57 protein-coding genes (1 of these 57 running past the window's edge) are annotated in these 57,671 nt (G+C 38.2%); 36 read left to right on the top strand and 21 right to left on the bottom strand.

The genetic code is table 11. The features are described 5' to 3' along the window. Positions 1–1,225 carry the 3' portion of a UDP-N-acetylmuramate--L-alanine ligase gene (locus DRF61_RS07900; RefSeq protein ID WP_111955764.1) on the top strand. The gene continues 113 nt to the left of window position 1, outside the view, so 1,225 of the gene's 1,338 nt are visible here — the last part of the coding sequence; the start codon falls outside the window, past its left edge; its stop codon occupies positions 1,223–1,225. Between the two features lie 290 nt (positions 1,226–1,515). Then, positions 1,516–1,896, top strand: a complete 381-nt coding sequence (locus tag DRF61_RS07895) for a hypothetical protein (protein WP_146896883.1) — start codon at positions 1,516–1,518, stop codon at positions 1,894–1,896. 156 nt (positions 1,897–2,052) lie between these two features. Here DRF61_RS07895 and DRF61_RS07890 read toward each other — a convergent pair whose 3' ends face one another. The 3 genes from DRF61_RS07890 to DRF61_RS07880 form a co-directional block, all read right to left on the bottom strand. Continuing rightward, positions 2,053–3,117, bottom strand: a complete 1,065-nt coding sequence (locus tag DRF61_RS07890; protein ID WP_111955760.1) for an NAD(P)H-dependent flavin oxidoreductase — start codon at positions 3,115–3,117, stop codon at positions 2,053–2,055. Between the two features lie 93 nt (positions 3,118–3,210). Beyond that, complete coding sequence (locus DRF61_RS07885) at positions 3,211–3,915, bottom strand: DNA alkylation repair protein (protein WP_111955758.1); 705 nt, start codon at positions 3,913–3,915, stop codon at positions 3,211–3,213. A 111-nt stretch (positions 3,916–4,026) separates the two neighbouring features. Further along, positions 4,027–4,902, bottom strand: coding sequence for an aldo/keto reductase (locus tag DRF61_RS07880; protein WP_111955756.1), 876 nt, complete (start codon positions 4,900–4,902; stop codon positions 4,027–4,029). A gap of 199 nt (positions 4,903–5,101) precedes the next feature. Here DRF61_RS07880 and DRF61_RS07875 point away from each other — a divergent pair, with 199 nt between their 5' ends. Next, the gene (locus DRF61_RS07875) at positions 5,102–5,536 is read left to right on the top strand and encodes a GNAT family N-acetyltransferase (RefSeq protein WP_111955754.1); all 435 of its coding nucleotides are present in this window, start codon (positions 5,102–5,104) and stop codon (positions 5,534–5,536) included. Further along, entirely contained in the window at positions 5,536–6,003 is a 468-nt protein-coding gene (locus DRF61_RS07870; protein ID WP_111955752.1) for a GNAT family N-acetyltransferase, read from the top strand. The genes DRF61_RS07875 and DRF61_RS07870 overlap by 1 nt, the downstream gene beginning before the upstream one ends. Here the strand turns inward: DRF61_RS07870 and DRF61_RS07865 are convergent. Continuing rightward, positions 5,956–6,876, bottom strand: coding sequence for a LysR family transcriptional regulator (locus DRF61_RS07865; RefSeq protein WP_111955750.1), 921 nt, complete (start codon positions 6,874–6,876; stop codon positions 5,956–5,958). The two genes, DRF61_RS07870 and DRF61_RS07865, sit on opposite strands and share 48 nt — an antisense overlap. 41 nt (positions 6,877–6,917) lie before the next feature. Further along, entirely contained in the window at positions 6,918–7,664 is a 747-nt protein-coding gene (locus DRF61_RS07860; RefSeq protein WP_111956223.1) for a metallophosphoesterase family protein, read from the bottom strand. 185 nt (positions 7,665–7,849) lie between these two features. Between DRF61_RS07860 and DRF61_RS07855 the strand changes: the two genes are divergently transcribed. From DRF61_RS07855 to DRF61_RS07830, 6 genes are all read left to right on the top strand, one after another. Then, a complete protein-coding gene (locus DRF61_RS07855; protein ID WP_111955748.1) occupies positions 7,850–8,464 on the top strand; it encodes an NAD(P)H-dependent oxidoreductase in 615 nt (204 codons plus the stop codon). Continuing rightward, the gene (locus DRF61_RS07850) at positions 8,464–9,348 is read left to right on the top strand and encodes an NAD-dependent epimerase/dehydratase family protein (protein WP_111955746.1); all 885 of its coding nucleotides are present in this window, start codon (positions 8,464–8,466) and stop codon (positions 9,346–9,348) included. The genes DRF61_RS07855 and DRF61_RS07850 overlap by 1 nt, the downstream gene beginning before the upstream one ends. 1 nt (position 9,349) lies before the next feature. Beyond that, positions 9,350–9,637, top strand: coding sequence for a putative quinol monooxygenase (locus DRF61_RS07845; RefSeq protein WP_111955744.1), 288 nt, complete (start codon positions 9,350–9,352; stop codon positions 9,635–9,637). A 79-nt stretch (positions 9,638–9,716) separates the two neighbouring features. After that, positions 9,717–10,391 carry a type 1 glutamine amidotransferase domain-containing protein gene (locus DRF61_RS07840; RefSeq protein WP_111956221.1) on the top strand — a complete coding sequence of 225 codons (675 nt, stop codon included), beginning with the start codon at positions 9,717–9,719 and terminating at the stop codon, positions 10,389–10,391. 78 nt (positions 10,392–10,469) lie between these two features. Further along, positions 10,470–11,453: an aldo/keto reductase gene (locus DRF61_RS07835; protein ID WP_111955742.1), complete on the top strand. Its 984-nt coding sequence runs from the start codon at positions 10,470–10,472 to the stop codon at positions 11,451–11,453. Between the two features lie 76 nt (positions 11,454–11,529). After that, positions 11,530–12,501, top strand: a complete 972-nt coding sequence (locus DRF61_RS07830; protein ID WP_111955740.1) for a cyclase family protein — start codon at positions 11,530–11,532, stop codon at positions 12,499–12,501. A 77-nt stretch (positions 12,502–12,578) separates the two neighbouring features. On the opposite strand, the gene DRF61_RS07825 is transcribed toward DRF61_RS07830, so the two are convergent. The 3 genes from DRF61_RS07825 to DRF61_RS07815 form a co-directional block, all read right to left on the bottom strand. After that, complete coding sequence (locus DRF61_RS07825) at positions 12,579–13,022, bottom strand: carboxymuconolactone decarboxylase family protein (RefSeq protein ID WP_111955738.1); 444 nt, start codon at positions 13,020–13,022, stop codon at positions 12,579–12,581. Positions 13,023–13,029: 7 nt separating this feature from the next. Further along, positions 13,030–13,458, bottom strand: a complete 429-nt coding sequence (locus DRF61_RS07820) for a DoxX family membrane protein (RefSeq protein ID WP_228452515.1) — start codon at positions 13,456–13,458, stop codon at positions 13,030–13,032. A gap of 63 nt (positions 13,459–13,521) precedes the next feature. Continuing rightward, positions 13,522–14,094 (bottom strand): Crp/Fnr family transcriptional regulator, encoded by a 573-nt coding sequence (locus DRF61_RS07815; RefSeq protein ID WP_111955734.1) that lies wholly within the window; start codon positions 14,092–14,094, stop codon positions 13,522–13,524. 67 nt (positions 14,095–14,161) lie between these two features. Between DRF61_RS07815 and DRF61_RS07810 the strand changes: the two genes are divergently transcribed. Further along, a complete protein-coding gene (locus DRF61_RS07810; RefSeq protein WP_111955732.1) occupies positions 14,162–14,527 on the top strand; it encodes a DUF1304 domain-containing protein in 366 nt (121 codons plus the stop codon). A gap of 209 nt (positions 14,528–14,736) precedes the next feature. Here the strand turns inward: DRF61_RS07810 and DRF61_RS07805 are convergent, their stop codons facing one another. After that, positions 14,737–15,114, bottom strand: coding sequence for a winged helix-turn-helix transcriptional regulator (locus DRF61_RS07805; RefSeq protein WP_111955730.1), 378 nt, complete (start codon positions 15,112–15,114; stop codon positions 14,737–14,739). A gap of 92 nt (positions 15,115–15,206) precedes the next feature. Here DRF61_RS07805 and DRF61_RS07800 point away from each other — a divergent pair, with 92 nt between their 5' ends. Then, positions 15,207–16,199 carry an NADP-dependent oxidoreductase gene (locus DRF61_RS07800; RefSeq protein ID WP_111955728.1) on the top strand — a complete coding sequence of 331 codons (993 nt, stop codon included), beginning with the start codon at positions 15,207–15,209 and terminating at the stop codon, positions 16,197–16,199. After that, positions 16,192–16,668 (top strand): cupin domain-containing protein, encoded by a 477-nt coding sequence (locus DRF61_RS07795; protein ID WP_111955726.1) that lies wholly within the window; start codon positions 16,192–16,194, stop codon positions 16,666–16,668. Before DRF61_RS07800 ends, DRF61_RS07795 begins: the two co-directional genes overlap by 8 nt. Before the next feature lie 73 nt (positions 16,669–16,741). Here the strand turns inward: DRF61_RS07795 and DRF61_RS07790 are convergent, their stop codons facing one another. Next, on the bottom strand, positions 16,742–17,203 hold the full coding sequence (locus tag DRF61_RS07790; RefSeq protein WP_111955724.1) for a thioredoxin family protein: 462 nt from the start codon (positions 17,201–17,203) through the stop codon (positions 16,742–16,744). Continuing rightward, positions 17,200–19,269 (bottom strand): TonB-dependent receptor plug domain-containing protein, encoded by a 2,070-nt coding sequence (locus DRF61_RS07785; protein WP_111955722.1) that lies wholly within the window; start codon positions 19,267–19,269, stop codon positions 17,200–17,202. Before DRF61_RS07785 ends, DRF61_RS07790 begins: the two co-directional genes overlap by 4 nt. Positions 19,270–19,391: 122 nt before the next feature. Here DRF61_RS07785 and DRF61_RS07780 point away from each other — a divergent pair, with 122 nt between their 5' ends. The 7 genes from DRF61_RS07780 (at position 19,392) to DRF61_RS07750 (ending at position 27,026) form a co-directional block, all read left to right on the top strand. Then, on the top strand, positions 19,392–20,579 hold the full coding sequence (locus DRF61_RS07780; RefSeq protein WP_111956219.1) for a homogentisate 1,2-dioxygenase: 1,188 nt from the start codon (positions 19,392–19,394) through the stop codon (positions 20,577–20,579). 26 nt (positions 20,580–20,605) lie between these two features. Continuing rightward, a complete protein-coding gene (locus tag DRF61_RS07775; protein ID WP_111955720.1) occupies positions 20,606–21,880 on the top strand; it encodes an acetyl-CoA hydrolase/transferase family protein in 1,275 nt (424 codons plus the stop codon). Between the two features lie 141 nt (positions 21,881–22,021). Then, positions 22,022–22,807: a hypothetical protein gene (locus DRF61_RS07770; protein WP_111955718.1), complete on the top strand. Its 786-nt coding sequence runs from the start codon at positions 22,022–22,024 to the stop codon at positions 22,805–22,807. A gap of 241 nt (positions 22,808–23,048) precedes the next feature. Beyond that, entirely contained in the window at positions 23,049–24,179 is a 1,131-nt protein-coding gene (gene hppD / locus DRF61_RS07765) for a 4-hydroxyphenylpyruvate dioxygenase (RefSeq protein ID WP_111955716.1), read from the top strand. A gap of 71 nt (positions 24,180–24,250) precedes the next feature. Further along, complete coding sequence (locus DRF61_RS07760; RefSeq protein WP_111955714.1) at positions 24,251–24,709, top strand: hypothetical protein; 459 nt, start codon at positions 24,251–24,253, stop codon at positions 24,707–24,709. 73 nt (positions 24,710–24,782) lie between these two features. Beyond that, a complete protein-coding gene (fahA, locus tag DRF61_RS07755) occupies positions 24,783–26,030 on the top strand; it encodes a fumarylacetoacetase (protein WP_111955712.1) in 1,248 nt (415 codons plus the stop codon). A 171-nt stretch (positions 26,031–26,201) separates the two neighbouring features. Further along, positions 26,202–27,026, top strand: a complete 825-nt coding sequence (locus tag DRF61_RS07750) for a flavin reductase family protein (protein WP_111955710.1) — start codon at positions 26,202–26,204, stop codon at positions 27,024–27,026. A 217-nt stretch (positions 27,027–27,243) separates the two neighbouring features. Here the strand turns inward: DRF61_RS07750 and DRF61_RS07745 are convergent, their stop codons facing one another. Continuing rightward, entirely contained in the window at positions 27,244–28,086 is an 843-nt protein-coding gene (locus DRF61_RS07745; protein WP_111955708.1) for an alpha/beta hydrolase family protein, read from the bottom strand. A 141-nt stretch (positions 28,087–28,227) separates the two neighbouring features. On the opposite strand from DRF61_RS07745, the gene DRF61_RS07740 reads away from it, so the two are divergent. From DRF61_RS07740 to DRF61_RS07725, 4 genes are all read left to right on the top strand, one after another. Next, a complete protein-coding gene (locus DRF61_RS07740; RefSeq protein WP_111955706.1) occupies positions 28,228–29,001 on the top strand; it encodes a HipA family kinase in 774 nt (257 codons plus the stop codon). Continuing rightward, positions 28,988–29,371 (top strand): DUF3037 domain-containing protein, encoded by a 384-nt coding sequence (locus DRF61_RS07735; RefSeq protein ID WP_111955704.1) that lies wholly within the window; start codon positions 28,988–28,990, stop codon positions 29,369–29,371. Before DRF61_RS07740 ends, DRF61_RS07735 begins: the two co-directional genes overlap by 14 nt. Before the next feature lie 23 nt (positions 29,372–29,394). Beyond that, the gene (locus DRF61_RS07730; RefSeq protein ID WP_111955702.1) at positions 29,395–30,417 is read left to right on the top strand and encodes an alpha/beta hydrolase; all 1,023 of its coding nucleotides are present in this window, start codon (positions 29,395–29,397) and stop codon (positions 30,415–30,417) included. 206 nt (positions 30,418–30,623) lie between these two features. Continuing rightward, positions 30,624–32,465 (top strand): carbon starvation CstA family protein, encoded by a 1,842-nt coding sequence (locus DRF61_RS07725; RefSeq protein ID WP_111955700.1) that lies wholly within the window; start codon positions 30,624–30,626, stop codon positions 32,463–32,465. Between the two features lie 71 nt (positions 32,466–32,536). Here DRF61_RS07725 and DRF61_RS07720 read toward each other — a convergent pair whose 3' ends face one another. Together DRF61_RS07720 and DRF61_RS07715 are read right to left on the bottom strand one after the other, a co-directional pair. Continuing rightward, positions 32,537–35,263 carry a TonB-dependent receptor plug domain-containing protein gene (locus tag DRF61_RS07720; RefSeq protein WP_111955698.1) on the bottom strand — a complete coding sequence of 909 codons (2,727 nt, stop codon included), beginning with the start codon at positions 35,261–35,263 and terminating at the stop codon, positions 32,537–32,539. Between the two features lie 272 nt (positions 35,264–35,535). After that, a complete protein-coding gene (locus DRF61_RS07715; protein ID WP_111955696.1) occupies positions 35,536–37,866 on the bottom strand; it encodes an ATP-dependent helicase in 2,331 nt (776 codons plus the stop codon). A gap of 296 nt (positions 37,867–38,162) precedes the next feature. Here DRF61_RS07715 and DRF61_RS07710 point away from each other — a divergent pair, with 296 nt between their 5' ends. The 3 genes from DRF61_RS07710 to secG all read left to right on the top strand — a co-directional run bounded on the left by DRF61_RS07710 (position 38,163) and on the right by secG (position 42,066). Then, a complete protein-coding gene (locus tag DRF61_RS07710; RefSeq protein ID WP_111955694.1) occupies positions 38,163–39,476 on the top strand; it encodes a M16 family metallopeptidase in 1,314 nt (437 codons plus the stop codon). A 52-nt stretch (positions 39,477–39,528) separates the two neighbouring features. Then, positions 39,529–41,574, top strand: a complete 2,046-nt coding sequence (locus DRF61_RS07705; RefSeq protein ID WP_111955692.1) for a M16 family metallopeptidase — start codon at positions 39,529–39,531, stop codon at positions 41,572–41,574. 132 nt (positions 41,575–41,706) lie between these two features. Further along, positions 41,707–42,066 carry a preprotein translocase subunit SecG gene (gene secG, locus DRF61_RS07700; RefSeq protein ID WP_111955690.1) on the top strand — a complete coding sequence of 120 codons (360 nt, stop codon included), beginning with the start codon at positions 41,707–41,709 and terminating at the stop codon, positions 42,064–42,066. A gap of 51 nt (positions 42,067–42,117) precedes the next feature. On the opposite strand, the gene DRF61_RS07695 is transcribed toward secG, so the two are convergent. Beyond that, positions 42,118–42,951 carry a glycosyltransferase family 2 protein gene (locus tag DRF61_RS07695; RefSeq protein ID WP_111955688.1) on the bottom strand — a complete coding sequence of 278 codons (834 nt, stop codon included), beginning with the start codon at positions 42,949–42,951 and terminating at the stop codon, positions 42,118–42,120. A gap of 1 nt (position 42,952) precedes the next feature. Then, on the bottom strand, positions 42,953–43,564 hold the full coding sequence (recR, locus tag DRF61_RS07690) for a recombination mediator RecR (RefSeq protein WP_111955686.1): 612 nt from the start codon (positions 43,562–43,564) through the stop codon (positions 42,953–42,955). 519 nt (positions 43,565–44,083) lie between these two features. Between recR and DRF61_RS07685 the strand changes: the two genes are divergently transcribed. The 5 genes from DRF61_RS07685 to DRF61_RS07665 all read left to right on the top strand — a co-directional run bounded on the left by DRF61_RS07685 (position 44,084) and on the right by DRF61_RS07665 (position 47,923). Beyond that, positions 44,084–44,689 carry an LURP-one-related family protein gene (locus DRF61_RS07685; protein WP_111955684.1) on the top strand — a complete coding sequence of 202 codons (606 nt, stop codon included), beginning with the start codon at positions 44,084–44,086 and terminating at the stop codon, positions 44,687–44,689. A gap of 18 nt (positions 44,690–44,707) precedes the next feature. After that, on the top strand, positions 44,708–45,199 hold the full coding sequence (locus DRF61_RS07680; protein WP_111955682.1) for a hypothetical protein: 492 nt from the start codon (positions 44,708–44,710) through the stop codon (positions 45,197–45,199). A gap of 106 nt (positions 45,200–45,305) precedes the next feature. After that, positions 45,306–46,748, top strand: coding sequence for an aminoacyl-histidine dipeptidase (locus tag DRF61_RS07675; RefSeq protein WP_111955680.1), 1,443 nt, complete (start codon positions 45,306–45,308; stop codon positions 46,746–46,748). Between the two features lie 206 nt (positions 46,749–46,954). Continuing rightward, the gene (locus tag DRF61_RS07670; RefSeq protein WP_111955678.1) at positions 46,955–47,536 is read left to right on the top strand and encodes an LOG family protein; all 582 of its coding nucleotides are present in this window, start codon (positions 46,955–46,957) and stop codon (positions 47,534–47,536) included. Between the two features lie 18 nt (positions 47,537–47,554). Continuing rightward, positions 47,555–47,923 carry a hypothetical protein gene (locus tag DRF61_RS07665; RefSeq protein ID WP_111955676.1) on the top strand — a complete coding sequence of 123 codons (369 nt, stop codon included), beginning with the start codon at positions 47,555–47,557 and terminating at the stop codon, positions 47,921–47,923. A 78-nt stretch (positions 47,924–48,001) separates the two neighbouring features. Here DRF61_RS07665 and DRF61_RS07660 read toward each other — a convergent pair whose 3' ends face one another. Together DRF61_RS07660 and DRF61_RS07655 are read right to left on the bottom strand one after the other, a co-directional pair. Then, complete coding sequence (locus tag DRF61_RS07660) at positions 48,002–48,331, bottom strand: 2Fe-2S iron-sulfur cluster-binding family protein (RefSeq protein ID WP_111955674.1); 330 nt, start codon at positions 48,329–48,331, stop codon at positions 48,002–48,004. Between the two features lie 12 nt (positions 48,332–48,343). Next, on the bottom strand, positions 48,344–49,399 hold the full coding sequence (locus tag DRF61_RS07655; protein WP_111955672.1) for an NAD(P)/FAD-dependent oxidoreductase: 1,056 nt from the start codon (positions 49,397–49,399) through the stop codon (positions 48,344–48,346). A gap of 154 nt (positions 49,400–49,553) precedes the next feature. On the opposite strand from DRF61_RS07655, the gene DRF61_RS07650 reads away from it, so the two are divergent. Continuing rightward, complete coding sequence (locus DRF61_RS07650; protein WP_111955670.1) at positions 49,554–50,321, top strand: DUF3108 domain-containing protein; 768 nt, start codon at positions 49,554–49,556, stop codon at positions 50,319–50,321. 314 nt (positions 50,322–50,635) lie between these two features. Here the strand turns inward: DRF61_RS07650 and pheS are convergent, their stop codons facing one another. Both pheS and DRF61_RS07640 read right to left on the bottom strand, forming a co-directional pair. Beyond that, complete coding sequence (gene pheS / locus DRF61_RS07645) at positions 50,636–51,646, bottom strand: phenylalanine--tRNA ligase subunit alpha (RefSeq protein WP_111955668.1); 1,011 nt, start codon at positions 51,644–51,646, stop codon at positions 50,636–50,638. A gap of 126 nt (positions 51,647–51,772) precedes the next feature. Next, positions 51,773–52,432, bottom strand: a complete 660-nt coding sequence (locus tag DRF61_RS07640) for a YceI family protein (RefSeq protein WP_111955666.1) — start codon at positions 52,430–52,432, stop codon at positions 51,773–51,775. 75 nt (positions 52,433–52,507) lie between these two features. On the opposite strand from DRF61_RS07640, the gene DRF61_RS07635 reads away from it, so the two are divergent. Next, entirely contained in the window at positions 52,508–53,443 is a 936-nt protein-coding gene (locus DRF61_RS07635; RefSeq protein ID WP_111955664.1) for a sulfate/molybdate ABC transporter ATP-binding protein, read from the top strand. A gap of 302 nt (positions 53,444–53,745) precedes the next feature. Here DRF61_RS07635 and DRF61_RS07630 read toward each other — a convergent pair whose 3' ends face one another. Continuing rightward, the gene (locus tag DRF61_RS07630) at positions 53,746–54,093 is read right to left on the bottom strand and encodes a zinc ribbon domain-containing protein YjdM (RefSeq protein WP_111955662.1); all 348 of its coding nucleotides are present in this window, start codon (positions 54,091–54,093) and stop codon (positions 53,746–53,748) included. Positions 54,094–54,447: 354 nt separating this feature from the next. Here DRF61_RS07630 and DRF61_RS07625 point away from each other — a divergent pair, with 354 nt between their 5' ends. Together DRF61_RS07625 and DRF61_RS07620 are read left to right on the top strand one after the other, a co-directional pair. Beyond that, positions 54,448–55,653 (top strand): RsmB/NOP family class I SAM-dependent RNA methyltransferase, encoded by a 1,206-nt coding sequence (locus tag DRF61_RS07625; RefSeq protein WP_111955660.1) that lies wholly within the window; start codon positions 54,448–54,450, stop codon positions 55,651–55,653. Between the two features lie 194 nt (positions 55,654–55,847). Next, entirely contained in the window at positions 55,848–57,515 is a 1,668-nt protein-coding gene (locus DRF61_RS07620; protein ID WP_111955658.1) for a GLPGLI family protein, read from the top strand. Positions 57,516–57,671: the final 156 nt, after the last annotated feature.

Here is a 57,671-nt window from a genome sequence, read left to right as displayed (position 1 = left end):
AAGATCCAGACTGGAAAAGAAAGGAATTCTGCCACAGGAAATGGGCTGGTTCCCGGAAAAGATCACTGCGGATATTGATGCAGTTATCCTTGGAATGCATGCGCATCAGGATAACCCTGAGCTGGCAAAGGCAAAAGAGCTGGGTTTAAAAATTTATTCATATCCTGAATTCCTTTACGAACAATCAAAAAATAAGACAAGAGTGGTCATTGCCGGATCACACGGTAAAACAACCATTACTTCCATGATTCTTCATGTGCTGAACTTTCACCGGAAAGATGTAGATTTTATGGTGGGTGCACAGCTGGAAGGTTTTGACTGTATGGTAAAGCTAACACAGGAGAATGATTTTATGGTGCTGGAAGGTGATGAATACCTTTCCTCTCCTATTGATCTCCGTTCAAAGTTTCTTCTCTACCAGCCGAATATTGCTTTAATGAGCGGCATTGCTTGGGACCATATCAATGTATTCAAAACGTTTGACGATTATATAGATCAGTTCAGAAAGTTCGTTGCCAGCATTACTCCCGGCGGTGTTCTGGTCTACAATGAAGAAGATGCAGAAGTGGTAAAAGTAGTGGAAGCGGCCGAAAACTACTTCAGAAAAATACCTTACAAAACTCCTGAATATGAGATCAGCAATGGAAAAGTGTATCTAAAAACTGAAATGGGAGACGTTCCTCTTTCCGTTTTCGGCGCTCACAATTTGCTGAACATGGAAGGGGCAAGGCATATCTGCCGTCAGCTGGGTATTATGGATGAAGATTTCTACGAAGCCATTATGAGTTTTAAAGGAGCTTCAAAACGTCTCGAAAAAGTAGAAAGAGAAGATCAGGGAGTTCTATACAAGGATTTTGCCCATGCGCCAAGCAAAGTAAAAGCTGCGGTAAAAGCTTTCTGTGAGCAGTTTAAAAAAGAAAAAAAATACGGATTCCTGGAGCTTCACACCTATTCAAGCTTAAATCCGTTATTCCTTGAGCAATATGATCATGCTATGGACGGCTTGGATGAAGCCATAGTCTTCTATTCTGAAGATGCATTAAAGATCAAAAGAATGGAACCTATTTCCCCGGAATTCATTAAAGAAAAATTCAAAAATGATGCCTTGAGGGTATTTACCAATGCCGAAGAACTGCATGCCTATTGGCAAACTCTGGATAAAACTGACGGTGTTTTCCTGATGATGAGTTCTGGCAACTTCGGAGGATTAGATCTTACAAAATAATATTTTCCACATCAATTAAAAACGTTCTTTATTTGAAGAACGTTTTTTTATTTTAATTTTTATTAGTATTCCCTATCTTTGGAAACAATCTACTTATTTTATATCATCCTCAAAATAAAATAATTACAGAACATTATTATATTATTAAGTAGATGTCATATCTATGTAACACTTTATTTTTATTACTGTTTTGTCTAAAACAAGTATTCTTGCATCACAATTATGCAAAGAAAATATAAATGACAAACAACACACAAAGACAGAGCAAAGGAATTATTTTTTTTATAATAATGGGGTTATTTTCAGTCCTTTCTTCATGTCATCAAGATGATGATCCAGAGCTTAAAGAATTTAATTTTAAATGGTATTACAAAGTAAAAGCATCTCCTGGTTCTGTTATAACTAATATTATTTATCAGAATCCTAACCCTAATGGTGTCGAGCCTATTTCAGTTACAGGAATTAACAGTACTTCATGGACGAGTTCAGAATTTGAGTATAAGACAATAGCTCCGGCACCTGGTAACGTTAGCCTCCCTACAAAAATTAAAGCAAAGGCAATAGGTCTTAATGACACTTCCACTTTGAATGTTGAGATTTATGTAAATGGAGTTTTGGTAAAAAAAAGCATAGATATTGGACAGATTCTTACCGCTTCAGCAGAATATTAACATTTTAGCAGAATATAGAGTTCTTTTTGCCTCTATCACCTCTTATTATTGATCAGAAATACAAAAACCATCTTTGGAACATTCTTAAAGGTGGTTTTTTTAAAACAATTCAGGGTATTCCTTCATTATTTACAGTGTTTAAATATGTAAATAATTTCAGGAAATAATTTCAGCCTGATGAATAAGCTTTTCCAATATATCCTCAGTAGAAAGTTCACTGTAATCGTGAATTGATTGTCCAGCCCAGATGCCTACAAAATCAGGATTATTCAATGTTTTTGAAACCCTGCGCAACTCATTCGTCAGCTTATTCTGATAGGGATAAGGCAGAATGTAGGCTGAGTTTTCAAGAGTTTCGATGTATTTATTTTTGATTCCTCTCGCATACCGGCCCGAAAAGCTTTTCGTCAGGACAATGTCCTTTTCTGTTACATTTTTCAGTCTTCCTTTTTCAAACGGCTGTAAAGCACTTTCCTTTGATGCCAGCAAGATGCTTCCAACCTGGAATCCCTGTGCTCCAAGTTCTTTTGCTGCCCTCAAAGTTTTTCCATTATAAATACCGCCTGCATAAATGAGCGGAACTTTCACATGATTATATACGTTAGAAAATAAAGACATTCCTCCAATTTCAGAAATAATATCAGCATCAAAAGATCCTCTGTGACCTCCGGCTTCAATTCCCTGCACGCAAATGATATCAATTCCAGATTTCTCCAGAACTAAAGCTTCTTCCACAGAAGTACAGGTTCCTATAAGGGTTATTCCATGTTCTTTTAGCTTCTGAATGCTTTTACCATCCAGATTTCCGAAAGTAAAACTCAGAATCTTACAGCCTTCTTCAATAATAGCATCTATCTGCTCAAGATAGCCATTCACTCTGATCTCTTCAGGATCAGGAAGCTGAACTTCTACATTATTTTCTTTTGCAAGCTGGGTAATAAACTGTTTGGTTTTAACAAATTTTTCTTTCAAAGAATCTGTCAGCTCAGGAATATGGTGGACAAAAATATTGACAGCAAACAGCTGATCTGTCAGTTTTTTGGTCTCTCTGATGAGCTCAGCAGATTGAGCTGCAGAAAGATCTGCTAATGCAAGCGATCCCAGACATCCGGTTTTTGAAGCTGCAGCAGTCATCTGCGGAGTACTTACCCCAAACATCGGAGCCTGAATTACAGGATATTTTACATCAAAAATTTTATTGAGTGTATCCGGCCAAAACATAAGAATTATTTTTATGTAAAATTTACAAAAATCTAATGATATGTTAAGTTTATAAAGCATGATATTGCTCACAAACACCTACAGATGAATCTTTTACTTCTCCTTACGCAGTTCCTTATATTGCTCTTTCATTTCAGGATCGAGTTTTTCTATAGCATAAGAAAAAGTAACAGCAGGCATTGCTTTCGCATACTGATCAAGAAAATCATACAGTCTTTTGGGATTTTTCTTTCCGGCTTCCCTGATCCAGCTTCCAACTGCTTTATTTACCAGCTCATGAGGGTCATGAACAAGAATTTCTGCAATCTTAAAGGTATCTTCAACATCATTTTTTCTGATAAAAGCATGCGTACTGACAACGGCCGTCCTTCTTTCCCAAGGGTTTTCAGATTCAGCCAGCTGGTACAAAATATTTCTTGACTTATCAATCAGATAGTTTCCGATAATATTCCTGGCTCCACGGTCTACAAAATCCCAATTGTTTAAACGGTCGTGACGCTGTAAGTACAGATCAAATAGTTCTTTTTTCTTTTCTTCCGATGTTTTTTTATTCCCCGCCTGAAAACTCATAATACTCACTGCACCCATTCTTACTTCGTAGAAATCATTATCGAGAAGCTTATTAATTTCTTTCAGCGGTAAAGCAGAAAATTCTTCTGCCGTTTTGAAAACATCCCCGAACTTAACTCCAAAATGCTTTGTACTACCATCATTTCCTTTAAAAAATTTTTCAACCTTGTCTATTTCTTTCTCATTTCTGAAAGTGGAAAGTTTTTCTATGAATTGTGCTGCAGTCATGATTTTATCTAATTTAAAAAAAACACCCGCAGATTAAACTGATTCAGCAGATTGTTGTATTAAATCTGTGTTCCGTTTGATCTGCGGGAGAGATAATAGGGAAATATTATATTAAATATCTGCTACGGATTTCAACATCTTTTCTTCCCATTCAGGGTCTTTAGGATCAAAGAACAGTCTTTTGCCTGTATCTAAAGAACGGACAATATTCATTTCCTCTTCAGTCAGTTCAAAATCAAAAACATTGAAATTTTCTTCAATTCTTGAAGGCGTTACAGATTTCGGAATGACAACAAAGCCTTCCTGAAGGTGCCATCTCAGGATCACTTGAGCCACAGTTTTATTGTATTTTTCAGCAACCGCTTTTAGCTGGGAGTTGTTTAAAAGATCTGCATTTCCGTTTCCAAGAGGGCTCCATGGCTGCGTTACGATATTGTTTTCTCTGTCATATACCTGAAGCTCCTTTTGCTGAAAAACCGGATGAAGCTCAATCTGATTGATTACAGGATGAACCGTTGAATTGGCTTTCAATTCTTCTAACTTCTCTACCGTAAAGTTACATACGCCGATAGCCTTGATCTTTCCTTCTGCATATAATTCCTCCAAAGCTTTCCAGGTTCCCAGGAAATCGCCATATGGCCAGTGGATCAGGTACATATCCAGATAATCCATCTGCAGCCTGTCCAAAGTTCTTTGAAAGGCTTTCTTTGCCTTTTCATAACCATGATCCTGAACCCAGACTTTTGAAGTAATGAACAGCTCATCTCTGTTCACTCCGCTGTCTTTCACCGCCTGGCCCACTGCTGTTTCGTTCTGATAAATAGCTGCTGTATCAATCATTCTGTATCCCGTATGAATGGCTTTTACCACTGCTTTTTCACATTCATCCAGATTTTCCATCTGCCATACTCCAAAGCCCAAAGCCGGAATATCCACTCCGTTATTTAAGGTCACTACAGGCTGCCCTGCATATGTTTTCTTTTGCATAATTTCTTTAATTTAATTTTTGATATTAATGTAAAGCCTAACAAATTTGCAATAAAAAATTGGAATCCTGCTTACCATTTTTACTGTTTTTAAACTAATTAGAGGCTGTTGATAATATTTCTCCATTTCACAACTCTTTCTAACTTCTAGTTTCTAACTTCTAACCTAATTTCCCTATTTTTGCAGGAAACTCATAACAATGTCCCATCAAATCAGGCTGGCTAAAGCTGAAGATTATCCAAGAATTATGGAAATCTGGGAATCTGCTGTAAAAGCAACCCATGATTTCCTTACTGACGAAGATTTTAATTATTTTAAAGAAGCTATTCCAAGAGACTACCTCCCGCATCTTGATGTTTACCTGATTTCGGAAGATGGTGAAGCAAAAGGTTTTGCCTCTGTAGTTGAGGATAATCTGGAAATGCTTTTTATTCATGATGATGTGCGGGGAAAAGGATATGGCAAAAAACTTTACGAATTTATGAAGGAGACTACAGGACTGACCAAAGTGGATGTCAACGAACAGAATCCTAAAGCTATTGGGTTTTATGAAAAAATGGGTTTCAAAAGAGTTGGAAGATCGGAGAAGGATGGCTCAGGAAAAGATTATCCACTTATTCATATGAGTCTGTAATGAAAAATCTCGTTTTTAATAAGCTAGAACCGGGAACGAATATTCCGTATGAATTACTGTTACTTGCTGATGAAACTATTGAAGCCATTAACCAGTATATTTTTGATTGTATCGTTTATGTTTTAAATGGCGGCTTTCAGAATATTGCTGTAATGGCGCTGCACCCAAACAGCAGTACAGAATTGGAAATCAAAAACATAGCAGTTATTGAAAGCTACCGAAGCCAGGGAATTGGCAGTATTCTTATTAATAAAGCGAAAGAAATAGCCAAAGAAAATAGCTATGCAATTTTAACTGTAGGAACTTCAGATACAGGTTTCCAACAGATTAAATTTTACGAAAAAAACGGCTTTATAAAAAAGGGAATACGTAAAGATTTCTTTACAGACCATTACCCATTCCCTATTTATGAAAACGGATTACAGATGCGCGACATGGTTGTTCTTGCCCATGACCTTTCTGAATAGCCCTTTGATATGATCGATTTCAGACTGGTAATTTGTTTTTTTTCTGCAGCCGAAATAGAGCGTATTTTCCAGTTTTTTTTCACCTTCCCAGATCATTTTGACATCCCCGTTCTCTATTTCATTTTTACACAGAAAATTGGGGATAACAGCCAGCCCGGTCCCACCTTTCAGACAGCGGATAATGGAATTTAAATTCGGGACTATATAATTGGGACGGAAATTCGGTTTATGCCCGAAATTCATGATCCAGAACTGGAAAAGATGCTCCATATCACCTGTCGTTCCGTACCATTTTTCCTGTTTCAGCCATTCTTCGGCATGCTCTATTCCTTTGGTATCGAGTGTTTTCCGGAAGCTTTCCGTATCTATATCTTTTCCGCCTACAAGAATGATCTGCTCGGAAGAAAATGCCTCATGTTCGATATTAGGTGAAACTCCTTTTTTGGGTGTAATAATCAGATCCAGAATCCCTTTATCCAGCTGATCCAGCATTTCGGGATATTCTCCAAAGCTGATGATCAGATTAAAAGGTAAAGTAGAAACATACTGCTCCAGTGTAGTCTGGAAGGTCTCAAAACACATTCCCACACTGATGGTAGGAGTCAGTTTTTCAGTGGATTTCTGAAAATTTTTCTCTACATCTTCCAGCCTGGAAATCGGTTCAGAAACAGCATTGAATAATACTTTCCCTCTTTCGGTAGGGATCATTTTCCTTCCGGTTCTGTCGAATAATTTATATCCTACATACGCTTCCAATGAGCTTAAATGGAGACTCACGCCAGGTTGTGAAATGAACAGGGAATCTGCTGCTCCTGTGAGGGTTCCGGTTTTATATATCGCTTTAAAAGTGCGGTACCATTCTAAATTGACCATAACTTTAATTATAAATATTCTGATACAAAATTACAAAATAATTATAATACTGATGTTTTTTCATTCTTCAGAAAGGAAGCATAATAATTGGGAATCCCGCTTTCTTCGATAGCAAAAGCAGTTTCTTCAATAGGATAAGGAATTTGAATAATCTCCGGCAGCATATAATCTTCTTCTATCGTCAGAATCAGGTAGGATGCCAGGCGGTTTTCTTCTTTGGAACGGCCTACAGATCCGCAGTTAACAGCCCATCCTTTAGTTTCAAAATATTTTTTAAATGATAAATGGGTATGTCCCATTACAACGATATCAGACTGGGATTCTTCCAGCATATCTATAAAAACCTTATTATTCTCAGATTCATACAGGTAAATATCATTATTCAATAGACCTGAATGTACCAATTGAATATTCCAGTGCCGCTTTCCTACTTTATAGTTTAATTTTATATGAAAAGATAATCCTGATAAAAACGTTTTATTCTTGTCTGTAATATACTTTTTGGAATGACCAATAGCTATAAATCTGGCTTCTGTTTCTTCCGGTGAATGTTTTGGCAAAGGAACAACAGGGATATCGAAAGCAATTCTTTCGTCATGATTTCCCATAAGACAGGGAATATTCAGATATCTGATCTTTTCAATCACTTCATTTCCCCAGGGGGCAAAATCAACCAGATCACCCAGGCAGAATTTCTGCGTAATTCCTCTTTTCTCCATATCCTCGAGCACAGCATCCAATGCGGGAAGGTTTCCATGTACATCACTAAAAATGGCAATCCGTATCATATTCATTCTATTTCATAACAAAATTACAGGAGAAGTCTGACAACAGGATCAACCGGCTATATGATATTTAACCATGAATGAGACATCCAACTATCATTATTCTAATAATTACTTATAATTTATACTATTTTTATTATACAACACCTGAATGTAACTTTGCATCATAAAATTTAAACAATCATAAAATGAAAAAAGTATTGATCATTAACGCAGGGCAAAATTTCGGACATTCCGGAGGAAAATATAATGACACGATTGCAGAAAATACACTTGCAGTACTTAAGAAATTTGAAAATATAGAAGTAAAAACCACTCAAATTGCAAATGGTTTCGATAAGGATGAAGAAGTAAAGAAATTTGTCTGGGCAGATTTTATTATCTACCACACTCCGATCTGGTGGTTCCAGCTTCCCAACGGATTCAAGAAATATATTGATGAAGTTTTCACAGCCGGTCATGCCAAAGGAATTTACATGAGCGACGGAAGAAAAGCTGAAAACCCGGAAATCAACTATGGGACCGGAGGAATGCTGGGCGGAAGAAAATATATGGTAACCACCAGTTGGAATGCGCCTGAAACTGCCTTTACGCTTCCCGGAGAATTCTTCAATGAGACCAGCGTAGATAATGGACCGCTATTTGGATTCCATAAAATGAATGCTTTTGTTTCTTTGGAAAAAATGGGAAGTTTTCACTTCCACGACGTAGAGAAAAACGCCAATATAGAACGTGATATGAAACTTTACAGAGACCACATTGAGCAGGTTTTTGAAAAAGAACTTAAACCACAATTAGCCTAATGAAAAAGATATTAATAACTGGAATCACCGGTTATATCGGGGGTTCCGTAGCCAGAAAGCTGGCAGAACGAAGCTACAGTGTTATAGGGCTTGTCCGCAATGCAGAGGCAGCAGAAAAATTAAAGCAGGCAGGAATTGAATCCATTATAGGCAATATACATGACGAAGCTATTTTGAATGCTGCCATTTCCAATGCTGATGCCATTATCCATACTGCAGATTCTGCGGATGATGCCTATGCAGCAGACAGTTTCATCAATGCGCTGGAAGGAACCGGTAAAGCCTTTATTTTTACTTCAGGTTCAGCTATTTTCGGAGGAAAAGAGAACGGAGAAAAAAATGATTTTGTTTACACAGAAGATATTCCTCTGAATCCCAGGCTTGAAATGGCATCAAGAGTGCTGATTAATCAGTACATACTTCAATCTGCCAAAAAAAATATAAGAAGCATCGTCATTGTACCTACCATGGTTTATGGCGAGGGACTGGGTTTAAAAAAAGACAGCATTCAGCTTCCGGCTCTGATCAATTTTTCTAAAGGCAAAGGATTTGGAGCTTACTTTGGGAAAGGCGAAAATATCTGGTCGAACCTCCATATCGAGGACCTTGCAGATCTGTATGTACTTGCATTGGAAAAGGCAAAAGCAGGTTCTCTTTATTATGCAGAAAACGGTTCTTCCACGATCAGAAATCTGGCAGAAAATATAAGCAGACAATACAATTTACAACCGGCACAGTCTGTCAGCATACATGAGGCAGTCAATACATTTGGTCCTGCGGGAGGGTATTTTGGATTTGCCTCAAACAGTTTGTGTAATTCGGATAAGGCCAAAACAGAACTGGGCTGGAATCCCCAATATCAATCCATCGAAAATTTTATTTAATATGAAAATTTATCTTACAGCAGTTATCAAAGCCAAAGAAGAATATCAGGCGGAAGTACTGGAAACCCTTCAGAATATGGTTCAGGAAACAAGAAAAGAAGAAGCCTGTGAACTTTACAGCCTTCACCAGGGAATTGAAGATAAAAACCATTTTATTTTCTATGAGATCTGGAAAAGCGAAGAAGGGCTGGCACAGCATAACCAGCAGCCTTATATTCAGGCTTTCGGGGCTATTATTGACGAGAAACTACAGGAACAACCACAAATTTATACCACCCATATCCTTTAATATGAAAAAATTAACATTTTTATTTTTAGCCTTACTTACTGTGGGGTTTATACAGGCACAACACCAAAAATCTAAACTTATGAAAAAGAAAATTTTGTTTGTCGTAACAAGTCATGACAAAAAAGGAAGCACCGGCGAAGACACCGGATATTATCTTGGCGAAGTTTCCCATCCATGGGAAGTGCTTCACAAAGCAGGATATGAAATTGATTTTGTAAGCCCAAAAGGCGGAACTCCTCCGGTAGACGGATTTGATTTAAAAGATCCCGTAAACAAAGAATTCTGGGAAAATACGGAATACAAAAACAAAATCGATCATTCTTTACAGCCTTCTCAGGTAAATCCAGACAATTACAGCGCAATTTTCTACGCAGGAGGTCATGGCGCCATGTGGGATTTCGCAGATAATACAGAATTGGCAGGTATTGCTTCAAAAATTTATGAGAATGGCGGTATTGTATCGGCAGTATGCCACGGTCCGGCCGGTCTTGTGAATATTAAACTGAGCAATGGAAAATATCTTGTAGACGGCAAAAAAATCAATGCCTTTACCAACGAAGAAGAAGCTGAAGTAAAGCTTACCAATGTAGTTCCTTTCCTTCTGGAGGAAAAACTGAAAGAAAGAGGGGCAAAATTTGAAAAATCAGGGCTTTGGCAGAACCATGTAGTAACGAACCAGAGAGTGATTACCGGACAAAATCCACAGTCTGCAAAAAGCGTAGGTGAAGCTATTTTAAAAGAACTTAGTAAATAATCAATTCATTAACCACAAAAGAATAAAGCTTTTGCCTTTTGTGGTTAAATTTTTAAATACAACTTATTCAAAACAAAAATGGAATACAGAAAATTAGGAAATACAGAACTGGAACTGTCTGCTATTACTCACGGAGCATTTGCAATCGGAGGAAATATGTGGGGCGGAAATGAAAAACAGGATTCCATCAATTCAATTCATGCCTCTCTGGATCACGGCGTAACTTCTATTGACACGGCACCCTTCTATGGATTCGGACTCAGCGAAGAGATGATCGGAGAAGCTATTAAAGGAAAAGACCGTACAAAAATCCAGCTGCTGACCAAATTCGGGCTGGTATGGGACGGGAGCAACAACGGAAAAGGAGAATTTTTCTTTGATGCTGAGGATGAAGGAAAAACCTTCCCGGTTCATAAATATGCTTCAAAAGCCAATGTAATAAAAGAAGTAGAAGAAAGTTTAAAAAGACTGGGAACAGATTATATCGATCTTTTACAGCTTCACTGGCCGGACAGCACCACCCCGATCTGCGAAACAATGGAAGCTATGGAACTTCTTATCCAACAGGGAAAAATTCTTGCAGCAGGAGTCAGCAATTATACCGTTTCACAAATGCAGGAAGCTAACAGAACTCTTCATCTGGCGAGCAACCAGGTTTCTTACAGTATGCTGAACAGGGCTATTGAAGGCGATCTGGTCCCTTATTCTTTAGAAAATAATTCAGGAATTATTGTTTACAGCCCGATGGAAAGAGGTCTTTTGACCGGAAAATATTTCAAAGAAGATAAATTAAAGGATAACGACCACAGAAACGGCTATTTTTCACAGTTTGATTTAAATAAAGTGAAAACTTTCCTGGAAAAAATAGAACCTATTGCTAAGGAAAAAAACGCCTCCCTTTCACAGCTGGTATTACGCTGGACTACCATGCAGCCGGCAATTACCGTTGTACTGGCAGGAGCCAGAAACGCTCAGCAGGCTATCGAAAATGCCCAGGCTATGTCCATTGAGCTCTCTCAGGACGAATTGAATTTCATCAATACAGCATTGAGCGAAATTTAATCTGATACTGCAAGTGAACTCTTTCAGATGAAACAGTTTGCTGCTTTTCTTTCTTTCACCCCATACCTGATAAAAAATGAAAAAGAATCTGATCAAAATGTTCGGATTGGTTACTCTATTGACCATTACCAGCATCGCTTTAAAAGCGCAAAACCAAAGCATCAATCCTGACGATACATCATGGTACCCTTCTGTTTATGGGGCACATGACGAAATAGGAGCTGCCAATCTGCTGACCCCGGAAGTTGTAAAACAAGCCATAGGATTAGTAAAACAGGGTAAAACACTTCCTTTGGCTGTAGCTATTGATAAAAATCTTCCGGCTTTCAGACACAGAAGTTTTAATTTATACAATATCCAGCCTGGTGAACAGGGCGGAAAGAGCCTTGGACCGAATAAATTCACTTTCAATGATGAGCTTGTGAATGGATGGACCGGGGTGGGAACCCAGCTGAACGGCATTGGCCACATCGGAATTGACAATACGTATTACAACGGAAATAAAGCCGCTGATTTTGTAACTGTAGAAGGAGTAAAGAAACTTGGTATTGAAAAAGTGCCTCCTCTTGTTACCCGGGGTGTGGTTTTAGATATGACCGCTCACTATGGGAAAGCAGTAGTTCCGGGTGGTACGAAATTTACAGCAGAAGATATTAAAGCCGTTTTAAAGAAACAGGGAATTACCCTCAGAAAAGGTGATATTGTCCTGTTCAATACCGGATGGCTGGAACTGATCGGAAAGGATAATCAGAAGTTTTTAGAAACCGAGCCGGGAATTGGTATGGAAGCTGCGCAATGGCTTGCTGAGCAGGGAATTGTTGCCTTCGGAGGAGATACCTGGGCATCAGAGGTCTATCCCAATCCGAAATCCAAGGAAGAATTTCCCATCAACCAGTTCATGCTGGCCAAAAAGGGAATTTACAATCTTGAACTGATTGACAGCCGTCCATTGGTAAAAGACAGGATCTGGGAGTTTCTGTTTGTTCTGGGACAGCCATTGTATGTGGGATCCACACAGGTAAATATCAATCCTGTTGCAATCTATTAGAATCCTGATCCATAAAAATAAAATAAAATAGCCTTTCAGTTTTGAAAGGCTATTTTGATCATAAGTTTTGCCAAAAATTATTTTGGAACTTCCAGATGTGTACTTACCGCTATTCTGTTCCATGCATTAATGGTCACAATAGCCATGATGATCTGTGCAATGGCTGCCTCATCAAAGTACTGTTTTGCCTTCTGAAATGTTTCTTCTGTAAGGCCTTTATCGCTGATCAGGGTAATTTCCTCCGTCATCGCCAAAAGAACCTGTTCTTCTTCTGTGAAAAAATCTTTCGCTTCTCTCCAGCCGTTAAGGATGAAAATTCTTTGAGTTGTTTCACCATATTTAAGGGCATCTTTTGTGTGCATATCAAGGCAGAAAGCACATTTGTTGATTTGTGAAGCCCTGATCTTAATTAACTCCTTTTGGATGTGGTTGAGTGAAATGGTCTGAAGGTATCCTTCCAGTCCAAGCATAGCTTTGTAAGCCGCTGAATCTACGTTGGCAATATTTAATCTTGCGCTCATACTATTATTATTTATGGGTTAAACGATCTATACTAAAAAAATATTTTGGCTGAACCGCCAGTAAAAATGCTCCGGCACTTCCTACCCAGACAGAGTAGTCAAGCGGTGCCTTAACTCCCAGTGCGATTGTCATGGACAGTGCAAATACCAGCAGTAAGAAACCCGCCCCATAGGCTGCAATCCTGATTTTCCAACCCACGAGAAGCATTAAAGGGAAAATAATTTCAAAAAAAGTAGCAGCATAAGCCGAAACAATACTTAAAGATTCAGGAAGGAAACAGGTGAGTTTTCTTGTATATGCCTCAAAATTTGCCCAGTTTCCCCAGACTGAATTGGCACCCCAGAAACCGAACCTGTCCGCCACGGCAGAAAGCATGGTTACAGCAAGAGCAAGCCTTAAAAATAGCTGTGGAAACTTGATATTTTTGTCTGTCATGATACTGGCTTTTAATAACATGACAAATTTCCGACTTATAATTGGTAAAAATCTTAAACTGGTTTAAGAACGTAATTTTGCTCTGATTTCGCTCAGGTATTCCGGAGTAAGGTTTAAAAAAGAAGCTATTAAATACTGTGGAATTCTCTGGATAAACCAAGGGTAAAGCGTACTGAAATGTACATATAATTCTTCTCTGGACATCTCATACAAATAACGGATCCGTCTTTCCGAAGCTGCATAAGCTCTTTGATAGATCATTCTGAAGTAGCGTTCCATAACGGGATGTTTTTTCAGCAGAAGCTCCTGCTGCTGCTTGTCTATCATAAGAATGGTAGAACGCTCCACCGCCTGGATACAAAAATCTGATTTGATCTGTCTTTCATAAGCGAAAGTATCCGTGATCCACCAGTTTTCTATGGCAAATTCAGTAGTCTGCTCCGCCCCTTTTTCATTGATAAAAAATTTCCTCAGGCAGCCTACAGACACAAAATACATCGATTTACAGATCTCCCCATTAAGCATCAGGTTCTGCTTTTTCTTCACTTCCACTTCCTTAAAAAAAGAAAATATGGAAGCAAACTCTTCATCCGTAACCTTTATAAATTTGTTTAAATGTGCTTTGAAACTGTCCATCTTTGCAATTAAGTAACCAAACTTAACTTTATTTTTTTAGTTTTACAATGTCAAAAACATTAAAATCATGGAACTTGTTGCTAAAATTCTGATCGCCATCGTTGCGCTGGAACATATTTATATCCTGTGGATGGAGATGTTCGCCTGGGAAACCAAAGGGAAAGAAGTATTCAAAGCTGCATTACCGGCAGAAATGTTTAAGCCTACGAAAGGATTGGCGGCCAATCAGGGGTTGTATAACGGTTTTCTTGCTGCAGGGTTAATCTGGTCATTTTTAATAGATGATCCTAAGTGGCAGGATAATATAGCATTATTCTTTTTGGGATGTGTAGCTGTAGCCGGAATTTATGGAGCTATTTCTGCAACAAAGAAGATATTTTTTGTGCAGGCTTTACCGGCAATACTCGCTATTATTGCTGTGCTTTTGAAATAGTCTTAAATTGTCATTGCGAGGAGCAACGCGACGAAGCAATCTCAGAAACAAATACTATTTTGAGATTGTTTTTACTTTAAGGTATAGTGATAAATAAACTTTTTTGTTTAATATTTTTTATCTCGCAGATTGAGCAGATTTCTTTATTTGCCGAATATTTCTGTAGTGGGATCATCTTTCAATTTTTAAATACTTAATCTTTAAATCAACTAACTCATCGATTCTTTGATCTTTTCCCTGTGAATAATCCCCCAATTCACAAGCGTTTCAGTGACCGGTAGAACTGATTTTCCGTATTCTGTAACCGCATACACTACTGTAATGGGTTTTGTGTCCTGGATTGTTCTTGTAATGAGAAGATTGATTTCCAGCTCTTTCAATTCTTTACTGAGCATTTTGGCAGAAATTCCATCAATTCCCCGTTGCAGTTTTTTAAAATGAATCTGCTGGTCTGTCCTGTTCGTCAGATAGCGTAAAATCATCAGCTTCCATTTTCCACCCAAAACATCCAGGCTGTCGCGCATTGCAAACAGTTCTTCTGTGCAGCTTGCTTCTCTTTCTATGCCGTTTTCAATAATTTTTGCCATAATAGTTTCATTAAGGTAACTAGTTACCAATAGTTAACTGGTAGCAAATATAAACCATTCTCACTTTACATTTGTGTATCAAATTTACTGATATGAAAGTTATTGCATTAAATAAAAATTTCCAGCTTGAAAATGCTGTGTTCGAAAAGCCAACTCCAAAAGATCATGAAGTCTTAATTCAGATCAAAGCGAGCGGTTTTAACCCGATTGATTACCAGATGATTGAGAATGAACTTGAACGAAGGCTGGTCAGTTCACCTATTTTAGGCCGTGAGCTGTCCGGTATTATTGTGGAGAAAGGAGCTGCCGCCCATCAGTTCAATATCGGAGATGAAGTATTCTGTGGAAGCGGATCCATGGGAAGCAATGGTTCTTATGCCGAATATATTGCCGTTCCGGAAGCCATCGTCGCACTGAAGCCTAAAAGCATTTCTTTTGAGCAGGCCGCTGCCATTCCTTCGGCAGGACTTACCGCACTGCAGACCTTCAAACGTTTGAAATTAAACACTGATGATACAATTTTAGTAACCGGAGCAACGGGCGGAGTTGGTGCTTTTGTTATTAAATATTTAACGGCAAATGATTTCCACAATGTTGTGGCAACTGTTGGAAGTGAGGAAAACAGACAAATTCTATTGAAAATTGGTTTACAAAATCATCAAATCATCAATTATAAAGAAGAAAATCTTGTTGCCAATCTTTTAAAAGCTAATAACAATAAGCCTTTCGATTTTGGAATCGATCTCGTGGGAAATTATATGTCCGAGGTCACAGCAGATGTCTTAAAAATTAATGGAACCTATGCCGATGTTACCGCCCTTATCACAAAAGATGCCCATGAAACCCTTTTTAACAAAGGAACTGTAATCGTGAATATTTCCAATTATTCCTATACCATGAGCAAGGATTATCAATATTACAAAGGAAATCTGGAGGAAATCTCTAACCTTATTGAGACCGGAATTATCAGCCCGCCTCAATACAAAACAATCGGTAATCTTTCTCTGGAAACAGTTTTGAAAGCCCATTCCATTCTTAAAAATAATCAGACCCACGGTCACAAACTCATCATGAAACATGAATAAAATACCCAGACGCGTTGTCACCGGAATCAAAAACGGGAAATCTGTCATTATAGAAGACCAGCAGACAGAAAACGTAGTGGAACATCTTCCGGGGCTTATCATTTCAGATATTTGGAACACGCAGAAAATGCCGGCAGCACTGGATCTTGAAGCAAAAATTCCTAACACAGGATTTCCGCAAACTCCAAAAAACGGGACTTATTTCCGTTACGTTGTCATTCCACCCGATAAAGATCTCGGAATGGAATTTAAAGCCGGAGAACCTCATCCCATGATGCATCAGACGCAGACTTTAGATTATATCATCATCCTTTCCGGTGAACTTTACCTGATCATGGAAGAGGGTGAGACTTTGCTTAAACCGGGAGACATTGTCATACAGAGAGGAACCAATCATGCCTGGAGCAACCGGTCGGATGAGCCGTGTATTCAGCTCGCGGTACTTATTGATGCTGATAATTCAATTTAAAGATTTTCTGTATTACATATTTTACAAAAAGCAAAATCTGCTTAATCTGCACAATCTGCGAGAGAAAAAACACCTACAAAGCAGAAATTTCCAGAAGTTTCTGCTTCATATTTTCCGGCATCCAAAGACCTTCATGATAATATACTAACTTCTGATCCTTATCCAGAACAATCCACAAGGGATAAACAGGCTGTTCCTTATTTTTAGACAAAGCAAGAGCCAATTCATGAATTCCGGAATTTCCATTCGGCAGATATCCAAATTCTTTTCCCTGAAACCGTATTTTTTCTTTCGTTTTTTCAGCTTCAAAATGGACCAGGTAAAAATTTTCATTGATTAAGTCCACGGTTTCCCTGTCTTCATTCAACGCATGCTTTTCCATTTTACAGACCGAGCACCAGTCTGTATATAGATGGATAATAGTGGGTTTCGGATCTTTTTTCATCAATGTTTCAAGATCAGAAAAAGTGCCTGTCTTCATCTGAGACAGATAAAAACAGGGCACTAACATTAAAAATAGAATAAAATTTTTCATTTTAAAGTATATTTTATCCCGAGGAAACCTCTGATCTTCTGCATGGGTGCATATCCATAAGCAGTATCAAAAGTATAATGGTTCGGGTTATTTACCGGATCGTTTACATATTTATCAAACGGATCAAAGGGTCTCATCAAAGGATCTTTCGGTGTAAAATTGAACAGGTTCTTCACCCCGCAATACACCTCAAAGCCAGATCTGAAGCTTTTTGACACCTGAATATTGGCTAAAGAATAAAAAGGTGAATATTCAGGACGGTAGTCATTAGGCAATACCGGAAGCCTCATAGGTCCGTAGAACTGTCCTGTGAAATCAACACTAAGGTCATTCGGAAACTTATAAGAAAGATTGTAAGTTCCGCTCCATTTCGGTGCGTGTAATTGCTGCGATTTTTTATTGTCTCCGTCAAATTTCTGGTAAACATCCAGATAGGTCACTCCCAAGCCGACACTTAAAGGAAAACTGAAGTTGAAATCTACATTCAGTGAAGCTCCTCTCGAAATTCCGTATCCGTTAAGATTATCATAAATAATTTTATCCGGATCAGTATCAAAATCTCCTACAATCTTATTGCTGAAATAGGTGTAAAATGCAGAAGCATCCAATTGCAGCATGCGGGTTCCCACCGGGATTTTCCAGATATAGTTCAGGTTTCCGTTGACTGATCTTTCGGGTTTCAGATCTGATTTGATCAATACTTCACGGGAGCCGGTAAGTGCGGCATGATCCTCTGTAAAGAGATTGACTACCCTAAAACCAGTTCCAAAATTGAATCTTAGTGTATGATAGGGATTCGGGGAAAATTTCCATGCCAACCTTGGTGAATGTACTTCATGATGAATTTTGTCATAGTCAAAGCGGTAGCCAACCAGCAAAGTATGCTTATCACTAATTTCCCACTGGTCCTGTACAAAAGCTCCCCAGATCGGCGATTTCATCGGTGCATTGGTGATTCCGTCTCCGGATAATGTCCCGGGTGTGTTATCATCATAAAATGTTCTTTTAAAAGTAATTCCTCCTGTCAGATCATGCTGTCCGATCTTTTTGCTCCAATAGGTCTGTGCAAAAGCCACTTTTTGAAGAGCATCATAGGGATTACTCCCGTAAAAAGAGTTCTGGTCGTGATAATTATAAGAAAACTGGGTAACGATATATTCTTTTAAAGGCCATTGATACAGTCCAAACACTTCCGCCCTGTTGGTATAAATACTTTCTCCATACACATCTCCGCTTCCGCGGTAAGATCTGTCCCACTGCATTTCCCCGCCAAAACGGTCTTCATATAAATATCTCAACGCAAAACTTGCCTGACGGTTTTCTTTTCTTTTAAAATTCCATTTATTGAAAACAGAAATCCGGCTCTGCAATGCCGCATCCGTGAAATTGTCTTTGTTCTGGTCTATCTTCTCTTTAAAGCTGAAATAATTGAAACTCAGTAAAGATGCAGCATTCTTTCCAATATTAAATTTCGTTGAAACATCAAGATTATTTTCACTCCAGGTGCTCATCATCAGGTCTACACTTAATTTTGGAGCGGTCAGTGCGTTTTTGGTGATAATGTTGATCACTCCACCCATTGCTTCAGAACCGTAAATAGAAGAAGCAGGACCTTTTACGACTTCAATTCTATCTACAAGGCTGTTGGGAATTCCACTCAACCCATATACTGTGGAAAGTGAGCTTACAATGGGCATTCCATCGATCAGGATCATCGTATAAGGTCCTTCGAGCCCGTTGATATGAATATCACCCGTGTTACATACTGAGCAATTGAGCTGTGGCTTTACTCCATTAACCATTGCTATGGCTTCAAAAATGCTTGGAGTAGGATTTTTCTGGAAAAACTTCTGGCTGTAAACCTCTACGGCTACAGGGCTTTTTGATCTGCTGAAAGGTTTTATAGTTCCGGTAATGACAACATCTTCAATAGTACTCGTTCTGATTTTTGCTTTTGGAATTGTTGCTGAATCCGTTTTTATAGTTTCCTGTATATTCAGGCTGTCTGTTTCCTGGGAAAAACAAAAAGAAGATAAAAGAGTAACAGAAAATAGTATTCGCTTCATGAAATTAAAATTGTTAGACAAATCTAACAATTATTTTTGAATTACAAAACACCATGACAAATGTTGTTGGAATGAATTCACGAAAAATGATTAAATTTGAGAAACTAGATATAAAAAGTAAAATGAGATATCATCAAGCGGGTAATATCCCACCAAAAAGACATACGATTTTCAAATCACCGGAAGATAAATTTTACTATGAACAGCTTTTCGGAACGGAAGGCTTTCACGGAATTTCCTCATTGCTCTATCATACGCACCGACCTACACAGATCAAATCAATTGGACCTGCAAAAGATGTAACCCCAAAGATCGCGGTGGAAAAAAACGTTGCTCCGAGAATGTTTAAGGGGATGAATGTAACACCTGAGGACGATTTTATGGACAGCAGAAAGATCCTTCTGATGAACAATGACCTGAAAATGGGATTGTCAAAACCCAGAAAATCTATGGATTATTTCTACAAAAATGCTGAATGTGACGAGCTTTTATACGTTCACAACGGAACCGGGATTCTGAAAACTTTTGTAGGAGACCTGGAATTTGTTACCGGAGACTATCTTATTATTCCTAGAGGAACCATTTATCAAGTGGAACTGAAATCAGAAGACACCGTATTTTTTGTGCTTGAAAGCCACTCTCCTATTTACACTCCGAAACGATACAGAAATGAATTCGGGCAGCTATTGGAACATTCTCCGTTCTGCGAAAGAGACATGATTCCCCCGGTTTTTAAAGAGCCTAAAGATGAGAAAGGAGAATTTTTAATCAAAGTAAAAAAAGAAAACCAGATCACAGATTTCATCTACGCAACACATCCGTTTGATGTTGTAGGATGGGACGGATACTTTTATCCTTATAAATTCAATATTAAAAACTTTGAGCCAATCACTGGAAGAATTCACCAACCGCCACCGGTACACCAGAATTTTGAAGGTCATAATTTCGTTGTATGTTCGTTCTGTGCCAGAATGTACGACTACCATCCATTAGCTATTCCCGCTCCTTATAACCATTCGAATATTGATTCTGATGAGGTTCTGTTCTACACGGAAGGAGATTTCATGAGTCGTAACCACATCGACCTGATGGACTTCACTCTCCACCCCGGAGGAATCGTACACGGGCCTCACCCGGGAGCCATGGAAAGAAGTATCGGTAAAAAATTCACAGAAGAATATGCCGTAATGGTAGACCCTTTCCGTCCGTTGAAAATTACAGAAGAAGCTTTGAAAGTAGAAGACCCTTCCTATAAAACTTCATGGCTGGAAGAATCAGATAAAACCATGGAAGACCGTTCCCAGGAATAAAAAATTCACCCATAAAAAATTTCATTATGTACAATTATATTAGTGCAGAAGAAGCGATATATACTATAAAAAGCGGAAACCGCGTATTTTTCCATGGAAGTGCCTGTACTCCGAATTATCTTATTGATGAACTGGCGAGACAATCTCAACGTCTGCAAAATGTAGAGATGGTTTCCATCACCCAGCAGGGAAACGTTGAAATTGCAAAACCGGAATACAAGGATAGTTTTTTTGTTAATTCTCTATTTGTATCAACACCCGTTCGGGATGCAGTGAATTCGGACAGAGGAGATTTTGTTCCGGTATTCCTAAGTGAGATTCCTATTCTATTCAGAAAAAACATACTTCCGCTGGATGTGGCTTTGGTAACCGTTTCTCCACCGGACAAACACGGTTTCTGTACTTTGGGAACTTCAGTAGATGTAGCAAGAGCAGCCGTTGATACCGCCAAAATTATTGTTGCCATCGTCAATCCTTTAATGCCAAGAACACACGGAGATGGAATGATTCACATCAGCAGGATCCATAAGCTGGTGTGGCACGAAGAAGAACTCCCAACTGTGGATTACGGCTCAAAAGTAGGCCCTGAGGAAATGCTTGTGGGAAAAAATGTAGCAGAACTTATTGAAGACAGATCGACATTACAGATGGGTATCGGAACCATTCCTGATGCTGTCCTTAAATGTTTAACCAATCATAAAGATCTTGGTGTTCATACAGAAATGCTGAGTGACGGTGTTATAGACCTGATACAGAATGATGTCATCAATAACAAATATAAAGGTTATAATGATAATAAAACCATCACAAGTTTCTGTTTTGGTACCAGAAAGCTTTACGATTATGTGGATGACAATACTGTTTTCGCATTCAAAGATGTAAGCGACGTGAACTTCCCGATCAATATCATGAGGAATAAAAAAATGGTAGCCATCAATTCTGCCATTGAAATAGACCTTACCGGACAGGTATGTGCAGACTCCATCGGGACATTGCAGTACAGCGGAATCGGAGGCCAGATGGACTTTATGAGAGGTGCAGCACTAAGTGAGGACGGAAAGCCGATTATTGCCATCACTTCAAGAACAAAAAAAGGAGTCTCCAGGATCGTTCCTTTTCTTAAACAGGGAGCCGGTGTTGTAACAACAAGAGGGCATATACATTATGTAGTGACAGAATACGGCACAGCTTATTTGTATGGTAAAAATCTCCGCCAAAGGGCCCAGGAGCTTATCAGCATCGCACACCCTGATGATAGAGAAATGCTGGAACGAGCTGCTTATGAACGGTTTAAACACTAAGAAGATCGCAGCTTTATTTTGTCTGGCTATTTTTTCATAAATTATAATCAGTATATTAATAACTAAAAACGAAAACTGGTCTTAGAAATACTTTAACATTTTGGCAATGTTTTTGATAAACTCATTCAAAACCAAAGGAAATTGAAAACTATATATAATTCGATAAGAGAAGAAGTTGGAAAGCATGAAAAAGTAAGAAATTCTGTTTTGGGGAATGTGAATGAATGGAAAAGAAGCCATTATATTATTCTTTCTGAAATTATAAAAGATGAATTATCTGAAGCTGAAGAACTAAAAGGGGGGAAAAAATTTGAAATAGGAAATACAATATCACATGTCACCCTGCAGCGTTTTTTTGAAAACGATTATCAGGACAAAACGCATAATGACCTCAGATTTCTGAAAACACTGGATAAAATCTGTATTTTTCTGGGCTATAAAGACCTTAACGACTATATACAGTCCATGAAGTTAAAACGTCCGGAAAAGGAACCTGTAGAAGGCGACCTTGAATTTCTTACCCAAATGGTATATGATTATTGTGCTACAGCATTTGAATTTTACAAAAAATTCCCCGAGCATAAAACCGAAGTTTTTAAAGATCTGGTATTTGACGGTTCTCCGTTTTTGGAAAGAGCTTCCGGGTTTAGCAAAGAATTATGCGAAAGAGACTTTCATCTGGTGACTAAAAACAACCGTTCCAACTACGAGGTTTTTGATATTCACCTGGTTACTGACGAACCTGACAAAAAAATACTGGAAACCCAGGAATTTTGGAATCTTCTGTTCAAAGTAGGTGAAACCGGAGAGGAACATTTTGTCAATCAGCTTAATACCCAGATTTATTTTATCCGTAAAATAAATAATACATGGAAAATATGGGATAATTATAATCCCGATGCTGGCAGATTAAATAGAAAAGCCTAAATAAAAAATAGAGAAAGCCGTAGAAATTTCTACGGCTTTCTTTTTTCGAAAATATTTTTTTTTCACTTATTGGTGTATCAAAGATAGATATCCAGTTTTATTATAAAGAAACTTAAATATACTTAAATGAACTCTTCTTTAACATTATGTTAAGTATATTTAAGGAATCCACTTCAATGCTTTCACTATTTCTAAGATTTTTGTAATTTGCATTCATAAAAATAAAAGTAAAAATAGAAATATGTCAACACTTACATTTGCCGAAAAAATTGCTCAAGCTGAGAATTTTTTACCTATCAACGGTACAGATTACATTGAGTTTTATGTAGGAAATGCTAAACAGGCTGCCCATTATTACAAAACCGCTTTCGGTTTTCAGTCTGTAGCATATGCTGGTCCTGAAACAGGAGTAAGAGACCGCGCTTCTTATGTTCTTCAGCAGGGGAAAATAAGATTGGTATTAACAACAGGGCTTAAATCCGACTCACCTGTCAGCGAGCACGTAAAAAAACATGGTGATGGAGTGAAAGTTTTGGCACTTTGGGTAGATGACGCTTACAAAGCTTTTGAAGAAACTACTGAAAGAGGCGGAAAACCATATCTGGAGCCTGTAACTTTAACAGATGAGAACGGTGAGGTAAGAATGTCCGGAATTTATACGTACGGAGAAACAATCCATATGTTTGTTGAAAGAAAAAACTACAAAGGCGCTTTCATGCCCGGATATGAAAAATGGGAAAGCGATTACAAGCCTGAAGAAACAGGTTTATTATACGTAGACCATTGTGTAGGAAACGTAGATTGGAACAGGATGATTCCTACCGTAGAATGGTACGAAAAAGTAATGGGATTTGTGAACATCCTTTCTTTTGATGACAAGCAGATCAATACAGAATATTCTGCATTAATGTCTAAAGTAATGTCTAATGGAAACGGATTTGCAAAATTCCCGATCAATGAGCCGGCAGAAGGTAAGAAGAAATCTCAGGTAGAAGAATATCTTGATTTCTATGAAGGTGAAGGGGTACAGCACATCGCTGTGGCTACAAAAGATATTATCCACACAGTAACCGAATTAAAAAAACGCGGGGTAGAGTTCCTTTCCGCTCCACCAGAGGCTTACTACGATATGGTTCCTGAAAGAGTTGGCCATATTGATGAAGATCTTAAAAAATTACAAGACTTAGGCATCCTTATTGATCATGATGAAGAAGGATACTTACTTCAGATCTTTACGAAGCCTGTAGAAGACCGTCCTACTCTATTCTTCGAAATCATTGAAAGACATGGTGCACAGAGTTTTGGTGCCGGAAATTTCAAAGCGTTATTTGAAGCATTAGAAAGAGAACAAGAAAGAAGAGGAAATCTTTAATTTAAATATAGAATACTAAGTTTTGTCAGGATGAAGGAGTCTTGACAAAACTTTTTTTTAAAAAACACATTATGAGAAAATTTTTTATCGGGATTTTATTTTTCGGAACATTAGGGCTAAATGCTCAGTATGGAACTCTTAATGAAATTCTTAATCGCCTGGAAGAAAGAAAGGGCATCAATCAGCATCTTGAAAATGTAAACATTGACAACAAGAAGTTTATCTTCATTAAAGATGCAGAGGATCATACAGAAAGAGATTTTATTGTTATTAAAGGAAAAGATGCTACCTATGTAGAAGTTTTTGATGATAAAGCTACCGGCGAAAGCAGCTCAAATGTTTTTACAGGAGATATCATCAGGAAAAAAAACATTCTTTCTCTGAGAGCAGATAAACTTGAAAATAAAAAAGTTCCAATGCCTGTAACCAAAACTTTGCTGCTGACTAAGCAGGATAATATCCTGTATCTTATTGATGTCAATACCAAAGACAGGTGGATAGATGAGGCCTCTTATTCCAAAAAGAAATAATTCCCACAGAATCATGATTACGGATCTTTATGGATTCGCTATCTTACCATTTTTAATTTAATTCCAAAAAATTATGAAATCATTTGTAGAATATTCTTCAGATTCAGACTTTTCTATACATAATATTCCTTTCGGAGTAGCAGTTTTTAACAAAGAATATATCGGATGTTGCACAAGGATCGGAGATCAGGTCATCGATCTTGCCACTCTTTATGATCTTGGATATTTTGAAAATATTGAAGGACTGGATGATAATATTTTTGAAGCCTACACCATCAACGAATTTATTGAACTGGGGAAACCTGTAACGAATGTAGTGCGCACAAGAATTCAGGAGCTCCTACAGGAAGGTTCTATCCTTTCAAAGGACGAAAAAACTATTGCAGATGCTTTCTACGACCTTGATAAAGTAAAAATGATGATGCCTGTGCACATTCCGAATTATACGGATTTTTACAGCAGCATTGAACATGCAACGAATGTTGGAAAAATGTTCCGTGACCCGGCCAATGCGCTGCTTCCGAACTGGAAACACCTTCCGGTAGGTTATCACGGAAGAGCTTCATCCATCGTTGTTTCAGGAACAGAAATCAACCGTCCGAAAGGTCAGACAAAACCTGCAGACGCTGAAAAACCGGTTTTCGGACCAAGCAAGCAGCTTGACTTTGAACTGGAAATGGCCTTCATTCTTAACAGAAACTCAGAAATGGGTGAAAGCATTTCTACAAAGGATGCTGAGGAAGCAATCTTTGGAATGGTGGTATTCAACGATTGGTCGGCAAGAGACATTCAGGCATGGGAGTATGTTCCACTGGGACCTTTCCTTGGTAAAAACTTCGGCTCATCTATCTCTCCGTGGGTAGTTACCCTTGAAGCTTTAGAACCTTTCAGAACAGCTTCTCCAAAGCAGGACCCTGAAGTTTTAGACTATTTAAAGTTTGAGGGTGATAAAAATTACGATATCAATCTTGAAGTGTATTTACAGCCTGAAAATGGTGAAGAAAACCTGATTTCAGAAAGTAATTATAAATTTATGTACTGGAATATGGCTCAGCAACTAGCCCATCATACGATAAACGGATGTAACGTGGAAGTTGGAGATTTATACGCCAGCGGAACCATTTCAGGAAGCGATCCGAAATCTTTCGGATCTATGCTGGAACTGACCTGGAGAGGACAAAATCCTTTACAGCTAAGCAATGGCCAGGAAAGAAAATTCATTGAAGATAAGGATACAGTTACCATGAAAGCCTGGGCTGAAAAAGATGGCGTGAGAGTAGGTTTTGGTGAGGTTTCTGGTAAAATTATTCCTTCAATTTAATTCAATTTTAAATAAATAATCCGGATGCTTCGACTTTGCTCAGCATGACATCATTAAAAATTAATTGCTAATAAAAACGGCTAGTATTAAAAATGTCATGCTGAGCGAAGTCGAAGCATCTTTTTACATAATTTGAACACTTAAGTTTAATTGAGTGTTAAAAAACAGAATATGAAAACAGTAATACCCTCCGAATTATCCCCCGTACAGCTCCAGACCATCATGCAGACCGCCGTGTCACCGCGTCCGATCGCATTAGCTTCTACAGTAGATAAAAACGGAAATATTAATTTATCACCATTCAGCTTTTTTAATATGTTCAGTACGGTTCCACCTGTGCTGATCTTTTCACCTTCCAGACGAGTACGAGACAATACCACTAAACATACCCTGGAAAATATTTTGGAAGTTCCGGAAGTAGTGATCGGAACGGTGAATTTTCCTATTGTGCAGCAGATTTCTTTGGCTTCTACAGAATATGAAACCGGAGTCAATGAATTCATTAAATCCGGTCTGACTATGAAAGAGGCAGATCTGGTACAGCCCAAACTGATTGAAGAATGTCCTGTTAACTTTGAATGTAAAGTTTTAGAAGTGAAGTCTCTGGGAGATCAGGGCGGTGCAGGAAATCTTGTGATCTGTGAGGTGCAGAAAATCCACATCAGGGAAGAATATCTGAACGAGGCTGGAAATTTGGATCAGCAAAAGCTGGATATGGTAGCCCGTCTGGGAAGCAACTGGTATTCCAGAAGCAATGAGAACAGTCTTTTTGAAGTTCCGAAACCATTGGTTACAAAAGGAATAGGCTTTGATCTTCTGCCGGATTCCATTAAGTACAGTAAAGTATTTACAGGAAACGACCTGGGGATGCTCGCCAATGTAGAAATATTACCTGCAGGAAATTTCCATGCAGATGAGAATGTTCATCTGGATGCTCAGAAACTTCTTCTTGAGAGTAAAATTGAAGAAGCCTGGGCGCTTTTAATAATACAATAATTCTACACAATAAAACCAGTCTGCAAAGGCTGGTTTTTTATTTATTAGCTATAAAATTAAATTGTTAAACGACACGCTTCATCAAATCAACTTGTAGATTTCTTCTTTGCTCTCTTAAATATATGTTCTGTTATTTTAAAACTTTGCATCAAAAAAATCGATAAAAAATACCTCATGTCACTGTGACGAAGCAATCTCAAAAAAGTTTCCTTCAACATTACTTCATATTCTTATTCAGAAAATCAATGCATTTTTCTGTAACGATATTCAGGTGATGGGGAAGATTTTTTTCAGTCCACGGTTCTTTTGATCCGAACGTATGATCTGCATTTTCAACCAGGAACAATTCTGAATTCGGATTCAGGATATGAAGATGTTCCGCATTTTTCACACTAACACTTTCGTCCTGGGTTCCGTGAATGATCAGCACATAAGCTTTGGCCATTTCTGTCGCTCTTTCCACATCAAAACGGTGAACATTCTTTTCATAATCTTCATAAAACTGGTAATAGTGAGGCATTTCCTGTTTTGTTCTTCCGTTCAGCACATAATACACACCTTCTTTTTTCCAGTTTTCCAGAGCTCCGTCTTTAGGGAAACGGTCTAAAGTATCTACACTTGCCAGAGTGATAAGTCCGTTGATCCTTTCGTCTTCAAATGTTTTTATAATGGAAATCCCTCCTCCTCTACTGTGCCCGATCAGAATTATTCTCTGGTCGTCTACGTTGAGATCTTTCACAAAATGATCGATTACAACACCGAGGTCCGAAAGCTCTTTTGAATAATTATTATTCCCGAAAGCTTCCAAATCACCAAAATTGTAAGGATCTTCAACAGTAGTTCCGTTATGGGATGAATTAAATTTCACAAAGAACAAACCCGCTTCAGCAAACTTTTCAGCCATTAGATTCCATGCTCCCCAGTCTTTATACCCTTTATAACCATGAACAAAGATCACTAACGGCAACTTTCCATTGGTTTCAGGATAAACTGCGTCAGCCAGAAAATCCCGGGTTTCTGCATTTTCCAGTTTTATATTAAGGTTTTTTATCAATTCCATATAAAAAATTTGATTACGATTCTTAAATAACAGGGACCAGCAATATTTCCCTTTAATCTAAATATAATAAAAAAAATTCATCTAGAAAAGTTAACCCCGGAAATGCTTAAATAGTTATCAAAATAACCTTATTTTTGCAGTATGCTGGATTTAAGAACGGTAACCGTCACACGTTACATTCTGCCTTTAAGAGAAGGCGGATCTCTTCCTGCTTTGGCAGAAGCTGATGATAATTTTAAATATGTACTGAAATTCCGGGGTGCAGGCCACGGAGTAAAGATGCTGATCTCCGAACTTCTGGGCGGCAAGATCACGGAGGCTTTGGGACTGAAGATTCCAGAGCTGGTATTTGTAAATCTGGATGCCGATTTTGGAAGAACAGAAGCTGATGAGGAAATTCAGGATTTACTGAAATTTTCAGAAGGCCTGAATTTGGGGCTGCATTATCTTTCGGGTTCCATCACTTATGATCCGGGGGTAAAGATAGATCCTCTTCTGGCTTCAAAAATTGTCTGGCTGGACGCGTTCATTACCAATATTGACCGTACTTTTAAGAATACAAACCTCCTGATGTGGCATAAAGAGCTTTGGGTCATCGATAATGGTGCTTCTTTTTATTTCCATCATTCGTGGCAGAATTTTGATACGGCTGCAAAGACCCCGTTCAAATACGTGAAGGACCATGTACTGCTCCCGAAAGCAAAAATGTTGGATGAAGCCGATCGATTTGCTCATGAGGTACTGAATGATAAACTGTTCAGGGAGATCGTCAATTTAATTCCTGAGGACTGGCTCCACTGGGATGACGCCGATGAAACTCCTGAAGAGATCCGTGAAATCTACTTCCAGTTCCTGAAAACAAGGTTAGAAAATTCTCAAATCTTTGTAAACGAAGCTAAAAATGCAAGAGGATAAAATATACGAATACGCTGTTATACGCCTGGTACCAAAAGTTGAAAGAGAAGAATTTTTCAATATAGGCCTTGTGATGTTTTCCAAAAAGGAGAAATTCATCCGCGTGGAGTTTTATTTATGTCCCGATAAATTCAAACTCATGCATAGCAAACTGGATTATGATGACGTCATCCAGAATCTTGAAAGCTTTCAAAAAATCGCTAATGGAGATAAGGAAGGTGGTCCTATCGCTCTGATGGATATTCCGGAACGTTTCCGCTGGCTAACCGCTGTAAGAAGTTCTGTGGTTCAGACTTCAAGACCTCATCCGGGAAAATCCAAAGACCTGGAAAAGACGTTTGGTAAACTTTTTGAGGAGTTAGTAAAATAACACTCCACCACAAAAAGTATTCTATGAAATCATCAATAAACAACATATCAATCTACAGGTTTTTCATAAACCTGTTTTTTGTTTTCTCCTTAGGTTTATCTAATTTAAGTTATTCACAAAACCAACCTGAATCAAATTCCACAAAAAGCAGTCTTCTGTCGGAAATATCATCAGTCTCAGAAAATATTGTTTATAAAACCAATGCAAAAGGAAATCCTGTTTCACTAGACCTCTATACTCCCAAAACTGTTTCAGACGACAAAATGCCCGTCGTCGTCTATGTACATGGAGGTGCATGGGTAAAAGGCGATAAAACCATCAGAGATGAAAGCTATATTGAAACATTCATTTCAAAGCTCCTGGATAAAAAATATGCGGTAATCAGTATCAATTATACGCTTCTGAATGACAGCATTCATTTCCCGCTTCCTGTAGAAGATACTAAAGATGCAGTAAGATGGGTAAGGAAAAATGCAGCAAAATATAAATTCGACTCGAACAATATTGGCTTTTTTGGGGCTTCATCTGGAGCACATCTCTCAATGCTCGCGGCATATACGCCAGACAACGAGTTTGCCGGAAGCCCGGAACTTTCTTCTTATTCTGCAAAGGTAAATTATGTGGTGGATCATTATGGTCCCTCAGACATGAATAAGCTGCTTCATACCCGACTCGGAAAAGTGCCTGTCTTTTTTTTCGGACTGGCAGCAAAGAAAATCGTAGATCTCAGAACCAATCTTGTAAGAGGATTGTCAGGGTATGATATTAAAAAAGATAAAGCTAAAACAATAGAATACTTTAAAACCATTTCTCCGGTTACCTATGCTTCAGGTGGCGTCCCTACCTTAATCGTCCAAGGAAATAAAGACAAAGTAGTTCCTATGAAACAGTCTAAAAAGCTTCACAGAAAGCTCAAAAGAGAAAACATTCAGAACAGCCTGGTCATCGTAGAAAATGGCATTCATGGTTTCGGAACAACGGATAAGGGCTATATGGACAGGCTTACTGACCAGATGGTGGATTTTATCATTTCTCAAAGAAAATAATACATATATATCCTGAAACAAAACAAAATATAAAATATTATAAATCAATATATTAAATTATAAATATTCATAGCAAACGTAAAAATTGCAAGATTAATATATATTTCATCTTTTTTACTCATAAAATAATTAACTTGGCTTTTGTTTAAATTATTCTTAACAAAATATCCAATATTTTAATTATTCACTCCAAAAAAACAGATGATATGGATTTTCTGAATAACACTAATGCACTCACCCTGATCTTTGTATCAGTACTTGTCTTTGCAATTGCTTATCGCTTTTATGGTATTTTCATTGCCAATAAAGTGCTCAGACTTAATGATAAAAATACTACTCCTGCAGTAGAATTTGCCGACGGTAAAGATTATGTAGCTACCAATAAGAATGTACTTTTCGGCCATCATTTTGCTGCGATTGCTGCTGCCGGCCCTTTGGTTGGGCCCGTACTGGCTGCTCAGTTTGGATATCTGCCCGGTGCATTATGGATCCTGATTGGATGTGTACTTGGCGGAGGCGTACATGATATGGTGGTTTTATTTGCTTCAGTACGGCATAAAGGACAGAGTCTGGCTACTATTGCCTCCAAAGAAATAGGTAAAGCAACAGGAACGGTTGCTGGCTTTGCTATTTTATTTATCCTTATTCTTACACTGGCTGGTTTGTCACTCGCCTGTATCAATGCAATGCATGAGGCTTCATGGTCTCTTTTTACCGTTGTAATCACTATGCCTATTGCAGTGATCATGGGCCTTATCATGAGATACAGAAAAAACAGTGTTCTTTTTGCCAGTATTTTAGGAGGTATACTTTTGGTGGCAGGCATTATTGGCGGCCATAGTTTGATGCAGAACGCAACAATGAATAATCTGTTTTCGTGGGATATTAAAACCATTTCTATTGCCATTCCATTGTATGGTTTTCTCGCTTCCGTACTGCCTGTATGGCTTCTTCTGGTTCCTCGAGATTATCTTTCGACCTATCTTAAAATAGGAACCATCATTATGCTTGCAGTGGGTGTGATTGTCATTCATCCAACAATTCAAATGCCTGCTCTTACGGAGTTTATAAAAGGTGGTGGACCTGTTATAGGAGGCCCTGTGCTTCCTTTTATCTTTATAGTCATTGCATGTGGAGCAATTTCCGGTTTTCATGCAGTAATTGCAACAGGGACAACTCCCAAGATGCTTAATAAAGAAAAGGAAATTCTATTTGTAGGTTATGGAGCCATGCTTGTAGAAGGTTTCGTAGCTTTAATGGCTTTGATTGCTGCCTGTACATTAATGCCCGCTGATTATTTCGCCATCAATACTCCGAAGGAATCTTATGATGCTTTCCTTGCTGCACACCCTTCCCTCCATGGTGTAGATATCGATTATTATTCACAGAAAATAGGCATCGAACTTCACGGAAGAACCGGCGGGGCTGTATCTCTAGCCGTGGGAATGGCTCATATTTTTAATAAGATCCCATATATGGACCAGCTGACTGCTTACTGGTATAATTTTGCCATTATGTTTGAAGCTGTATTTATTCTTACTGCCATTGATGCAGGAACAAGGGTGGGCCGTTTCTTTTTGCAGGAAATGCTGGGTTCTGTCATTCCAAAATTCAATGATAAAAACTGGGTTCCCGGAATTATTATCAGCAGCCTTTTATTTACTTTTGCCTGGGGCTATCTGGTATTTACGGGGAATGTAAGCAGTATCTGGCCGCTGTTCGGGATCAGTAACCAGCTGTTGGCAGCCTGCGGACTGATTGTCTGTACGACGATGCTGATCCGGATGAAAAGAGGCAAATATGCCCTGTGTTCTGCAATCCCCGGAGTGTTCATGGCTGGAATTACTTTCTGGGCCGGTTATATTCAGGTCACAGCAATCTATCTTCCCAAAGAACAGTATCTATTGGCCACTTTAGCAGTTACGGCGATGGTACTGATGCTTATTGTGTTCATTGGGGCTTTTATCAAATGGTACCAGCTTCTGCAGATTAAGACCACCGAGATAGATTATTACGGAGAGCCTGTAAAAGAGCTTGTAGAAAGATAACCAATAAAACTAACATAAAAACAAAACCAGTCCGGATGTCCCGGACTGGTTTTTTACTAATTATTATTTATTTAAAAATTGAAGTTGAGCCTTGTAAACACATACCTTCCGTTCTGGCCAAACTGGGATGTTGAACGGGAATAGATAAACTGGTCATTGTTGGTAGATGCTGTAAGATTTTTATCGGGATAAATATCAAAAAGATTGTTTACTCCCAATGTAAGCCCTACATTCTTTGTAAACTGGTAGGCCAATGAAAGGTCGGTAATAATTTTATGCCCGATCTGCTGGTGTTCATTGACCCCTACGACTCCGTCACCATTAACATCAATAATATCTGCACCTGTCACTTTTCCGAAATAGGTATTTCTAAGATAGACACTTCCTTTTTTCCAGGCCAGCGTATGCGACAAGCTTGCTTTTACCCTTGGAACCGCTTCTTCCAGATATACTCTGGATTTTTCAGAGAAATAGATTTTCTCAAGATTCGGAGACTGCAGAAGTCCTGAGGAATGAATATCCCCTACTTTCCTGGTCTCACTGATATTGGCGGCAAAGCTGTTATCGAGTTTTAAGCCGGAAAATCTTACGTTATGAGAAATCACAAGGTCTATTCCTTTTGTTTCCGTATCTATAGCATTCGTGAAGAACTGAGCCGCATTAACTCCCTGGGCATCAAAAGCAGCCTGTGCAGCAGCAGGTACATCTGCTCTTAAGAACTGATCCGTAAGAATGATCCTGTTGTTGATTCTTGTAAAATAACCGTCTGCTGTAAAAGTAAGGCTTGCGGAAGGAATCCTGTAAGTAAATCCTACACTGGCAGATTTGGAAGTTTCCTGCTTTAGTTTTGGCATTTCCAGCAATCCTGCAATGTCTGAATCATTGCTGAAGGTTCCTACCTCCAGAAGCTGACTGTTTGTAAACAAAGTAGAGGTTACATTATAATAAATCTGGTGGATGGATGGTGCTCTGAACCCTGTAGAACCTGCCAGTCTTACATTAAAATTGGGAGCCACTCTGATCCTTGAAGCCAGCTTATAATTGAATGTAGATCCGAAATCTGAATAGTTCTCATATCTCGCTGCTGCATCTACCAATAACCAGTTGGTAAAATTGAATTCAACATCTGCATACGCTGCTACCGCCTGTCTATTCTTGTCTACGGCATTGACAGGTTTAAACCCGCTGAAAACCTGTGATCCTCCGGGAAGTGTATTTCCAAAGAAATCCGTACCTCTCGGGCTGGTATTATTCCATATATTTCCTGCCGCATCATAAGTGGTATATGAAGCTTCGTCACCCTGCGTTATTTTAAAGTTTTCATACCGGTGCTCTGCTCCGAAAGCCACATTAATTCCATTCCAGACATCATACTTTTTAGAAAAATCTAAATTGATGGTATTCTGGGAAAATCTTAAACCTCCCGCATCAAACTCATTAGGAGACGCAAAGCGTAAAGATGTATTTCCTGTGTCGCTGATATTATAGGTGAATGAATTCTGTCCGAATGTATTACTGAAATCAATATTCCAGCCGTCCCAATTCCCTTTGATCCCTGCAGAAAGCGATAAATCCTGGATATCCGTTCCGATTTGCGGCAGATAACCGTCTGAGTACAACCCTGTAAAAGTTCTGCTCTGGTTAGGCCTTCTGTAGAACCCACCTGAGCTTCCGTGCCTGAAACTGTATCCTCCAAACGTATATACTTTCCAGTTGTCATTGATAGGAACTTCAATATTGGCAAAAAGCTGATGATTGTTCAGTTTCGACTGTCCTACCTGCATATTGAAATCTTTTCTGTCCAGTCCTCTGTAAGCCAGCTCCTGATCTGTAACATCTCCTTTTAATAAACCTTGCAAAGCACCGATTGTATTGGCAGTCTGAATCTGATTCTGAAACTGAGGAGAAAAATAGCTTACACCCTGTGCATACTGATGAATATAATTAATAAGCTGCTGCGGATTGGGAACATTGTTAATATTGGAGAAAAGTGAGGAAAGATTCACACCGTCATTTAAAGCACGTTTTTCGATAGCATTATATGCATTATAGATTGCCCCGCTTTCCGTGCCGGCTCTGAAGGTCGGATTTCTGAACTGTGAAGACCATGTGATATTATAAAAACCGCCTTTATTCCCGATCTTATTTCCATAATTAAGGTCTACCTGAATATTTTGTCCGTCAAAGTTTCCGGTATGATCATTGGCTGTCGGAGTTAAATTTCCGCCATAACTTACCTGGCCGGTTAATTTTCCGATATCCTTTTTCAGTTCAAGGTTGATGACTCCTGCAATGGCATCTGATCCATACTGGGCTGAAGCTCCGTCACGCAGCACCTCAATCCTGTTCAAAGCAAATGAAGGAATGGAGTTCAAATCTGTTCCTACTGTTCCTCTTCCCGGTGTTCCGTTTACATTCACCAAAGCAGAAGTATGCCTTCTTTTTCCATTGACTAAAACCAACACCTGATCCGGGCCTAATCCTCTCAGCTGGGCAGGGTCTAAATGGTCTGTTCCATCGGAATTGGTTTGAATGGTAGAGGTGAAAGAGGGTGCTATTGCGTTCAAAATCTGTCCTATACTGGATTGCGGAAGAACTACTGATGATTCTTTTATATTGAAGACGTCCACAGGAACCGGACTGTCTGTTTTGGATCGTGCGCCGGCTCTTGAACCCAGCACCACGACTTCTTCTACATTATTGGTTTTTACGCTGTCTTTTTCTTTTTCCTGCCCGAAAGCATAAGTTCCGAGAAAAAAAAGAACTGAAGCTGATAAAATAGTCTTTTTATTTTTCATACCCTTACATCAATTTATAGTTTATGTTTTTTTGAGTGGCAAATGTAAAACTAATTCATTAGTCTACAAAATTAATAGACTTTAATTTTATGAAAATTTAAGATAGTTCTGGTCTATTGTTCTTTAAATACGAATAACACTAATTTTTCACAAATGTCACCAAGATCACAAAGTACACTCTTGCCATTTGTGTTTGAATAAAAAAAACGGAATCCAAAGATGGAATCCGTTATAAAAATATTATCATCAGCTTCTATGCTGAAAATTAAACGTTATATTTTTGTAAGCTTAGCATATTTCAGGATAAGGTTTTTCTCTCCTTCATGTATGAAAATTACTTTGGCCTTAATATTCTGGGGATCTGTACCATCCAGAAAAGAAACTTCTCCTATTCCGAAACGGTCGTGTCTTACCTTGTCTCCTACTTCGATATCCTGTGAAGAAGCTCCACTTGGATTGATAATTTTCGCCGTACTTACCGGCTTCAGTTTTCTGACTTCCGGTGCAGGTTTTGAGCTGTCTCCTTTGTCAATGGTTTTCTTTTCAACCCGTCTAAATGCTTTTTGTTCGGAAGGATGCTCATCAAAAATATTGGATTTTATCCCTGTATTGTTGATGAATCTCTTTTCCAGAGCCGGATTTAGGAATTCAATATATTCATCATCAATTTCACTTAAGAATCTTGAAGGCTCTGCATCTGTAATTTTTCCCCATTGAAAACGTGAAACGGCATAGGAGAAAAACACCTGTTTTTCAGCTCTTGTCAGTGCCACATAAAATAAACGTCTTTCTTCTTCCAGATCTTCCCTTGTTGCTGAGCTCATAAAGCTCGGGAAAAGGTTTTCCTCAAGACCCACAAGGTGTACTACGGGGAATTCAAGACCTTTGGACAGGTGAATGGTCATTAAAGAAACCATATCTTCATCTGTATTTTTATCCTGAGTATCCGCAGAAAGGGCAATATTTTCAAGGAAATTCGGAAGGCTCGGATCTCCGTCCTCCAGCTGCATCTGCTCTTCAATGAATCCCTGCATAGAGTTCATCAATTCCTGTACGTTCTCTACCCGGGAAATTCCTTCAGGGGTCTGATCATCTTTTAAGAATTTAATCAGTCCGCTTCGCTTGGCAACTTCCATAGCAACACTGTAAGCCGTATCGGTTTTCAGCAATACCTGGAAGGCTTTGATCATGGACCAGAAATCATTCAGTTTGGTTAAAACACCGTTGTTTAAGCCCAACTGCAGAGCATACATCGGCAGATTACTCAGTACCTGTGAAATAGTTACATTATGAGAATCTGCAAAAACGATCAGCTTATTCTGTGTGGTTTCTCCAATTCCTCTTGTAGGATAATTGATGATCCTCATCAGTGCCTCCGAGTCATTTTCATTAACCAGAAGACGCAGATAGGCAATAAGATCTTTCACCTCCTTTCTCTGGTAGAAAGAAAGCCCTCCGTAAACCTTGTACGGGATATTTTTACGTCTCAGCGCGTCTTCAAATGCTCTGGTCTGTGAATTGGTCCTGTATAAAATTGCAAAATCACTGTACTTTCTCTGGTCGGTGTTTCTGAGTTCCCAGATGTTTCCGGCTACAAAATTCGCTTCATCAGCATCGGAAAGGGAACGGTATATTTTGATCTTATCCCCTTCTTCATTATCACTGAAAACATTCTTCTTAAACTGCTGTAAGTTTTTCGCAATGACAACGTTGGCCGCGTTCACAATATTCTGGGTTGAACGGTAATTCTGCTCCAGGGAAACGGTTATCGCATCAGGATAATCTTTCTTAAAATTTAAGATGTTATAAATGTTTGCGCCACGGAAAGAATAAATGGACTGGGCATCATCCCCTACCACGCAGATATTTTCAAATTTTGAAGCCAGCGCTTTTACAATAAGATATTGGGAATGGTTGGTATCCTGGTACTCATCTACCATGATATACCTGAACCTGTCCTGATATTTGGCCAGCACTTCCGGAAAACGGGTCAGTAATTCATTGGTCTTTAGCAGTAAGTCATCAAAATCCATCGCCCCGTTCTTGAAACATGCTTCCACATACTTCTGGTAGATCTTCCCGATGAATTTCATATTGGCTTTTTCATCAGCTTCCATCAGTTCCGGATTGTTGAAATAAGCTTTTACCGTAATCAGATTGTTTTTGTATGTTGAAATTCTTGCCTGGACTTTTTTAGGTTTGTAAAGATCGGCATCGATATTCATGTCTTTGAGTACTTTTCTGATAACATTTAAGGCATCCTGCTGATCATAGATCGTAAAATTGGAAGGATATCCGAGGTAATGCCCTTCAATTCTCAGGATTCTTGCAAAAACAGAGTGAAAAGTTCCCATCCATAAACTTCTTGCATTGCTGTCTCCAACTACTTTTGCAATACGGTCTTTCATTTCGCGAGCCGCTTTGTTAGTAAAGGTTAATGCCAGGATGTTGAAAGGGTCAATTCCGTTGTGGATCAGGTGGGCAATACGCATGGTAAGCACACGTGTCTTTCCGGAACCTGCGCCTGCAAGCACCATCAAAGGCCCCTGTAGAGAGGTAACGGCTTCATATTGTGATTCATTGAGTCCTTTCAGATAATCCATACTGCAAAAAAATTTTGGGAACACAAAATTAATGTATTCAAAGGACAATTCAAATTATGAGTTTAATTTAAAGAAAGTAAAAAATTGAATCGGGGTTTTCTTCGGCATCAGAACAGTTTTAATTGTTAGGGTTTTTCACACCAACTATTTTTCGTTCCGTATAAATTATATTCTTGTTGACAAAACTGTGGATTTATAAAGTTTTACAAATAAATTAAAAAATTAAAAAAAGTGGAGTAATTATGTAACAAATACTCTGTTTTCTCTACTAATCTATCCAAAACAATTTCTACTTTATGAAAAAGCGACTTCTTTCTGTGGCAGCAGCATCTTTCTTCGGAATGGTACTGAATGCACAGCAAATTAAATTTGAAGAGTATGACCTGCCAAACGGCCTTCACGTAATTCTTCATCAGGACAATTCTGCACCGGTAGTCACTACTGGGGTAATGTACCATGTAGGTGCGAAGGATGAAGTAAAGGGAAGAACAGGTTTTGCCCATTTCTTTGAACATCTTTTATTTGAAGGAACACCCAACATCAAAAGAGGGGACTGGTTCAAGATCGTTTCTTCAAACGGAGGTCAAAATAATGCGAACACGACGAATGACCGAACGTATTATTATGAGACTTTCCCGTCCAACAACGAGCAGCTTGGTCTTTGGATGGAAGCTGAAAGAATGCGTCACGCTGTCATTAACCAGGTGGGAGTAGATACTCAGAGAGAGGTTGTAAAAGAGGAGAAAAGATTAAGAATGGACAACCAGCCTTATGGAAACCTTTTCCCTACCATTCAGAAGAATTTATTTACGAATCACCCGTACAACTGGCCTACAATTGGTTCTATGGAAGATCTTAACTCTGCAAAACTGGAAGAGTTCCAGGCATTCTATAAAAAATATTATGTTCCGAACAATGCTACATTGGTAGTTGCAGGAGACATCAAGCCTGAGCAGACTAAAAAATGGATTCAGGAATATTACGGAGGAATTCAGAAAGGAACGCTTTATCCAAAAGATTTTCCGAAAGACGCTCCTATCACTCAGGAAAAAGAGGTAACGGCTACAGATCCGAACATTCAGCTCCCTGCCTATATTTTTGCTTACAGAACTCCGGCTAATAAAGAAAAAGATGCCTATGTTCTTGATATGCTTTCATCTTATCTGAGCAATGGTAAGTCTTCAGTTTTATACAAAAAATTAGTTGACCAGGATAAAAAAGCGCTTGCTGTAGAGGCCTTCAATCAAGGACTTGAAGATTACAGTATTTTCGCATTCTTCGCAATCCCGATGGGACAGACCACAAAGCAGACTTTACAGTCTGATATTGATGCAGAAATCAAAAAACTGCAGACAGGCCTGATCTCCGAGGAAGATTATCAGAAGCTTCAGAACCAGTATGAGAACCAGTTCGTAAATGCCAACTCAAGTATTCAGGGAATTGCAGCTTCATTGGCAACCAATCATGTTCTGATGGGTAATACCAACCTGATCAATAAGGAAATCGACATTTACAGATCGATCACGAGACAGGATCTGCAGAATGCGGCTAAAAAGTATCTGAATTCTAATCAAAGAGTAATCATTAATTACGTTCCTGAAAAAAAGTAATCATTTAAAACTCAGGTTTGAAATATGATTATTAAAAATTAAATTTTTACAAATGAAAAAGCAATTAACATATATAGCTGCAGCGTTTTTATTCGCAGGAACGGTTTCAGCACAAAAAATTGACCTTAATGCAATGCCGAAACCGGGACCTACTCCTGCGATCAACATTGCAAAACCAAAAACTTTCCAGCTAAGCAATGGTCTTACAGTAATGGTTGTGGAAAACAATAAATTACCAAGAGTAAACACTACTCTTTCTATGGACAGACCGCCTTTCCTCGAAGGAAGCGTAACCGGAGTAAGCTCTATCATGGCTGAGCAGTTTGAAAACGGAACAACCAATCTGAGCAAAGAGGATTTTAATAAAAAAGTAGATTATCTGGGAGCTAACTTAAGCTTTTCTTCCAGCGGTGCTTTTGCCAACTCTCTTTCAAAATATTTCCCTGAGGTATTGGGTTTAATGGCCGATGCAATTATTAATCCTAAATTTTCTGCGGAAGAAATTCAAAATTCAAAAGAAAGAGCTGTAGAAGGATTAAAATCTGAAGAGAAAAATGCTTCTTCTATCGCTTCTAAAGTTTCCAATGCATTAATGTATGGTAAAAATACAGCCAGAGGTGAATTTGAAACTGTGGAAACGATCAACAAGATCCAGTTAGCTGACGTACAAAACGTTTATAAAAAATATTACGCTCCTGACAATGCTTATTTAGTGATTGTAGGTGATGTGAAATTTGACAAGGTAAAATCACTGGTAGAAAAAGCTTTCAGCGGATGGAAAAAGGCCAACACACCGGCAACTGCACTGGAACCGGCTTCCAATCTTGCTAAAACAGAGATTAATGTAGTAGATGTTCCTTCGGCTGTACAGTCTGTGGTTTCGGTGAATAACCTGAACAATCTTAAAATGAAAGATCCGAATTATTTTGCTGCTACAATGGCCAATTATATCTTAGGCGGAGGCGGTGAAGCGAGACTTTTCATGAACCTTCGTGAAAAGAACGGATTCACTTATGGTGCTTATTCTAGTATGAATGCCGGTAAATATTCTTCTGATTTCTCTGCTGATGCCAGTGTAAGAAATGAGGTTACGGATAAAGCAGTTAAGGAATTTATGAATGAGCTTAATGCTATTTCTACCGTAAAGCCCGAAGAACTGGAAAATGCCAAGGCTAAGCTGAAAGGATCTTTCATCATGTCTCTGGAAAAGCCGGAAACAATTGCAAAATTTGCTTTAAACCAAAAGGTTCAGGATCTGCCTTCTGATTTCTACACCAATTATTTAAAGTCGATTGATAAAGTGACTGCTGCAGATATTTCCAATGCTGTAAAAGCTACTATTTTACCAAACCAAAGCAGAATTTTCATAGCCGGTAAGGCTTCTGATATTTCTGAAGGGCTTGAAAAACTGGGTTATCCTGTAAAATATTACGATAAAGAAGCCAATCCGGTAGCAAAGCCGACTGCACAAAAAGCCGATGCCAGTGTAAGTGTCGCTTCTATTGCTGATAAATACATCAATGCAATAGGAGGAAAAGCAAATCTCGCAAAGATCTCTTCCTACACAATGAACGCTTCGATGTCTATGCAGGGACAGAATATTGATTTTAAAATCATAAAAGCTCAGGGTGGAAAGGAACTGACATCAGTTACTGCTATGGGACAGGTTGTTCAGAAGCAGGTTTTTGATGGAAAACAGGGATATTCTGAGCAAATGGGACAGAAAGCCCCTATGAAACCTGAACAGATTGCTGAAAAACAGAAAAATACTGAGCTGTTTGAAGAATTGGGTTTCGCAAAATCTTCAGATTACAAAGTAGCTGGAATTGAAAAAATCAGCGGTGAAGATTCCTACGCTGTAAAAGGGAACAATGTAACATATTACTATAGTGTAGCTACGGGATTGAAAACAGGAGAAACCAGAACTGCGAAAGCGCAGGGACAGGAAGTAACCATCCCTACCACTTTCTCTGATTACAAGGATGTAAATGGTGTGAAAATGCCATATACGATCTCAATAAATCAAATGGGCATGGACATGGTTATGAATGTAAAATCTTACGAAGTGAACCAGGCTAAAGATTCTGATTTTAAATAAAGAATAGTCTTTTTTATAGAAAAAATGGCAGCTGACGCTGCCGTTTTTATTTTTAATAACATTTACCCTTATCTTCTTTGCCATTCGGTAAAAAAAGATTAAATTTGCCCATTCAAAAAGATATCAGAATTAATGGATACTATATTTACACTATTGATGGTTCTTGTTATGATTGCCAGCATCTTATTGGTAATCATCGTTATGGCTCAAAATCCTAAAGGAGGAGGCCTTTCCAGTACTTTCGGAGGTGCATCACCTGCACAGTTCGGAGTACAGAGAACCAATGATTTCATGGAAAAAGCAACATGGACTCTGGGCGCAGTAATCATCGTTCTTATCCTTATAAGCGTTGTGATCACAGGTAAGCCTACAACAGCAGCTCCTACACAGCAGCAGCCAGTGAAGAAAGAAACTACAGCTCCGGCTAAGCAGTCTGCTCCAGCAGCTACTACCACTACTCCGGCTCAGACACCTGTAGCTCCGGCAAAATAATAACAGATTTATCTTACATATAACAAAAGCAGTTCAATTTGAACTGCTTTTTTATTTTAGCTTGATCTTCTCGATCTTGTGACGAAGCCTTAGTCCTGCTTTTAAGAATGAATACTGCATAGGCTTAGATTCTCTGTAATATTTATCAATAAAGATCTGCATAGCTCCATAAAATCGGTCAAGATACACCTCATCTTTAATAGTGCTCTCTCCTTTATGATGGAGAAGGGAAGCCTTTCCATAATAATAGTTTTTATAACCGTTTCTCAATAAGGTATAGCACAGATCAATGTCTTCCCCGTACATAAAATATGTTTCATCCAGCCCACCAATTTTTTCGTAGACCTCTTTTCTGATCAATAAAAAAGCTCCGGTAACCACATCTGCTTCTGCAACTGCAGTTTCATCAATATCACTTCTGTAATAGGATTTTGAATTGCTTCTTTTAAAGTTCGTAAACAGTTTTTCAAAAGAATTGAACATATCCGGTACTGAGCGTTTACTTTCAGGCAGAAAGTTCCCCTCTGCATCATGCATTCTTACTCCAAGACATCCGAAATCCGGCTTAGAATCAGCAAAATCAAGAATATCTTTCATATAATATCCTTCCAGTTCGGTATCCGGATTTAAAAGAAGAACATATTCTCCGGCTGCTGTTTTTATCGCTTTGTTATTGGCAACAGCAAAACCTTCATTATGCTCAGAAGATATAAAATGTATCTTGGGAAATTCCGGAATAAGATCTCCCCAGGACGTATCTGTTGATGCATTATCTATAACAATTACTTCATAATCCTCTCCTTCTGTATATTTCTGAACAGACAGAAGGCAATTTCTCAGCAGCCTGGTTACATTATAATTGACAATGATTATCGACAGCTTCATATTAGTCCTTTTCGTTGTATGGCAACCTGTTAATAATGGATCTTCCCAAAGATACTTCATCCGCATATTCCAGCTCGTCTCCTACTGAGATTCCTCTGGCAATGCTTGAAAAACTAACCTTAAAGTTTTTAAATTTTTTGTAAATATAATAGGCTGTTGTATCCCCTTCCATTGTGGCACTTAACGCAAAAATAAATTCTTTTACCCCGCCTTCATTCACTTTTCTTTCAATACTCGGTATATTCAGCTGATTGGGCCCAACGCCTTCCATCGGTGATATTTTTCCACCCAAGATTAGGTATTTTCCTGTAAACTTTCCTGTGTTTTCAATGGCAATTACGTCACGTACATCTTCAACGATACAGATCAGCTCGCTGTTTCTTTTCTCATTGCTGCAGATCTCACAAACGTCAAAATCTGAAAAATTATGACATTCTTTGCAGTATTTTATTTCGTTAACAAGGTTGATTAATGAGTTTCCAAGTCCTATTGCTCTGGAACTGGGTTGTTTTAACAGATGCAATGCCAATCTCAGCGCTGTTTTTCTCCCGATTCCGGGCAGCCCTGAAATCTCGTCTACGGCTTTTGCTAAAACTTTACTAGGGTAATCCATAACTACAAAAATAAGGAATATTGTTGAGAATTGGGTGTGTTTCAGAGTTAGAGAGTCGGAGAGTTTTTAGGGTTTTAACATGGTGGAATTATAAGTTTCAAGGGCTCTATTCCGGGATGCGGGTTTGAGCGTTGGAGGGGTTTAGAGTATGTAGGTATAAAAGGGTTGATGATTGTATTATTTAAGGTCCGTATTTAATAAACTAAAACCTGACATCTTCAGAAATATAAAATAAACAATATCTGGAGGCTGAGGCACCGAAGCCACCAATACTCATAATCTGATATCTGGCATCTTGATTCTTGACTCTTATATCGTGGTTCGCTCACTCACCATTCACTTGCAAAGCAAAATTCACCATTGGCATTTTCCAACCTGAATCTCAGCCTTACCCTAAAGTCTCATGTCTGAAATCTGGCATCTGATATCTAAAATCCTGGTTCTTGACTCTTGGTTCTTGGTTCTTAGTTCTAAAAAAAACCTCTATCTTTGGGGTTCTAATATGAAAAAAATAAACTAATGGTACTTAAAAACCTAAATTATCCTCTGGATTTCAAATTTAAAATCTCCACTCTGGCAAGTGATTTCAATATTACTGACAGAAACGGGAACTATGTAGCGTATGTCCGTCAGAAAATGTTCAAGCTGAAGGAAGATGTTATTGTTTTCAATGACGAAAGCAAATCTAAAGAGCTTTTCAGGATCAAAGCCAATCAATGGATCGATTTCAATGCTTCTTATTCTTTAAATGACCTTACCGACAACAAAAATTACGGAAGACTGGCAAGAAAAGGGATGCGCTCTCTCTGGAAATCTACTTATGACATCCTGGATTCAAATGACCAACCCAAATTCACGGTTGCAGAGGATAATGCATGGACAAAATTCTTTGATGGAATGGTAAGTGAGATTCCAATTATAGGAATGTTCACAGGATATTTTCTTAACCCCGCTTATACCGTAAGAGGTATTGACGGAAAGGAATATTTTAAACTTAAAAAAATGCCTTCGTTCTTCGGAAGAAGATTCCAGCTTGACAGAATGATCGATATTGATGACGAAGACGAAAGTTTAGTGATCTTATCATTACTGATGATGGTTCTTCTGGAAAGAGCGAGAGGCTAAACATAAAAACCACAAACAATGAAATATCTAATCATTTTCTTTTCAGCACTTCTTTTGACCGCCTGTAAAAAAGATAAGGAAGTCATTAAGGATAGTGCCTCAACAGATTCTTTAAACCTTGTTAAAGATTCTGCAAAAACAGAAACAGCACCAGGAAAAGTTCTAGTAGACATTATCCCTTTTCCAAAAGAGATCAAAGAATGCTCATGCTATTTTGCAAGAAATAAGGCTGATTTTGAAGCAGAAAAATACATTTATGCTGATGATGCAGGAAAAACAGCCTACATGAAACTTGACGGTAAAAGATTAACAATGAATCTTATCTCGTCAAGTGATATGGAAGTTGACGAGGAGCTGACGAAAGAAATTGAAAGCGACAACTACAAGATTTCTGTAAAAGGAAAAAAAATAAAAAGTGAAGAAGCTTTATTATTCGAAGGTACCCTGACGATTGAAAAACCGGATGGTACTGTAGAAACATTACCTATTTACGGCGAATGCGGATGTTAAAAAACAAGAGAGGTAAAACAAATTTACCTCTAGTCTCCACATAAAAAGTGCTTCCGGATTCACGGAAGCATTTTTTATTTTGTAATTTTGATAAAAATAAAATTTCATGGAATTATCTAATATAGAACCGCAAATTATCTGGAAAAATTTCTCCAAATTAAATGCAGTTCCAAGACCATCTAAAAAAGAAGAAAGAGTCATTGCTTTCATCAAAGAATTTGGTGAAAATTTAGGATTGGAAACTACGGTAGATGAAGTAGGAAATGTTATTATCAAGAAACCTGCCACTCCGGGCATGGAAAACCGTAAATCCGTCGTTCTTCAGTCACATCTGGATATGGTATGCCAGAAAAACAGTGATGTTAATTTTGATTTCGATACAGAAGGTATCAAAATGGAGGTTGATGGAGATTGGGTAAAAGCAAAAGGAACAACTTTAGGTGCTGATAACGGTTTAGGAGTAGCAACCATCATGTCTATTCTTGAAAGTTCAGATATTCCACATCCGGCTATGGAAGCTCTCTTCACCATTGATGAAGAGACGGGAATGACCGGTGCTTTAGGTTTAAAGCCTGGACAGTTGACTGGAGAAATCCTGTTAAACCTTGATACCGAAGAAGATGATGAGATCGATATCGGTTGTGCAGGGGGTGTAGATGTAACCATTACTCAAAATTATGGAACAGAGCCAGCAAAAGGACAGATTATAAGAATTGAAGTAAAAGGCCTGCAGGGAGGTCATTCAGGAATGGATATTCATAAAGGTTTCGGTAATTCCAATATTATTCTGGGAAGACTTCTTTACAGTGGCTTAACTAACCAGAATATTCAGTTGGTAACGGTTGACGGCGGCGGCTTGAGAAATGCTATTCCAAGAGAAGCTACGGCACTTATTTCCGTGAGAAATGCTCAGGAATTTATTGAAACGGCTACAGCTCTTAAAAAAGAAATTTTAGAAGAATTTGCTACAGTAGAACCTGATATCCATATCAATATTGAAAATTCTACGACTTCTGACAAAGCTGTTTCCGAAGAAGATTCCAAGAAGATTATCCTTGCTTTAAAATCTCTTCACAATGGGGTTTACAGAATGAGCCCGGACGTAAAAGATCTTGTGGAAGCATCCAACAATGTAGCCAGAGTGGAATTAAAAGGCGGTGAGCTTAAAATCTTAAACTTAACCAGATCATCTGTGGATTCATCTAAATATTCGGTAGCAGAACAGTTAAAATCTGTAGCAGAATTAGCAGGAATGAACGTTGAATTCAGTGGTTCTTATCCTGGATGGAAGCCAAAACCGGGTTCTGAGATCGTACAGCTGATGGAAAAAATCTACACAGAAAAATTTGGCGAAAAGCCTCATGTGGTAGCTTGTCACGCAGGACTGGAATGCGGAATCATCGGAGCCAATTATCCTGAAATGGAAATGGTAAGCTTTGGACCTACGATCAGAGGAGCACATTCTCCTGACGAGAAAGCTAATATTTCTTCTGCTCAGAAATTCTGGAGTTTCACTAAAGATATTTTGGCGAATATTCCTTTAAAATAAGAAGATAAAATTGCTATATTGAATATCCAAAGTCGTATGATTTTGGATATTTTTAATTTAAACCATTAAGGTTTTATTTAAGTTGTTAAGATGATTAAGAAGGTACAGGCTCCATGCTTAAAAATATCTTTGATATTTCCCTTAACTTCACTTAATAACTTCATTGACCTTAATGGTTAAAAAATTATTTAATAAGATTTACAATCATGAAAAGTATAACAGTTTTCTGCGGCTCCAGTTTCGGCACAGACGATATTTTTAAAGAACAGGCTTTCCTGCTTGGACAAACATTAGCCCACCAGCATATACAATTGATCTATGGCGGTGCAGATGTTGGTTTGATGGGAGCCGTTGCGGATGGAGCTTTAAATGAAAAGGGGGAAGTCGTTGGAGTTCTTCCCCACTTCCTGCAATCCAAAGAAATTGCCCATAAAAAACTTACCGAACTCATCCTCGTAGAAACCATGCACGAAAGAAAAACAAAGATGAATGACCTCTGCGACGGCGTGATCGTTCTTCCCGGCGGCTATGGAACACTGGAAGAGTTTTTTGAAATGATCACCTGGGCACAACTAGGACTTCATAAGAAACCAATCGGGATTTTGAATATTGATGGATTTTATGACGATCTGATAAAACTGGTTCAGACGATGGTGGATAAAGGATTTTTAAAGTTGGTGAATCGTGATATGCTTTTGATAAGTGGAAATATTGATGAGCTTTTAGAAAAGATGAAAAATTATCAGGCTCCTACTGTGGGGAAATGGATTTCGAAAGATAAAATTTAAGACTTTTATAGTTTTCATATGAATAACTACAACGTTAATAAGGAAATGATAGGATCTGCTCTTGTATTTGTAACCTTTGTCTTTATTCTTCCAACCCTCTCTCCTTACTTTACGGAAGATTGTAAAACTAGGATTAAAAGGATCAAAAAGGAAAAATGCAAAATTAAGGTAGAAAAAATTGAACATACAGGAACATTTAAATTAATAGGAACTGATCCTGAAACCTTTCAACATTGTGAATGCTCTGATGGTAACAGATGGTGGTCTTTCTATAAAAAAGAAATTGAGCCGGGTGATTATTTTGTAAAAAATAATGGAGAGCCTTATTTTAAAATCATTAAAAAAGATACAATAATCATTCACGAAGAGAAATGTTATTCAAAATAAAATGATAATTAATATTGTAAAACAAAACCCGTTCGAATTTTTCGTACGGGTTTCTATATTAAGATTAAAAAATATATTCTAAGGATAAGGAGCAATCGCCACTTCAAGACCTTCCATGGCATCCATCATATGCAGCTGACATCCCAGTCTGCTGTTTTCTTTTACATGGTAAGCTTCCGCCAGCATCGCATCTTCTTCATCTCCCATAGGCTCAAGGCCCGGATCATTGATCACATATACCTGACACGAAGCGCACATTGCCATTCCTCCGCATACCCCGATGGTTCCTTCTTCCGCCAGTTCATAAGAGCGGATGATCTCCATCAGGTTCATAGACATATCTGTAGGCGCTACAACATCATGGGTTATCCCTTCCCGATCGGTGATCTTTATATTAATATCTGACATAATAGTGCAAAATTAGTCAATTTTTTTCACAACTGCCTTTTCTGCTTCCTTACGGCTGCCGTCAAATCCATCTACACCGCTTACTGTTGTATATTTAAGGACAAATTTCTTACCCGGATTCAGTCTGTTGTAAACACTCTGACACATCAAAGTAGCTTCGTGGAAACCACAAAGGATCAGCTTCAGTTTTCCCGGATAGGTATTGATATCTCCGATCGCATAGATTCCGTCGATATTCGTCTGATAATCAAGCGCATTGTTTACAACGATCGCATTTTTCTCAATATTCAGTCCCCAGTTTCCGATCTCTCCCAATTTTGGAGTCAGTCCGAATAGAGGAATGAAATAATCTGTTTCAATATCGAAAGCTTCCTGGCCTTCAATTTCTACCGTGATCGCTTCAACTTTTCCGTCCCCTTTGATACCGGTAACTTCAGCAGGCGTAATTAATTTAATTTTACCCTGGTTCTTAAGATCCTGAACTTTCTCTACGGAATCCAAAGCTCCTCTGAACTCATTTCTTCTGTGGATCAAAGTCACTTCACTTGCTACATTGGAAAGGAAAACGCTCCAGTCAAGAGCAGAATCTCCACCTCCGGCAATCACTACTCTTTTGTTTCTGAAATGCTCAGGCTCTTTAACAAAATATTCAAGACCTTTTTCCTCGTAGTCAGCTACATTTTCAAAAGTAGGCTTTCTGGGCTCAAAAGTTCCCAACCCGCCGGCAATGGCAATAGCTTTGCATCTGTGCACCGTTCCTTTGTTGGTGATCACTTCAAACCATTCATCATCCACTTTTGTATAAGAAACCGCAGTTTCTCCCAAAGTGAATCCCGGCTGGAACTGCTTGATCTGTTCCATTAAATTATCTACCAATTCTCCAGCATTCACTGAAGGATATCCCGGAATATCGAAAATAGGTTTTTTCGGATAAAGCTCTGCTAGCTGTCCTCCTGGCTGCGGAAGTGCATCAATAATATGGCACTTCATTTTTAATAAACCTGCTTCAAAAACAGCAAAAAGCCCGGTAGGTCCGGCTCCTATGATCAATATATCAGTGGTTATCATAATAAGATAATTTAATTATACATGTAACTGCAAATTTACTAATTTTAATGCGAAGCATATTTAATTGATTCTAAATAAAAACCTGAGATTTATCAAATCTCTGTAAATAGTTAAGGATCTTAAATTTGGCAATGTTTTTGTTAAATTTCATACCATGAAGAAAATTTTAAATCTTTTTGCACTATTTATGTTCCTGTTGAGCTATGCTCAGATCGACAATATCTCTGACGGTGAGTCTATTACATTCAGAATACACTATGGAATCCTGAATGCCGGAACTGCCAATCTTACTGCCAAAAAGACAAATTATATGGGTGTTCCCCATCTGTACGTAAAAGGTACAGGAAAAACTACAGGCGCTGTAAAAGCCTTTTTTAAAGTAGAAGATTTATATGAAAGCTTCATTAATATAGAAACCGGGCTGCCAAGCTTTTATGTAAGAAATGTACGTGAAGGTAGCTACCGCCAGCATTTTGAAACCGTTTTCAACCATACTAATAATACGCTTATCTTAACAGATAAAAAGACTCCTGCCAATGGTTCAAAGGTGATTAAATCTGTAAAAGGCGTTCAGGATATGCTTTCATGCTTCTACTACCTGAGAAGCAAAAGTACCAGTGAATTAAAGGTCGGAACGGTGATCAACATGAATGTATGGATCGATGATGAAATGTTTCCGTTTCAGCTGAAAGTGACAGGAACTGAGGATCTGAAAACCAAATTCGGAACCATTAACTGTCTGAAAATTATCCCGTCTGTAAAAAGTGGAAGGGTTTTCAAAGAAAAAGAAGGCGTTACAATGTGGGTTACCAATGACGCCAATCATATTCCAATGCTTCTGCAGGCCGAGCTGGCCGTAGGTTCACTGAAAGCAAGTATTGATGATCTTAAAAATGTGAAATACCCTTTAAAATATAAATAAAAGATATTCAGCCTTTTGAATTATAAAAAAAAGCCTGCAAAATATTTTTGCAGGCTTTTTTATGGTTTAATGTAATACATTTTAATTTCCAGCTGTCTTACTAATAACAGCAAACTCAGACTAATAAAGATAACGCTTCGACTTCGTTCAGGTGAGGGAATTTCAGAGAAGAAAAAATTAATATAAAATTAATAAACCTCTATTAAAACGGTCACGTTGTGATTTTTCAATATAATCTCGTTTTTAATTACGTTTTGTTTCTTAGGTCAGTAATTAAAAACAAAAACCTCCGGAGATTTCGGAGGTTTAATTTTTTATAGTGATTTAAACTGTTCTAAAGTTCTGATATCATTTTCGAAGAACATTCTGATGTCGCTCATCTGGTAAAGAAGCATTGTAATTCTTTCAATCCCCATTCCGAAAGCATATCCTGAATATTTCTCAGAGTCAATATTTACATTTTTAAGAACCGCAGGGTCTACCATTCCGCATCCCATAATCTCCAGCCAACCTGTTCCTTTGGTAATTCTGTAATCAGTTTCAGAGTTTAATCCCCAGTATACATCAATTTCAGCACTAGGCTCTGTGAACGGGAAATAAGACGGTCTCATTCTGATTTTGGATTTACCGAAAAGCTCAGTGGTAAAGAACTGGATTGTCTGCTTAAGATCGGCAAAACTTACATTCTCGTCAATATACAATCCTTCAATCTGATGGAAAATACAGTGTGAGCGTGAAGAAATAGCCTCATTTCTGAATACTCTTCCCGGAGAAAGAATTCTGATCGGCGGCTGGTTTTCTTCCATATAACGGATCTGTACGGAAGAGGTATGCGTTCTTAAAAGGATATCCGGATTCTGCTCGATGAAGAAAGTATCCTGCATATCTCTTGCCGGATGGTATTCGGGAAGGTTAAGAGCCGTGAAGTTGTGCCAGTCGTCCTCTATTTCAGGACCATCGGCTACTGCGAAACCTATAGATTTGAAGATTTCAATAATTCTGTTTTTCACCAGATTGATCGGGTGTCTTGACCCAAGATCCAATGGAAAAGCTGGCCTTGTAAGATCTTCTTTTTCTGTGACAATAGCAGACTGGGAAGCATCTTTAAGATCTTCCAGTTTTCCTGCAACAGCTTGTTTTAAAGAATTAATCTTCTGTCCGAATTCTTTTTTCTGGTCGTTTGGAACTTCTTTAAATTTTTCAAAAAAATCATTCAGAACACCTTTTTTACCATTATATTTAATTCGGAAGTTTTCAATTTCCTCTTTAGATGTAGCATTGAAGCTGTTTACTTCGGTAAGTAGTTCTTCTATCTTTTCTATCATTGTTTTACCCTTTCAAAATGTTTTGCAAAAATACGTTTTTTAAGTTTAATAATGAATCTGTGATAAAAAAATCTGCCCCTTTACGGGAGGCAGACTTCAATCACTTATTTCACTTAAATAAAAAAATTATTTCTTTTCTAAAGCTTTAACGTTGATCTGAAGAGTTACCTCATCCTTGATCACCCCGTTTTCAGCAGGAGCCTGGAACTTTACGCCAAACTCTTCTCTTTTAATATCTTTTGGCTCAGTAGCCACACTTACTTCTCCGTCTTTTACAGAAACGTTGGCCTTAAACTGAACCGGTTTTGAAATACCTTTAATGGTTAAATTCCCATCCAAAAGTGTGTTATAATCTCCTTCCGTAGCCGGCGTTACTTTGGTAATTTCAAAGGAAGCCGTTGGGAATTTTTCCACTTCAAAGAAATCACCGCTTTTAAGATGACCGTTCAGTTTTCCTAACTGGTCAGCATCGTCTTTAAGGTCTACAGACGTCAGAGAGCCCATATCTGCCACAAATTTCCCGCTTTCAAGCTTTCCGTCTTTTATGGTAACATCACCGCTTTCAAACTTGATCGTTCCGAAATGACTTGTACTTTCAGACTTGAAAACTTTATATCCTTTCCACTCCACTTTACTGTTCAATGTGTCCACCGTATACTGATTCCCGTCTTTTGTAGTTGTTACTTCATTGCTTTCGCTGGTAACCGGTTTGTCTTTTTTACAAGAAACCACCACAGCTGCAACAAATAAAGCAGGAATAGCTAGTGTAAACAGTTTTTTTTTCATTTTTGATATATTTTTATTGCTTCCGCTAATATAATAAAAAATTTTATTTTTTCATAAAAACCTTACATTTGTATTATGCTTTTAGAAATAAACAATTTATATTTTTCCCACACCAAAGATAATCCCCTGTTTCAGAACCTTAATCTGGGTTTTGAGGAAGGCAGAATCATTGCACTGGCAGGAGAAAGCGGCTGTGGAAAGTCTACATTGCTTAACCTTATTTACGGACTGCTGGACTGGGAAAGTGGCGAGATTATTTTTAATGGAAAACGGCTTTTGGGTCCCAAGGGAAATCTTGTTCCCGGAGAAGCTGAAATGAAGCTGGTAGCCCAGAATTTTGACCTGATGCCTTATGCCACTGTTGCTGAAAATGTGGGGAAATTTATTTCTAATATCAATTTAGCTCAAAAAAAAGAAACGGTGATGGAACTTCTGGAAGTGGTAGGACTCCAGGAATTCGCCCATGTGCTTCCTAAATATTTAAGCGGAGGCCAGCAACAGAGGGTTGCCATAGCCAGAGCACTTTCTGTATTGCCGAAATTGCTTATTTTAGATGAACCTTTCAGTAACCTGGATTTCCCTAGAAAAATAGAGCTTCGTGAAAGACTGTTCAGGTATGTGAAACAACATCAGATCTCTTTAATTATTTCTACCCACGAACTTCAGGATATTATGCCTTGGCTCGACCAGATCGTCATTCTGAAGGATGGAAGGCTAATCCAGAACGACAGCCCGGAAGAAACCTACAAGCAGCCTTATAATTCTTATGTCGCCAAACTTTTTGGTGAAGTGAACATATTCAGTGAGGAAGAAAAAGCAGAGTTCCAGCTTCCTAAGTTTTCATATTATCCTAAAGAAATAAAAATCTCTGACAATGGAAATGAAGCCGAACTCCTGGAAAGCAGGTTTGCAGGAAACCATTACTGGAATAAGATCAAGGTTCAAAATAAAGAACTTATTGTTTATACAGACGGGAAGATAGAGGGAAATATCAGGATTTCTTTTGTTTAAATAACAGAAAGATTATTATTGGTATTGAACTAATTTTCTATATATACAATTCACAAACTTATCTGCCAATCTTCCATAACTTATACATTTCCTTACAGTTATTGTTAATATGTGGATAAAAAAAATACAAATCTAAGAAGCAGTTTGAAACTTTTTCTTACATTTGTATTTCCACAGCATAAGGAAATTTTTGGTTAATTCTCTTTCTGCCCTGAGACGGACATTAGCACTTCCCTGCAATTAAGTCTTTGAAAGATTACACTGTCCAATCTTTTCCTTTTTTTATTTTTTTCAAATAAACGTTATGCTTTCTTCACAAACTCTGATTTCAAAGCCATAGATCCGAAACCGTCAATTTTACAGTCAATATTATGATCGCTGTCCGGTCTTAGACGGATATTTTTAACTTTTGTTCCAGCTTTTACCGGTTTTGGTGCTCCTTTTACGGGAAGATCCTTGATTACTACTACAGAATCTCCATCCTGAAGCTCATTCCCGTTTGAATCCAGTATTTTTCCTTCGTTAGAACTTTCAGCAGTCGTTTCTTCAGGATTCCATTCGTAAAAACACTGCGAACAGGTCATCATATTATTTTCACTCGGATAGGTAAATTCGGAGCCGCATTTCGGACAAAGTACAGTATCACTCATATTTTTTATTTTTTGCAAAGGTAGAATTTTTTGTAGAATGTATTCATAATCAAGATAAGTAAAGGCCAGAAATCAAGATTTTGGATGTCAGACATTAAAACTGGTGACCTCGGAACCCCACAAGATACTTGCCATTCATTTAATATTTCTTGATCATATGGAATCCTATGACTCAAACCCGGATCTCATCCCTAGGGATTTCGAACTCTCAAACCCTAAAACTCTCCGACTTTCATGCCGGCACTCCGTACCCCAAAACTTCATAACCCACAAGCTCTCCCACTCTAAAACTTGAATTCTGCAACTCTCAACTATAATTCGTACTTTTGCAGATTCAAACAGCGAAGCAATTTTATGGAACTTATTCACAGAAACCTAGCAATCGGAATTCACGATGCTTTACAGGAAACATTTTTCGAGAAAAATAAATATGCCGATAAGGTAATCGAAAGACTTTTAAAAGCCCACAGAAAATGGGGAAGTCAGGACAGAGCCGTTGTTTCTGAGATCTTCTATAATATTATCCGCTGGAAAAAACGTCTTGAATATTATATGGGGGAAGGTGTAAAACCAACCAATATATATAAGCTGATGATTGCGTATCTGCTTTGGAGCAAGACCAATTATAAAAAGTTTGAAGAATTTGACGGAATTAAAATCGCAGATATCCTTACCAAGCTTAAAAAGAACACCGTTCCTACAAAAGCTATCGAGCATTCTATTCCTGAATGGCTGGCTGAAACTTTGGAAAAAGAATTAGGACCGGGCTGGGAAAAAGAAATGCACGCTTTGAACGAGCAGGCTCCGACCGTATTAAGAGCAAACAGTCTTAAAACAACTCCAAAAGAACTTATTTCTGATCTTTCAGATGAAGGTGTAGTGGCTTACACGGTAAAAAACTATCCGGATGCTGTACAGCTTGAGGAAAAGAAGAATGTTTTTCTTACAACAGCCTTTAAAGAAGGTCTATTTGAGGTTCAGGATGCTTCTTCACAGAAGATCGGGTATTTCCTGGATGTAAAAGAAGGGCAAAGAGTTGTGGATGCTTGTGCGGGTGCGGGGGGGAAAACCCTTCACTTAGCTGCATTGATGGGGAATAAAGGACAGATCGTAGCTTTGGATATCTTCGAATGGAAGCTGGCTGAACTGAAACGCCGTGCAAAAAGAGCGGGAGCGCACAATATCGAAACCCGCATGATCTCTGACAACAAAGTGATCAAGCGTCTTCATGATAAAGTGGACCGACTTCTGATCGACGCTCCATGCTCTGGACTTGGTGTTTTAAAAAGAAATCCGGACAGTAAATGGAAAATTGACCAGGATTTTATTGACAGAATTAAAAAAGAGCAACAACAGATTCTTCAGGATTACTCCAAAATGCTTAAAGTAGGCGGGAAAATGGTATATGCTACCTGTTCTATTCTACCTTCTGAAAATAATTTACAGGTAGAAGAATTCTTGAAAACCAACTCAGGTTATAAGTTAATTAAAGATGACAAAGTAATGCCTAGCCATGGTTATGATGGATTCTATATGGCACTGATCGAAAGAGTTTCTTAGTCTTTGACTCATCTATAAAATATACAGCTGCTCTATCCGGAGCAGCTTTTTTATTGAAAATTGCAGTCAAATATATATTTTTTCTCCATATTGGAAAGCGGTTTGTAACATCTGCATCATTAATCCCTACTTATAATATGTAACTGTTTCAAAAATCCGAAAATTGAAAATTAACTTTACGGAAACCCAGACTTATGGATAAAAGAATTCTATTCAGCTTCTCAGCTTTATTCTTATGTTGGCTTTCATATGCACAGACTTATGAGATCCAATATACCAGTTCTTATAATGGGAAAATTCTTACCGAACAGTCCCCTACTCTTGTTTGGGCGGATGGAAAAAGTAATTTTATTCTGAATAATAAGATAAGGGAACAGAAAAGTGATTACCCATTTGAGATCACCAAGATCGAGAAACCTTCCAATACGGTTGTTTCTTATGCTTTCCTGAAACCGGGAGAAATTATTTCTTCTTCAGATGCCGAATCTATAGGAAAACAAACATTTGAATTAACCAATGAAACGAAAAAGATTTTGGGTTATACCTGTAAAAAAGCAGTAACGAAGATCAATTCCAATACGATCGAGGTTTGGTATACCAATGATTTAAAAATTAATGGTGGACCGTCTGTTGTAGGACAGAATTTGGGATTTGTACTGGAAATCGAAAGAAATAAAAATTCGCAGGTCACTGCCAGCTCCATTAAAAAAGTAAAAAAAACAGATATTGATCATATTTTAAAAGGCTCAATACAGTCAACCGATCTGCTGGGTTACAAGGATCTTTTCTGGAAAAGTCGTTTTACCACATTGAAAGTTTTTGACAATGAAACCATCAATTTTTCAGATCAATCTAAATCGGATGAACAGGTAAAAAGATTTGCCAACGGAACCATCATCCTAAAAAAAATAAAATTCCCTGCGATTAAAGAAGGTGAAAATATTTTTATCGAAGTGAAACAGCAATCTAACGGAGATGCTTACGACAGAACAGGAACCGTATTTTTTATTCCACAGGATAAAGAAACCTCATTTTTTGACGGACTGGAAAAAGGGGCTAAAACACTTCCTGTTTATGATAACGGAAACAGGAAGCAGTATTACGGAGTAGCAACAACCAAAAATTACAGTCCTGCCATAGAGATGATGAGATTCTTTACAGCCTTCGGGATTCAGAAATTCAATCATATTCAACTGAAAGGAAAAGACTGGCAGACCGTAAGCCCGTACCGACAGGATATCACAGAATTGAAGCCCTCTCTTTCTGAAAAGGAACTCTGGGTGGGTACTTTTATCGGTAATTATGATAAAGGCGGTCATAAAATAAGTCTTGAGATCACTATTCATAAAAGTGACCAGAACATTTATAGGAACAATGTGGCGATTCCTCTTTTTAATACTTTAAATATCATGGAGATGGCAGGTCAGGATTACTCAACTATGTTCGACAGGGATAAAGGACTTTTGGTAGAATTTACATTAGAAAAAGATTTAAAGAATGCTCAGCTGAGATACATCACTACCGGACACGGGGGCTGGGAAAACGGTGATGAATTTGTTCCCAAAACTAATTCTATATTCCTAGATGGAAAAATGATGTTTTCTTTTGTACCCTGGAGATCAGACTGTGGTTCTTACAGGCTTTATAACCCTGCATCAGGTAATTTTCCGGACGGGCTTTCCTCATCGGACCTCAGCAGGTCCAACTGGTGTCCCGGAACAGTTACCAATCCTAACTTCATTCCTCTTGGAGATATGAAAGCAGGCAAGCATACAATACAGATAAAGATCCCTCAGGGAGCAACGGAAGGTACAAGTTTCAGCTCATGGAATGTTTCAGGAGTTTTGCTTGGATCCCAATAAAAACAAAACCTTCTTGCAAAGAGAATTGCAAGAAGGTAAAAACACAAATGATGAAAAAAAATTATTTCGAGCCACAAAGTAAGGGCTAAAATTCATATAATAAATTACCATATATTATTAATTATTTCATTTTAATTTTGTATAGAAGATAATAAC

Origin of the sequence: Chryseobacterium lathyri, from assembly GCF_003290185.1 — a bacterium.
Taxonomy (GTDB): Bacteria; Bacteroidota; Bacteroidia; order Flavobacteriales; family Weeksellaceae; genus Chryseobacterium; species Chryseobacterium lathyri.
The sequence above is the reverse complement of the archived record's forward strand: the minus strand, read 5'-3'. Positions and strand labels throughout refer to the sequence as shown.

What these genes read in the sequence shown, in the direction of transcription:
- DRF61_RS07895 (WP_146896883.1), top strand. Translation starts at nt 1,516, where the DNA reads ATGGGGTTATTTTCAGTCCTTTCTTCATGTCATCAAGATGATGATCCA.
- DRF61_RS07890 (WP_111955760.1), bottom strand. Translation starts at nt 3,117, where the DNA reads ATGTTTTGGCCGGATACACTCAATAAAATTTTTGATGTAAAATATCCT.
- DRF61_RS07885 (WP_111955758.1), bottom strand. Translation starts at nt 3,915, where the DNA reads ATGACTGCAGCACAATTCATAGAAAAACTTTCCACTTTCAGAAATGAG.
- DRF61_RS07880 (WP_111955756.1), bottom strand. Translation starts at nt 4,902, where the DNA reads ATGCAAAAGAAAACATATGCAGGGCAGCCTGTAGTGACCTTAAATAAC.
- DRF61_RS07875 (WP_111955754.1), top strand. Translation starts at nt 5,102, where the DNA reads ATGTCCCATCAAATCAGGCTGGCTAAAGCTGAAGATTATCCAAGAATT.
- DRF61_RS07870 (WP_111955752.1), top strand. Translation starts at nt 5,536, where the DNA reads ATGAAAAATCTCGTTTTTAATAAGCTAGAACCGGGAACGAATATTCCG.
- DRF61_RS07865 (WP_111955750.1), bottom strand. Translation starts at nt 6,876, where the DNA reads ATGGTCAATTTAGAATGGTACCGCACTTTTAAAGCGATATATAAAACC.
- DRF61_RS07860 (WP_111956223.1), bottom strand. Translation starts at nt 7,664, where the DNA reads ATGATACGGATTGCCATTTTTAGTGATGTACATGGAAACCTTCCCGCA.
- DRF61_RS07855 (WP_111955748.1), top strand. Translation starts at nt 7,850, where the DNA reads ATGAAAAAAGTATTGATCATTAACGCAGGGCAAAATTTCGGACATTCC.
- DRF61_RS07850 (WP_111955746.1), top strand. Translation starts at nt 8,464, where the DNA reads ATGAAAAAGATATTAATAACTGGAATCACCGGTTATATCGGGGGTTCC.
- DRF61_RS07845 (WP_111955744.1), top strand. Translation starts at nt 9,350, where the DNA reads ATGAAAATTTATCTTACAGCAGTTATCAAAGCCAAAGAAGAATATCAG.
- DRF61_RS07840 (WP_111956221.1), top strand. Translation starts at nt 9,717, where the DNA reads ATGAAAAAGAAAATTTTGTTTGTCGTAACAAGTCATGACAAAAAAGGA.
- DRF61_RS07835 (WP_111955742.1), top strand. Translation starts at nt 10,470, where the DNA reads ATGGAATACAGAAAATTAGGAAATACAGAACTGGAACTGTCTGCTATT.
- DRF61_RS07830 (WP_111955740.1), top strand. Translation starts at nt 11,530, where the DNA reads ATGAAAAAGAATCTGATCAAAATGTTCGGATTGGTTACTCTATTGACC.
- DRF61_RS07825 (WP_111955738.1), bottom strand. Translation starts at nt 13,022, where the DNA reads ATGAGCGCAAGATTAAATATTGCCAACGTAGATTCAGCGGCTTACAAA.
- DRF61_RS07820 (WP_228452515.1), bottom strand. Translation starts at nt 13,458, where the DNA reads ATGACAGACAAAAATATCAAGTTTCCACAGCTATTTTTAAGGCTTGCT.
- DRF61_RS07815 (WP_111955734.1), bottom strand. Translation starts at nt 14,094, where the DNA reads ATGGACAGTTTCAAAGCACATTTAAACAAATTTATAAAGGTTACGGAT.
- DRF61_RS07810 (WP_111955732.1), top strand. Translation starts at nt 14,162, where the DNA reads ATGGAACTTGTTGCTAAAATTCTGATCGCCATCGTTGCGCTGGAACAT.
- DRF61_RS07805 (WP_111955730.1), bottom strand. Translation starts at nt 15,114, where the DNA reads ATGGCAAAAATTATTGAAAACGGCATAGAAAGAGAAGCAAGCTGCACA.
- DRF61_RS07800 (WP_111955728.1), top strand. Translation starts at nt 15,207, where the DNA reads ATGAAAGTTATTGCATTAAATAAAAATTTCCAGCTTGAAAATGCTGTG.
- DRF61_RS07795 (WP_111955726.1), top strand. Translation starts at nt 16,192, where the DNA reads ATGAATAAAATACCCAGACGCGTTGTCACCGGAATCAAAAACGGGAAA.
- DRF61_RS07790 (WP_111955724.1), bottom strand. Translation starts at nt 17,203, where the DNA reads ATGAAAAATTTTATTCTATTTTTAATGTTAGTGCCCTGTTTTTATCTG.
- DRF61_RS07785 (WP_111955722.1), bottom strand. Translation starts at nt 19,269, where the DNA reads ATGAAGCGAATACTATTTTCTGTTACTCTTTTATCTTCTTTTTGTTTT.
- DRF61_RS07780 (WP_111956219.1), top strand. Translation starts at nt 19,392, where the DNA reads ATGAGATATCATCAAGCGGGTAATATCCCACCAAAAAGACATACGATT.
- DRF61_RS07775 (WP_111955720.1), top strand. Translation starts at nt 20,606, where the DNA reads ATGTACAATTATATTAGTGCAGAAGAAGCGATATATACTATAAAAAGC.
- hppD (WP_111955716.1), top strand. Translation starts at nt 23,049, where the DNA reads ATGTCAACACTTACATTTGCCGAAAAAATTGCTCAAGCTGAGAATTTT.
- DRF61_RS07760 (WP_111955714.1), top strand. Translation starts at nt 24,251, where the DNA reads ATGAGAAAATTTTTTATCGGGATTTTATTTTTCGGAACATTAGGGCTA.
- fahA (WP_111955712.1), top strand. Translation starts at nt 24,783, where the DNA reads ATGAAATCATTTGTAGAATATTCTTCAGATTCAGACTTTTCTATACAT.
- DRF61_RS07750 (WP_111955710.1), top strand. Translation starts at nt 26,202, where the DNA reads ATGAAAACAGTAATACCCTCCGAATTATCCCCCGTACAGCTCCAGACC.
- DRF61_RS07745 (WP_111955708.1), bottom strand. Translation starts at nt 28,086, where the DNA reads ATGGAATTGATAAAAAACCTTAATATAAAACTGGAAAATGCAGAAACC.
- DRF61_RS07740 (WP_111955706.1), top strand. Translation starts at nt 28,228, where the DNA reads ATGCTGGATTTAAGAACGGTAACCGTCACACGTTACATTCTGCCTTTA.
- DRF61_RS07735 (WP_111955704.1), top strand. Translation starts at nt 28,988, where the DNA reads ATGCAAGAGGATAAAATATACGAATACGCTGTTATACGCCTGGTACCA.
- DRF61_RS07730 (WP_111955702.1), top strand. Translation starts at nt 29,395, where the DNA reads ATGAAATCATCAATAAACAACATATCAATCTACAGGTTTTTCATAAAC.
- DRF61_RS07725 (WP_111955700.1), top strand. Translation starts at nt 30,624, where the DNA reads ATGGATTTTCTGAATAACACTAATGCACTCACCCTGATCTTTGTATCA.
- DRF61_RS07720 (WP_111955698.1), bottom strand. Translation starts at nt 35,263, where the DNA reads ATGAAAAATAAAAAGACTATTTTATCAGCTTCAGTTCTTTTTTTTCTC.
- DRF61_RS07715 (WP_111955696.1), bottom strand. Translation starts at nt 37,866, where the DNA reads ATGGATTATCTGAAAGGACTCAATGAATCACAATATGAAGCCGTTACC.
- DRF61_RS07710 (WP_111955694.1), top strand. Translation starts at nt 38,163, where the DNA reads ATGAAAAAGCGACTTCTTTCTGTGGCAGCAGCATCTTTCTTCGGAATG.
- DRF61_RS07705 (WP_111955692.1), top strand. Translation starts at nt 39,529, where the DNA reads ATGAAAAAGCAATTAACATATATAGCTGCAGCGTTTTTATTCGCAGGA.
- secG (WP_111955690.1), top strand. Translation starts at nt 41,707, where the DNA reads ATGGATACTATATTTACACTATTGATGGTTCTTGTTATGATTGCCAGC.
- DRF61_RS07695 (WP_111955688.1), bottom strand. Translation starts at nt 42,951, where the DNA reads ATGAAGCTGTCGATAATCATTGTCAATTATAATGTAACCAGGCTGCTG.
- recR (WP_111955686.1), bottom strand. Translation starts at nt 43,564, where the DNA reads ATGGATTACCCTAGTAAAGTTTTAGCAAAAGCCGTAGACGAGATTTCA.
- DRF61_RS07685 (WP_111955684.1), top strand. Translation starts at nt 44,084, where the DNA reads ATGGTACTTAAAAACCTAAATTATCCTCTGGATTTCAAATTTAAAATC.
- DRF61_RS07680 (WP_111955682.1), top strand. Translation starts at nt 44,708, where the DNA reads ATGAAATATCTAATCATTTTCTTTTCAGCACTTCTTTTGACCGCCTGT.
- DRF61_RS07675 (WP_111955680.1), top strand. Translation starts at nt 45,306, where the DNA reads ATGGAATTATCTAATATAGAACCGCAAATTATCTGGAAAAATTTCTCC.
- DRF61_RS07670 (WP_111955678.1), top strand. Translation starts at nt 46,955, where the DNA reads ATGAAAAGTATAACAGTTTTCTGCGGCTCCAGTTTCGGCACAGACGAT.
- DRF61_RS07665 (WP_111955676.1), top strand. Translation starts at nt 47,555, where the DNA reads ATGAATAACTACAACGTTAATAAGGAAATGATAGGATCTGCTCTTGTA.
- DRF61_RS07660 (WP_111955674.1), bottom strand. Translation starts at nt 48,331, where the DNA reads ATGTCAGATATTAATATAAAGATCACCGATCGGGAAGGGATAACCCAT.
- DRF61_RS07655 (WP_111955672.1), bottom strand. Translation starts at nt 49,399, where the DNA reads ATGATAACCACTGATATATTGATCATAGGAGCCGGACCTACCGGGCTT.
- DRF61_RS07650 (WP_111955670.1), top strand. Translation starts at nt 49,554, where the DNA reads ATGAAGAAAATTTTAAATCTTTTTGCACTATTTATGTTCCTGTTGAGC.
- pheS (WP_111955668.1), bottom strand. Translation starts at nt 51,646, where the DNA reads ATGATAGAAAAGATAGAAGAACTACTTACCGAAGTAAACAGCTTCAAT.
- DRF61_RS07640 (WP_111955666.1), bottom strand. Translation starts at nt 52,432, where the DNA reads ATGAAAAAAAAACTGTTTACACTAGCTATTCCTGCTTTATTTGTTGCA.
- DRF61_RS07635 (WP_111955664.1), top strand. Translation starts at nt 52,508, where the DNA reads ATGCTTTTAGAAATAAACAATTTATATTTTTCCCACACCAAAGATAAT.
- DRF61_RS07630 (WP_111955662.1), bottom strand. Translation starts at nt 54,093, where the DNA reads ATGAGTGATACTGTACTTTGTCCGAAATGCGGCTCCGAATTTACCTAT.
- DRF61_RS07625 (WP_111955660.1), top strand. Translation starts at nt 54,448, where the DNA reads ATGGAACTTATTCACAGAAACCTAGCAATCGGAATTCACGATGCTTTA.
- DRF61_RS07620 (WP_111955658.1), top strand. Translation starts at nt 55,848, where the DNA reads ATGGATAAAAGAATTCTATTCAGCTTCTCAGCTTTATTCTTATGTTGG.